The organism is Solitalea agri, assembly GCF_023914155.1.
Classification (GTDB): domain Bacteria; phylum Bacteroidota; class Bacteroidia; order Sphingobacteriales; family Sphingobacteriaceae; genus Solitalea; species Solitalea agri.
Window position 1 is genome coordinate 403,700 of sequence record NZ_JAMWYS010000024.1, and the last position, 57,671, is coordinate 461,370.

The 57,671-nt window shown below is 39.4% G+C and carries 47 protein-coding genes, 1 tRNA gene and 1 pseudogene (2 of these 49 running past the window's edge); 21 read left to right on the forward strand and 28 right to left on the reverse strand.

The features are described from left to right. From NF867_RS06490 to NF867_RS06500, 3 genes are all read right to left on the reverse strand, one after another. On the reverse strand, nucleotides 1-295 hold the 5' portion of the coding sequence (locus NF867_RS06490; protein WP_252586966.1) for a hypothetical protein. Its footprint begins 14 nt before the window's first position; only the first 295 of its 309 coding nucleotides appear in the window; its start codon is at nucleotides 293-295; its stop codon lies off the left edge, out of view. A 127-nt stretch (nucleotides 296-422) separates the two neighbouring features. Next, entirely contained in the window at nucleotides 423-686 is a 264-nt protein-coding gene (locus tag NF867_RS06495) for a hypothetical protein (RefSeq protein WP_252586968.1), read from the reverse strand. A 20-nt stretch (nucleotides 687-706) separates the two neighbouring features. Then, nucleotides 707-2,578: a DNA topoisomerase IV subunit B gene (locus NF867_RS06500; RefSeq protein ID WP_252586971.1), complete on the reverse strand. Its 1,872-nt coding sequence runs from the start codon at nucleotides 2,576-2,578 to the stop codon at nucleotides 707-709. A gap of 394 nt (nucleotides 2,579-2,972) precedes the next feature. Between NF867_RS06500 and NF867_RS06505 the strand changes: the two genes are divergently transcribed. Then, the gene (locus NF867_RS06505; protein WP_252586972.1) at nucleotides 2,973-3,461 is read left to right on the forward strand and encodes a hypothetical protein; all 489 of its coding nucleotides are present in this window, start codon (nucleotides 2,973-2,975) and stop codon (nucleotides 3,459-3,461) included. A 76-nt stretch (nucleotides 3,462-3,537) separates the two neighbouring features. Here the strand turns inward: NF867_RS06505 and NF867_RS06510 are convergent, their stop codons facing one another. Beyond that, complete coding sequence (locus tag NF867_RS06510; RefSeq protein WP_252586973.1) at nucleotides 3,538-4,212, reverse strand: SGNH/GDSL hydrolase family protein; 675 nt, start codon at nucleotides 4,210-4,212, stop codon at nucleotides 3,538-3,540. Nucleotides 4,213-4,224: 12 nt separating this feature from the next. After that, nucleotides 4,225-6,009: a chloride channel protein gene (locus NF867_RS06515; RefSeq protein ID WP_252586976.1), complete on the reverse strand. Its 1,785-nt coding sequence runs from the start codon at nucleotides 6,007-6,009 to the stop codon at nucleotides 4,225-4,227. Nucleotides 6,010-6,277: 268 nt separating this feature from the next. On the opposite strand from NF867_RS06515, the gene NF867_RS06520 reads away from it, so the two are divergent. The 3 genes from NF867_RS06520 (at nucleotide 6,278) to NF867_RS06530 (ending at nucleotide 8,797) form a co-directional block, all read left to right on the forward strand. Continuing rightward, nucleotides 6,278-7,090 (forward strand): serine O-acetyltransferase, encoded by an 813-nt coding sequence (locus NF867_RS06520; RefSeq protein WP_252586978.1) that lies wholly within the window; start codon nucleotides 6,278-6,280, stop codon nucleotides 7,088-7,090. A gap of 16 nt (nucleotides 7,091-7,106) precedes the next feature. Continuing rightward, entirely contained in the window at nucleotides 7,107-8,015 is a 909-nt protein-coding gene (cysM, locus tag NF867_RS06525; protein ID WP_252586980.1) for a cysteine synthase CysM, read from the forward strand. A gap of 98 nt (nucleotides 8,016-8,113) precedes the next feature. Next, nucleotides 8,114-8,797 (forward strand): DUF1345 domain-containing protein, encoded by a 684-nt coding sequence (locus NF867_RS06530; protein ID WP_252586981.1) that lies wholly within the window; start codon nucleotides 8,114-8,116, stop codon nucleotides 8,795-8,797. A gap of 49 nt (nucleotides 8,798-8,846) precedes the next feature. Here the strand turns inward: NF867_RS06530 and NF867_RS06535 are convergent, their stop codons facing one another. From NF867_RS06535 to NF867_RS06605, 15 genes are all read right to left on the reverse strand, one after another. Beyond that, a complete protein-coding gene (locus NF867_RS06535; RefSeq protein ID WP_252586983.1) occupies nucleotides 8,847-10,817 on the reverse strand; it encodes a sialate O-acetylesterase in 1,971 nt (656 codons plus the stop codon). Continuing rightward, nucleotides 10,817-11,839, reverse strand: a complete 1,023-nt coding sequence (locus NF867_RS06540; protein ID WP_252586986.1) for a glycoside hydrolase family 5 protein — start codon at nucleotides 11,837-11,839, stop codon at nucleotides 10,817-10,819. The genes NF867_RS06535 and NF867_RS06540 overlap by 1 nt, the downstream gene beginning before the upstream one ends. Before the next feature lie 3 nt (nucleotides 11,840-11,842). Further along, on the reverse strand, nucleotides 11,843-12,841 hold the full coding sequence (gene mgrA / locus NF867_RS06545) for an L-glyceraldehyde 3-phosphate reductase (protein ID WP_252586988.1): 999 nt from the start codon (nucleotides 12,839-12,841) through the stop codon (nucleotides 11,843-11,845). Nucleotides 12,842-12,871: 30 nt separating this feature from the next. Further along, a complete protein-coding gene (locus NF867_RS06550) occupies nucleotides 12,872-13,954 on the reverse strand; it encodes an SGNH/GDSL hydrolase family protein (RefSeq protein ID WP_252586991.1) in 1,083 nt (360 codons plus the stop codon). 3 nt (nucleotides 13,955-13,957) lie between these two features. Continuing rightward, nucleotides 13,958-15,196: a glycoside hydrolase family 27 protein gene (locus NF867_RS06555; RefSeq protein ID WP_252586992.1), complete on the reverse strand. Its 1,239-nt coding sequence runs from the start codon at nucleotides 15,194-15,196 to the stop codon at nucleotides 13,958-13,960. A gap of 112 nt (nucleotides 15,197-15,308) precedes the next feature. Next, nucleotides 15,309-16,562 carry a glycoside hydrolase family 26 protein gene (locus tag NF867_RS06560; RefSeq protein WP_252586994.1) on the reverse strand — a complete coding sequence of 418 codons (1,254 nt, stop codon included), beginning with the start codon at nucleotides 16,560-16,562 and terminating at the stop codon, nucleotides 15,309-15,311. Between the two features lie 55 nt (nucleotides 16,563-16,617). Then, nucleotides 16,618-18,873, reverse strand: coding sequence for a glycoside hydrolase family 3 N-terminal domain-containing protein (locus NF867_RS06565; RefSeq protein ID WP_252586996.1), 2,256 nt, complete (start codon nucleotides 18,871-18,873; stop codon nucleotides 16,618-16,620). Further along, a complete protein-coding gene (locus tag NF867_RS06570) occupies nucleotides 18,873-20,177 on the reverse strand; it encodes a glycoside hydrolase 5 family protein (protein ID WP_252586999.1) in 1,305 nt (434 codons plus the stop codon). Before NF867_RS06570 ends, NF867_RS06565 begins: the two co-directional genes overlap by 1 nt. Nucleotides 20,178-20,280: 103 nt before the next feature. Next, the gene (locus NF867_RS06575) at nucleotides 20,281-21,279 is read right to left on the reverse strand and encodes an IPT/TIG domain-containing protein (RefSeq protein WP_252587000.1); all 999 of its coding nucleotides are present in this window, start codon (nucleotides 21,277-21,279) and stop codon (nucleotides 20,281-20,283) included. Nucleotides 21,280-21,306: 27 nt separating this feature from the next. After that, nucleotides 21,307-22,875, reverse strand: coding sequence for a RagB/SusD family nutrient uptake outer membrane protein (locus NF867_RS06580; protein ID WP_252587003.1), 1,569 nt, complete (start codon nucleotides 22,873-22,875; stop codon nucleotides 21,307-21,309). A 17-nt stretch (nucleotides 22,876-22,892) separates the two neighbouring features. Continuing rightward, a complete protein-coding gene (locus NF867_RS06585) occupies nucleotides 22,893-26,027 on the reverse strand; it encodes a SusC/RagA family TonB-linked outer membrane protein (RefSeq protein ID WP_252587005.1) in 3,135 nt (1,044 codons plus the stop codon). Between the two features lie 181 nt (nucleotides 26,028-26,208). Then, nucleotides 26,209-27,408 (reverse strand): AGE family epimerase/isomerase, encoded by a 1,200-nt coding sequence (locus NF867_RS06590; protein WP_252587007.1) that lies wholly within the window; start codon nucleotides 27,406-27,408, stop codon nucleotides 26,209-26,211. 1 nt (nucleotide 27,409) lies between these two features. Further along, nucleotides 27,410-28,594 carry a glycoside hydrolase family 130 protein gene (locus tag NF867_RS06595; RefSeq protein ID WP_252587009.1) on the reverse strand — a complete coding sequence of 395 codons (1,185 nt, stop codon included), beginning with the start codon at nucleotides 28,592-28,594 and terminating at the stop codon, nucleotides 27,410-27,412. Between the two features lie 18 nt (nucleotides 28,595-28,612). Continuing rightward, nucleotides 28,613-30,490: a sodium:solute symporter family protein gene (locus tag NF867_RS06600; RefSeq protein WP_252587010.1), complete on the reverse strand. Its 1,878-nt coding sequence runs from the start codon at nucleotides 30,488-30,490 to the stop codon at nucleotides 28,613-28,615. A gap of 21 nt (nucleotides 30,491-30,511) precedes the next feature. Then, nucleotides 30,512-31,636: a glycoside hydrolase family 26 protein gene (locus tag NF867_RS06605; protein WP_252587012.1), complete on the reverse strand. Its 1,125-nt coding sequence runs from the start codon at nucleotides 31,634-31,636 to the stop codon at nucleotides 30,512-30,514. A 212-nt stretch (nucleotides 31,637-31,848) separates the two neighbouring features. Between NF867_RS06605 and NF867_RS06610 the strand changes: the two genes are divergently transcribed. Continuing rightward, nucleotides 31,849-32,727, forward strand: a complete 879-nt coding sequence (locus tag NF867_RS06610) for an AraC family transcriptional regulator (protein WP_252587013.1) — start codon at nucleotides 31,849-31,851, stop codon at nucleotides 32,725-32,727. A 71-nt stretch (nucleotides 32,728-32,798) separates the two neighbouring features. On the opposite strand, the gene NF867_RS06615 is transcribed toward NF867_RS06610, so the two are convergent. From NF867_RS06615 to NF867_RS06640, 6 genes are all read right to left on the reverse strand, one after another. Continuing rightward, on the reverse strand, nucleotides 32,799-33,422 hold the full coding sequence (locus NF867_RS06615; RefSeq protein ID WP_252587014.1) for a dihydrofolate reductase family protein: 624 nt from the start codon (nucleotides 33,420-33,422) through the stop codon (nucleotides 32,799-32,801). Nucleotides 33,423-33,627: 205 nt separating this feature from the next. Further along, the gene (locus NF867_RS06620; protein WP_252587015.1) at nucleotides 33,628-34,023 is read right to left on the reverse strand and encodes a DUF7793 family protein; all 396 of its coding nucleotides are present in this window, start codon (nucleotides 34,021-34,023) and stop codon (nucleotides 33,628-33,630) included. A gap of 23 nt (nucleotides 34,024-34,046) precedes the next feature. Continuing rightward, a complete protein-coding gene (locus NF867_RS06625; protein ID WP_252587016.1) occupies nucleotides 34,047-34,604 on the reverse strand; it encodes a dihydrofolate reductase family protein in 558 nt (185 codons plus the stop codon). 334 nt (nucleotides 34,605-34,938) lie between these two features. Further along, on the reverse strand, nucleotides 34,939-35,364 hold the full coding sequence (locus tag NF867_RS06630; protein ID WP_252587017.1) for an SRPBCC family protein: 426 nt from the start codon (nucleotides 35,362-35,364) through the stop codon (nucleotides 34,939-34,941). A gap of 63 nt (nucleotides 35,365-35,427) precedes the next feature. Further along, nucleotides 35,428-35,838: a transcriptional regulator gene (locus NF867_RS06635; protein WP_252587018.1), complete on the reverse strand. Its 411-nt coding sequence runs from the start codon at nucleotides 35,836-35,838 to the stop codon at nucleotides 35,428-35,430. A gap of 115 nt (nucleotides 35,839-35,953) precedes the next feature. Next, on the reverse strand, nucleotides 35,954-36,277 hold the full coding sequence (locus NF867_RS06640; RefSeq protein ID WP_252587019.1) for a low molecular weight protein tyrosine phosphatase family protein: 324 nt from the start codon (nucleotides 36,275-36,277) through the stop codon (nucleotides 35,954-35,956). A gap of 155 nt (nucleotides 36,278-36,432) precedes the next feature. On the opposite strand from NF867_RS06640, the gene NF867_RS06645 reads away from it, so the two are divergent. The 4 genes from NF867_RS06645 to NF867_RS06660 all read left to right on the forward strand — a co-directional run bounded on the left by NF867_RS06645 (nucleotide 36,433) and on the right by NF867_RS06660 (nucleotide 39,330). Then, nucleotides 36,433-36,506: transfer RNA gene (locus NF867_RS06645), tRNA-Ala, on the forward strand. Between the two features lie 473 nt (nucleotides 36,507-36,979). Then, nucleotides 36,980-37,420 carry an Hsp20/alpha crystallin family protein gene (locus NF867_RS06650; protein ID WP_252587020.1) on the forward strand — a complete coding sequence of 147 codons (441 nt, stop codon included), beginning with the start codon at nucleotides 36,980-36,982 and terminating at the stop codon, nucleotides 37,418-37,420. 205 nt (nucleotides 37,421-37,625) lie between these two features. Then, nucleotides 37,626-38,450 carry a hypothetical protein gene (locus NF867_RS06655; protein ID WP_252587021.1) on the forward strand — a complete coding sequence of 275 codons (825 nt, stop codon included), beginning with the start codon at nucleotides 37,626-37,628 and terminating at the stop codon, nucleotides 38,448-38,450. Nucleotides 38,451-38,892: 442 nt separating this feature from the next. Continuing rightward, entirely contained in the window at nucleotides 38,893-39,330 is a 438-nt protein-coding gene (locus NF867_RS06660; RefSeq protein WP_252587022.1) for a hypothetical protein, read from the forward strand. A gap of 385 nt (nucleotides 39,331-39,715) precedes the next feature. On the opposite strand, the gene NF867_RS06665 is transcribed toward NF867_RS06660, so the two are convergent. Beyond that, nucleotides 39,716-40,375 (reverse strand): outer membrane beta-barrel protein, encoded by a 660-nt coding sequence (locus tag NF867_RS06665; protein WP_252587023.1) that lies wholly within the window; start codon nucleotides 40,373-40,375, stop codon nucleotides 39,716-39,718. A gap of 321 nt (nucleotides 40,376-40,696) precedes the next feature. Here NF867_RS06665 and NF867_RS06670 point away from each other — a divergent pair, with 321 nt between their 5' ends. After that, the gene (locus NF867_RS06670) at nucleotides 40,697-41,857 is read left to right on the forward strand and encodes an FAD-dependent oxidoreductase (protein ID WP_252587024.1); all 1,161 of its coding nucleotides are present in this window, start codon (nucleotides 40,697-40,699) and stop codon (nucleotides 41,855-41,857) included. A gap of 97 nt (nucleotides 41,858-41,954) precedes the next feature. Here NF867_RS06670 and NF867_RS06675 read toward each other — a convergent pair whose 3' ends face one another. Then, nucleotides 41,955-42,767, reverse strand: coding sequence for a class I SAM-dependent methyltransferase (locus NF867_RS06675; protein ID WP_252587025.1), 813 nt, complete (start codon nucleotides 42,765-42,767; stop codon nucleotides 41,955-41,957). A gap of 70 nt (nucleotides 42,768-42,837) precedes the next feature. Between NF867_RS06675 and NF867_RS06680 the strand changes: the two genes are divergently transcribed. From NF867_RS06680 to NF867_RS06725, 11 genes and pseudogenes are all read left to right on the forward strand, one after another. Beyond that, nucleotides 42,838-43,299 carry a zinc ribbon domain-containing protein YjdM gene (locus NF867_RS06680; RefSeq protein ID WP_279639698.1) on the forward strand — a complete coding sequence of 154 codons (462 nt, stop codon included), beginning with the start codon at nucleotides 42,838-42,840 and terminating at the stop codon, nucleotides 43,297-43,299. Between the two features lie 192 nt (nucleotides 43,300-43,491). After that, nucleotides 43,492-43,989, forward strand: a pseudogene (locus NF867_RS18455) (DUF4011 domain-containing protein); the annotation flags it as partial. 318 nt (nucleotides 43,990-44,307) lie between these two features. Then, nucleotides 44,308-47,880, forward strand: a complete 3,573-nt coding sequence (locus NF867_RS06685; protein ID WP_252587026.1) for an AAA domain-containing protein — start codon at nucleotides 44,308-44,310, stop codon at nucleotides 47,878-47,880. A 299-nt stretch (nucleotides 47,881-48,179) separates the two neighbouring features. Then, nucleotides 48,180-48,680 (forward strand): VOC family protein, encoded by a 501-nt coding sequence (locus tag NF867_RS06690; protein WP_252587027.1) that lies wholly within the window; start codon nucleotides 48,180-48,182, stop codon nucleotides 48,678-48,680. 49 nt (nucleotides 48,681-48,729) lie between these two features. Then, nucleotides 48,730-49,131 (forward strand): hypothetical protein, encoded by a 402-nt coding sequence (locus NF867_RS06695; RefSeq protein WP_252587028.1) that lies wholly within the window; start codon nucleotides 48,730-48,732, stop codon nucleotides 49,129-49,131. Nucleotides 49,132-49,551: 420 nt separating this feature from the next. Continuing rightward, a complete protein-coding gene (locus NF867_RS06700) occupies nucleotides 49,552-50,514 on the forward strand; it encodes a hypothetical protein (protein ID WP_252587029.1) in 963 nt (320 codons plus the stop codon). Between the two features lie 20 nt (nucleotides 50,515-50,534). Further along, nucleotides 50,535-51,371: an SUMF1/EgtB/PvdO family nonheme iron enzyme gene (locus NF867_RS06705; RefSeq protein WP_252587030.1), complete on the forward strand. Its 837-nt coding sequence runs from the start codon at nucleotides 50,535-50,537 to the stop codon at nucleotides 51,369-51,371. Between the two features lie 51 nt (nucleotides 51,372-51,422). Next, nucleotides 51,423-54,683, forward strand: a complete 3,261-nt coding sequence (locus tag NF867_RS06710) for a SusC/RagA family TonB-linked outer membrane protein (protein ID WP_252587031.1) — start codon at nucleotides 51,423-51,425, stop codon at nucleotides 54,681-54,683. An 11-nt stretch (nucleotides 54,684-54,694) separates the two neighbouring features. Further along, nucleotides 54,695-56,191 carry a SusD/RagB family nutrient-binding outer membrane lipoprotein gene (locus tag NF867_RS06715; protein ID WP_252587032.1) on the forward strand — a complete coding sequence of 499 codons (1,497 nt, stop codon included), beginning with the start codon at nucleotides 54,695-54,697 and terminating at the stop codon, nucleotides 56,189-56,191. 230 nt (nucleotides 56,192-56,421) lie between these two features. Next, on the forward strand, nucleotides 56,422-57,639 hold the full coding sequence (locus NF867_RS06720; protein ID WP_252587033.1) for a sterol desaturase family protein: 1,218 nt from the start codon (nucleotides 56,422-56,424) through the stop codon (nucleotides 57,637-57,639). 30 nt (nucleotides 57,640-57,669) lie between these two features. Then, nucleotides 57,670-57,671: a 2-nt sliver of a sulfatase gene (locus tag NF867_RS06725; RefSeq protein WP_252587034.1), read on the forward strand. 1,573 nt of this gene lie beyond the right edge of the window; only 2 of the gene's 1,575 nt are visible here; only part of the start codon is in view: it crosses the right edge, with 2 bases visible at nucleotides 57,670-57,671; its stop codon lies off the right edge, out of view.

Here is a 57,671-nt window from a genome sequence, read left to right on the forward strand (position 1 = left end):
TCATATTCTTTAAAACCTCCACCATTAACCCAGCCAAATGCATCTTGCTCATTAAGTTGGCGTTACCACCGGTATATTCCCAATACATCAATCGGCCGTGAGAACCGGTTACGAGAGCATAGTTTTCTGAAATAGATTGAATGCAGCTTACTGCCAAAACCTTTTCATTACGATTGCTTACAATTCCTGTAATATATTTTTGTAGCTCTACCCTAATCGATTCTGCAACCAGGTTTTCTCTTCCCTTTACAGCAAACACTATTTGCAAATAGATTTTCGAATAGGTATTCGGCATACTTTGATTCTTAATTAACAGGTCGCCTCCACGAGGCTTTTAGCAAAATATTATAATTTCTACTACTAATAGAAAACTCCTAACGGAGTTCTTGTTAATCAATTAAAAGTTGGTAATACAATCAATATTAAGTTCTGTTCTGGTCCACCATTAGCCCTGCCAAATGCAGCTTTCGCTTTAAGTTGGCATAACCGTCGGTATACTCCCAATACATCAATCGGCCGTGAGAGCCGGTTACTAAAACATAGTTTTCTGAAATAGACTGAATACGACTTACTGCCACCACCTTTTCGGCTGGCGATTGCACAGTTACTTCTTCAACAATCTCCTTATTATGCTCGTCGTAGCCATGTACAATTAAGTAACTGCCAACCGTTAGGGTGATAAACATATGTATTGACTCGTAAATTATTAAACAATGGTTAATTCTTCTTCCAGGTCTTTTTCTACTCTTAGATTGCTGATAATAAATTCCTGGCGCTCCTGAGTATTTTTGCCCATGTAATACTCTAACACATTCTTAATGTGAGAGTCTTTTAAAATCACCGGATCAAGACGCATATCTTCACCAATAAACAGCGAGAACTCATCCGGAGAAATCTCTCCCAATCCTTTAAATCGGGTTATCTCGGGTTTATTGCCCAGCTTTTCAATGGCGTTCTTACGTTCTTCGTCACTATAACAGTAAATGGTTTCTTTCTTATTACGAACACGGAATAATGGTGTTTGCAGAATATACAAGTGACCATTCTTTACCACATCCGGAAAAAACTGAAGGAAAAACGTCATTAACAGCATACGAATGTGCATACCATCCACATCGGCATCGGTAGCAATTACAATGTTATTATAGCGTAATCCATCTAAACCGTCTTCAATATTTAAGGCATGCTGAAGAAGGTTGAACTCCTCGTTTTCATACACGATCTTCTTCGTTAAACCAAAACAGTTTAAAGGCTTACCCTTTAAGCTGAAAACCGCTTGTGTAGCAACATCCCTTGACTTTGTGATTGAACCAGAAGCCGAATCACCCTCAGTGATAAACAAGGTTGTTCTGAATTTTTGCTCGTCCTCTTTCTTTGAATCATCATCAAAGTGAACTTTGCAATCTCTCAACTTACGATTGTGCAATGAGGCCTTCTTCGCGCGTTCGTTAGCAAGTTTCTTAATGCCGGCAATGTCTTTACGTTCACGCTCCGACTGCATGATGCGTTTCAATAATCCATCGGCTGCATCGGGATGTTTGTGCAAGTAATCATCCAGTTCCTTCTTCAGGAAATCATTGATAAACGTACGAACCGTTGGGCCATCTGGACCAATATTCAATGAACCTAATTTGGTTTTAGTTTGAGATTCGAAAACCGGCTCCTGAACTTTAATACTAATTGCAGCAACCACCGAAGCCCGGATATCTGTAGCGTCGAATTCTTTCTTATAATATTCCCGTACGGTTTTCACCAAAGCCTCACGAAACGCGGCCTGGTGAGTTCCCCCTTGTGTTGTATGCTGGCCGTTTACGAATGAATAATATTCTTCGCCATAGTGGTTATCATGCGTTAAGGCAACCTCTATATCTTGTCCTTTAAGATGGATAATTGGGTAACGAATGGTTTCGGAATCTGTATTCTTATCCAGCAAATCATACAAACCTCTTTCTGAAAAGTACTTCTTTCCGTTGAAGTTGATGGTTAAGCCCGAATTCAGGTACACATAATTCCAGATCATGTTCTCCACAAACTCTGGAATGAACTTAAAGTTGCGGAAAATATACTCGTCGGGAATGAAATTGATAGCAGTACCATTACGCTGCGAGCTTTCCTTTTCAGCTTCTTCTCTTACGATATTACCCTTGCTGAACTCAGCAAATTTGGTTCTTCCGTCGCGGTATGATTGAACAGTGAAATTAGCAGACAGGGCGTTAACTGCTTTGGTTCCCACACCGTTCAAACCCACTGATTTTTGGAATGCTTTTGAATCGTATTTACCCCCGGTATTGATCTTCGACACACAGTCGATCACTTTACCCAACGGAATTCCACGGCCATAGTCACGCACCGAAACTTTATGATCAGAAATGGTGATTTCAATGGTTTTTCCAGACCCCATCACAAACTCATCAATAGAGTTGTCGACGATCTCTTTCAATAAGATATAAATACCATCGTCATAGGCCGATCCATCGCCCAGTTTACCAATGTACATTCCCGGACGAAGTCGAATATGTTCTTTCCAATCGAGGGATTTAATATCGTCTTCGCTATAACCAATTTTTTCTTCAGCCATATTTTATATGATACAAGAGTAAAGAATCAAGATAAAAGAATTGAAAATGATAAAGAGACGTTGATGAGACACTCTTTTTCTAAGTTCAACCAACAAATCTAATCTTTCTGTGGCGCCCAAGATTGCTAAAAATTTCAACATTTTCACAACTTTCTGAATGTCTGACTGCTAATTTTTTTTGAAGCGCATCTATCTTAAATTCCATCATAGTAAATTTGAAGCGCTGTTTTTTTTCTGAAAGTTTAATTTAAAAGGCCATCAATCCCGATAATTATCGGGACACTAACTAATTTTCAAAGCCGTTGATGATTTTTTTATTCATGTGGGTTTTATCAGCGGCAAGTTTATTATATTTAATTATCCCATCATTCACCTTAAAAAATTTAAAACGCTTATGAAACGAATTATATTTTCATTATTGCTCCTTACCGGACTTATGCTGACTTTTCAATCAGGTTCTGCCCAGGAAATTAAACGTAAAACGGTTCAGGGAGTTTGGCGTCTCGATAGTATCCTTTACGATAATATTAAAGCGTATTCAACCATTAAGGTTTTTGGTGACGTTGATGCCGCTTGTATGATAAACAGCGTTTGGACCTTTTATGGAAATTGGGATGGAAAAATTCTTTCGCCAATGGCTGAAGGTTGCCCTACCACTCCACAAACCCTTGTATGGTCAACTGGCAAAGCCGACTCTGGCAATTATTTCGGTATAAAACCATTACTAGCCGGACAAAAAGGGAAACAAATCACCCAGGGGTTTAAAATGCCAATCCAGTCAATTGATGGAAAAAACATGGTGTGGAACGAAACTGTAAACCTGAACTATAAAACTTCACGTATTACTTATTTCTTTACCAAAACAAGTAATAAAGCAAAATAACATTGTTCGTTAAGTGAAAAAGCCCGAAGCCCGGTTGAATATCTACAGGGTTTTGGGCTTTTTTATGAAATTCAGTTTAAAAACCAGCAATTACTTTTAGCATCTCTTCAGCAACCAGTTCATTACCTTTATCAGTAAGGTGAACCTTGTCAGTGGTTAAAATCCCGAATTCCTTATTTTCAGGGTTATTTTGCTTATCGTACTCCAGGAATACTTTACGCAGATCACAAACAGGCAAATTATTGGTTTTGGCAAGATCACGTATTATTTGTGAATACTTATTCAGATCTCCATCCATTTGATTGGTAAAATCGGTTTTCTCTCCAATTACAGCTGGAGTACAAAGAATCACTTTTATATTTCTCGCTTGCAGTTTTTTGATGATGGCTTTGTAAAAAACTTCAAATTTATCGGCATCAGTTCCTGTTCCCCATACTTTATGCCATACATCATTAACGCCTACCCAAATCACCACCACATCCGGATTTTTCGCCAGTACATCATCATCCATTCGTAAATAAAGATCATATACTTTGTTACCGCCAATTCCAGCGCCAATTAATTCATGATTATTTCCCTGTACTTTTGTTTTCAGCAAACTGTCTAATCGACAGATATAACCTCCGGGATTAACTCCCATCTGGGTAATTGAATCACCAAAAAACACCACCTTTTTCTTAGGTGCAATAAATCCGGCGCTTATTGTAAGCAGCATAATGGCAATAGATAAAATAATTTTTGAATGTCGCATTGAATCAAAATTTTAGTATCCGGAGTGAACGATCAGTTGCTTGCGGTAACTGTTTAAAATAGCTGATTTAGAAATAAAACCCTTAAAAACACCATCTTCCACAACCGGCAAATACCAGCTTTTGGTTGCGTCGAATGTACTCATGATTTTATGGAGCGATTCGTTTATATGAATAATTGCTAAAGGCTTTGACATTCTGTCTCCAATTAAAACATTTTCCTGATCATCAATATTGAACACTTCATCGCGTACCATATCGAAAGTGACAATACCTAGCAAATGATTCTCCTCATTAACCACGGCAAACCGGTCCTGTTTGTCGGTTCGATACAAGCGAATCAGCTCTGCTAAATTATCGGTTGGTTTCAATGTTTGCTGGCTATTATCAATAAACTCGGCCATTTTAATTGCACTTAACAAGTTCTTGTCACGATCATCGGTAAATATCTCTCCTTTTTCAGCCAGTTTACGGGTATCCATGGAAAACTTATGGACGGTACGAGCAATTAAATAAGCCGAAACTGAAACGATCATCAACGGTATTATCAAATCATAACCACCGGTGACCTCGGCAATCAGGAAGATTCCTGTTAAGGGAGCATACATTACGCCGCTTAAAATACCGGCCATGCCTACTAAGGTAAAGTTTGAAACCGGTAATTGACGATCAAAACCCAGTAAATTAAAAAAAGTGGAAAAGAAATATCCTACATAAGCACCCACAAATAATGAAGGAGCAAAGTTTCCTCCATTTCCGCCACTGCCAATAGTAACAGATGTGGCAAAAACCTTTATCAAACCAACCACACCAATAAATAAGGTAATAATCCAAACAGAAGGGCTAAACTTAGTCCCCAACCAGCTTGATGCAAATACATTGGCAGCGTCGCCGTCGGCAAGCTTTTTAATGCTTTCGTATCCTTCGCCCATTAAGGGTGGAAAAAGAAAATAAAGCCCTATCAAAATCAATCCACCTACAACAGCTTTACCATAAGGCATTGAATTTAATTTGGATAAAGCGTGCTCAACTTTTTCGGTCATACTTGCATAGTAAATTGACAATAATCCACAGAAAACACCCAAAACAAGATAAAAAGGCACATTCCAGTAATTGAACACCTGCAGTGATTTAAACTGAAAAAGAATATTTTCATTGAAAATGATTTTGGTGCAGAGTGCGCCACAAACAGAAGCGATGATCAAGGGTATAAACTCCGTTATACCAATACCGGCAAGCAAAACTTCGGCTGCAAACATAATTCCTGTTACAGGTGCGTTAAAAGCGCCTGCAATACCAGCTGCTGCACCAGCTGCCAGCAAAAGTGTCCGGTCTTTGTAATTGAGTCCATATACCCTACCATAATTAGAACCTATTGCCGAACCTGTTACTGCAATCGGGCTTTCCAAACCTGCGGAACCACCCAAACCAACAGTAACTGAGCTTGTAAAAATTTGAGAGTACATTTTCGTACGCTCTACCAAGCTTGAACGTACTGCGATATCATTTAAAATATTCACAAGGCCGCGGCCATCACGCCCTTTAAAAAAATAACGGGTAATAAACACACACAAAACCAATCCTATCAACGGAAGAAAATAGACTAGAATGCGGTCGGAGTTATAAGGCAGATCGATCGTATAGGATAGATGCAGATAATGAACCAGCGTCTTTAGAATAACGGAAGCCATTCCCGCTGTAAGCCCAACAATGATTCCTGAAAAAATAAGAAATTGATTTCTGGAGAGTTTTTGCTTGAGCCAAAAGATAGGTTTTCGAACCCATTTAATAGTAAACATGTTTCAAATTAACCATTTTATAATGAAAAATGAATGAACTCCCCATTCATCACAATTTTCAATTGTGTTTTTTATTGTACTTAAAAAAACAAAATGTTTGTCATGCTATACATAAACAAATACATTTGCAGAACTCTATAACCCACTAAGCCGATGTTTTAACTATAAAATTAATCGGAAACAGATAACAAACTGCCTTTCAAGCAGAAAGAAAAATTTATATTCTATTTTAAACAAGCTTAGCCTGATATTTGTATTTATCATAGTAATGGACAAACAATTTCTTCAAATATTACTCGACAAGCATCGTTCGACAGGAACTTACCCTTCGAACACGGAGATTTATCGTTTGGCAAAAAAGTTACTCCGACTAATGTTTCCGGAGAAGACCAATAAGCATTATTTATGCACCGATGATCTTGCCAATAAATTTGCAAAGCAAGAAGAGTTGTGGGTGGAAATGCTCTCTACCATGCAACATGTATTACCAGCGGATGCCAAACGTTTGGTTAAACAATTTATGGACCGGTTGCCTTATGTTTATGAAGTGTTACTCACTGACATGAATGCAATTTTCACAGGCGACCCGGCCTCCAGAAGCGAGTTTGAGGTGGTGCGAACTTATCCGGGCTTTTTGGCTATTGCCTATTACCGATTAGCTCATGAACTGCATAAACTCGATATACCACTAATTCCGAGAATTTTAACGGAACATGCACACTCTAAAACCGGTATTGACATCCATCCCGGTGCACAAATCGACACACACTTTTTTATAGACCATGGCACAGGAATTACCATTGGTGAGACTTGTGAAATTGGCAAACATGTAAAAATGTATCAAGGCATAACCCTTGGGGCATTAAGTGTAAGCAAAAATTTGGCATCGTTGAAACGCCACCCAACAATAGAAGACAATGTGGTAATCTATTCAGGTGCCACCATTTTAGGAGGAGAAACCATTATTGGCCATGATTCTATTATTGGGGGTAACGTTTGGCTGACATCAAGTATAGCACCTTACTCAAAGGTTTACCATCAGAGTCAGAATAAATACATTGAAATGGGAATGGATGAATAATTCAACTGCATTAATTATGAATACAATTACTGAATTAAAGACAAATAAGTTAGTTGACCTTATTGGCAATACTCCACTGGTTGAATTGGCTCGATTAAATACAAAACCAAGTGTTAAAATTCTAGCAAAGTTAGAAGGCGATAATCCTGGAGGAAGTGTAAAGGATCGTGCGGCCTATGGTATGATAAAAGGCGCTTTGGACCGTGGTGAGTTAAAACCGGGCATGAAGCTTATTGAAGCTACCAGTGGTAACACCGGAATAGCTTTAGCCATGATTGCTTGCTTATTTGATGTGAATATTGAGCTGGTTATGCCTGAGAATTCTACCCGGGAACGCGTTTTAACTATGGAAGCTTTTGGGGCTAAGGTTACGCTTACTCCAGCCGAAGGCTCTATGGAAGCGGCAATTGATTATGCTCATGAACAGGTTGCCAAAGGTGGTTATTTAATGCTTAACCAGTTTGCCAACCCTGATAATTACGGCATGCACTATCGTACTACAGGACCTGAAATTTGGCGCGATACCCAGGGCACCGTTACTCATTTTGTTTCGTCGATGGGAACGACAGGTACGATTATGGGAGTTTCAAGATTCTTAAAGGAACAAAATCCTGATATCCAAATTATTGGCTGCCAACCTACTGATAATTCAAGGATACCGGGTATTCGTCGTTGGCCAAAAGAATACTTACCCAAAATATTTGAACCTGAACGTGTTGACCGGATAATGGATATTTCGCAGGAAGAAGCCACTGATACTACTCGTAAACTCGCTAAGCTGGAAGGTGTTTTTGGTGGAATGAGCTCGGGCGGAGCTGTTTCAGCAGCTTTACGCTTGGCAGAAGAGATAAACGAAGGCGTGATTGTATGTATCATCTGTGACCGAGGCGATCGTTATTTATCTTCCGATCTGTTTGGTGTCTAATTCCTAAATCAATATAAATCACATAGCCCATGCCTTAAAAGTATGGGCTATGTTGCGTTTAGATAAAACTTATTAACTTGAGGCATTCAACAAATCATATGTCTGCAAATAAAAAGGTACATTACAGTATTAATGCACTCCTGAAGCCTTTACATAGGGTATTAATTAGTCTGCTATTCTCATTGGCAGCCTTTTTCATATTTAAAAATGCTATTCATAGCTTATTGATCCTAATCGTTTTTTTATGGGATATATTTGCTTTTAGCTTTGTAGCATCCAGCTGGATAGTTTTTTTTAGTTTTTCGGTGGATGATATAAAACACCATGCCCGGCAAGAAGACGGCAGTCGAATATTTGTTTTTGTAATCGTTTTACTTTCTTCTTTTGCGAGTATGTTCACAGTTTTACTGCTAATGCTTTCAAAAGATTATTCGCAAATTTCTGCTTTCTCCTACCTGATTATCGTCATTGTCGCTATCCTATCATCATGGTCGTTGGTTCATACAACTTTTACCTTTCACTATGCAAAGCTGTTTTATAATGACGATGAAATGGGAAGTCCTGTTGGAGAAGGCCTGGAGTTTCCTAAAGAAAAGAAACCCGATTATATTGACTTTGCTTACTTCTCATTCGTTATCGGAATGACTTTCCAGGTTTCGGATGTTGAGATATCATCAAGAATTATTCGAAGAACTGCACTTTTACATGGTTTGCTTTCTTTTTGCTTAAACACGTTTGTAGTGGCGCTCACTATTAATATTATTGCAGGGTTGAATAAATAAGTTATTTCAACTCTTAACATCTTATAGTGATTTTACTAATATTCAATACCTATTTATTTTCAGCCGTCATTCGCTTCCAATCATCCGTTCTGAAAGGAAAGGCAGGTAAATTTTCACTGCTATATAAACTTGCATCGGCAGGGTTATCTTCCCAGGCATAGCGAACGGCTATTGGTTGCGAGATACCGTTTTGATAAACCTTTACGGTGTTTTTGTCAATAATAGTAGCTTCGGCCCAAACAAATTGCTGATTTGCACCAGCTATTGCGAAACCACCCAACCACGAAGCCTGATCCTTCATTTTAAGACCCGAACCAACGTTATCGAATTTAACTAATGCAAAACCCTCCTTAAACTCCACCGATTTAAAACGAGGCCCCGGACCAACTTGTGAAACTTTATAAACTGTTCGTTCGGCTTCCCAAGCTAGGCGCAGACCTACATCCTGTTTATTGGTTGGATGAATATTACCGGCATCTCCTAAATCAATAGCGGTAATCATTCCGGTATTTTTAAGCTTTAGTGTCATATCCTGCGCTTCACGAACCTCTGCCCAATAGGCATTTTGCGGCTGATCCTGTTTCTGATGATGATTGGCCAGCTGCACAAACAGAAAGGGGAATTCGCCTTGTTTAAATTGGGTTCTCCAATCGGTGATCATCCGAGGAAACAGATCGCGGTATTGATAGCCTCTATCCCAGTTCGATTCGCCCTGGTACCAGATTGCTCCTTTGATAGAAAGGTTTACTAAGGGACTGATCATCGAATTATATAAAACTGAAGGCGATGTATTCGGACCAAATTCTTTCTCTGGTCTGTCATAAACCGACAATTTATAACCCACCTTATACTGCCAAGTGCTGGCTAAGGATGCAATTCCGGATGAAGTTTTAATATAGAAATCTTCTTTTTTTGCAGCAAAACCACCGTCGCCTCCATAATTGTTCACTCTGATGGTTATGGTATTTTCACCTTCTTTCAGTAAATTCTTCGGAATAGTGTAGTTACGCATCAGTCCCCATTTATCAGTCGAAGAACCGATTTGAATTCCATTTACAAAAGTTATGTCGCTATTTTGGATATAGCCTAAGCTGGCCATGCAATCTGATTTTAAATCTTCGGCCGTTAAATAAAACTGTTTACGAAACCAAACCACTCCATCCAGGTATTCAAACACACCTTTACCTAAAAACTCCCAGACTGTTGGCAATTGAATTGGTTTCCAGTCGCTGGTATTGATATTATTGCCAGCCCAAACATATTTTCCATCCAATTTTCCCAAATCACTATTATCGAATTTGATCATCCAATTGTCATTCAGTTTCCGATGTTCGTTGTTATAGCTTAATGTATCGAATGTGGCCGTTTGTAATGCTTTATTGCCAAAAGTTGCTTCACCTTTCAATCCATCCACACTGATCCAGCTTTCCACCACTGTTCCACCCCAGCATGAGTGAATTAAACCAATTGGAACGTTCAGTTTTTGATTAAGCTCTTTTCCAAAGAAATAACCTACCGCCGTAAACCATTTAGTTGTTTCGGGAGAACAAACCGACCATTGTCCCCTCGCCTCTTCCTGTGGTTGTAAAAAGATCTTCTTTTCAACCGTAAACAGCCTGATTTGATTATTAGCTGAATGCTCAACTGCAACGGTACCGTTACTAGCATCTTTCAAAGGGAAATCCATATTCGACTGCCCTGAACAGATCCACACATCACCTATTAAAATATCGTTTAAAAGGACCTCATTCGTTCCTTTAATTTTCATTTGATAAGGCCCTCCGGCTTTCATTGCCGGTAAAAGAGCAGTCCATTTACCATTAGCGGCAGTTGTAGCTTTTACTGTTTTATTAGCGAAGTCGATAGTAACAGCTTCACCCGAATTGGCGTATCCCCAAATATTTATAGGCCTATTGCGTTGCAAAACCATATGATCACCCACCAATGCAGGTAATTTTACTTCGGCTTTTAGCGTACTAGCAAAAACAGACAGAACGAAAAGTAAGGCGGCTTTTTTCATTAGTTGTTGGATTGTGTTTCGGATGATTTCTGAGGATTATTAAACTTTCTTAACTGCTCGCGGATATAAATTCCGGCAGGAGTTAGTTCTTGTTCAGTCCAGCCACCGTTAACATTAGCCCCTGGCTTTAACAAAGCGGTAGTTTCCTTTTTATCGGTAATGTTCCAGTTGGCCCAACTTAGTTTATGTGTTTCCATCCAATTGAACCAGGTTTCTGTTTTCTTCAAATCGAAAACACCGTCGCCATTAGACTCGCCCACTCCCCATTCGGTGACAAAAAGCGGCAAGCCTTTCTTCATGGCTTTCTCCGCCTTTGAACGTAATCGATCCTGATGATTTGGATCAGAAGCATAGAAGTGAAAAGAATAAGCAATATTTTTAAAGCCTGTAATTGGATCTTTGGCGGTTACATCCACCTCCTGATCCCATTTGGTACTGCCAACAATTATTAAATTATCAGCATCGTATTTTCTGATTTCGTTAATAACCTCTATTGCATATTGTTTAATCACCGGCCAAGACTGATGTTCGGGCTCGTTCCAAATCTCATAGATCACATTTGGTTTACCCGCATAACGTTTTGCCATTTGGACAAAGAATGCTTTTGATTCCTGAAGATGCTTTTCGGCATTATGATCATGCCAATCAATTAATACATACACACCCTTTTCAATTGCCCGATCAATGGTTTGCGTAATTAACTGTAGTTGCTGCTCGGGTTGCTGCAGGTAACCATCATCAGGTTGCACCGCCATGGAAGCACGCAATACGCTGATTTTAAAATCATCCACCAGCCAATCGACAACATTATTATTGTAATATTTCTTTCCAGCCCAAATGCTCCACGACATGCTGATTCCTCTTAGCTGAGGCGGAACACCATTTTTATCGACAATTATATTGTGCTGAACACTTAAAGCTCCATGCTGATCAGTTGCACTGGGAGCAGTTTGTGCAAATGCCGCTGCGATAAGTCCACAAACGGCATTTACAAAAACGAAAAGAAATAGTTTTTTTCTCATTGTTTATTCTTTCTGACCGAGAACTGCTTCAATGGCCGTTAATTCATCATTGGTAAACGATAAATTATTCAAGCTATCGAGGTTGTTGTTGAGCTGTGCCACCGAGCTAGCTCCGATCAATACGGTTGTAATTCGATTATCTTTCAGTAACCAGGCCAGCGCCATTTGTGCCAGCGACTGCTTACGTTGTTGTGCTATGTTATTTAATTGCTGGATCTGTTGTAAACGATGTTCCGTAATATCGCTCGTTTGCAAAAATCCATGTGATTTAGCTGCCCTTGAATTTTCAGGAATTCCCTTCAAATATTTATCTGTTAACATTCCCTGCGCCAATGGTGAAAACGGAATGCAGCCCACGCCGTTTTTCTCCAGCACATCCAGTAATCCGCCTTCTACCCAACGCTCAAACATGGAGTATTTAGGTTGATGGATAAGACAAGGTGTACCCAATTGTTTTAAAATTTCAATTGCTTTTTGCGCTTCCTCGGCTTTGTAATTCGAAAGTCCTACGTACAGAGCTTTACCGCTTCTTACGGCAGTATCCAAGGCTCCCATAGTTTCTTCCAACGGGGTTTCAGGGTCAGGACGATGCGAGTAGAAGATATCCACATAATCGAGTTTCATGCGTTTCAAACTCTGATCTAAACTCGATATCAAATATTTTCTTGAACCCCAATCGCCGTAAGGACCCGGCCACATGGTGTAACCTGCTTTGGTTGAAATGATCAGTTCATCGCGCAAGTTGCCGCTAAAATCCTTTTTCAGGATCTCGCCAAAGTTCTCTTCTGCCGAACCAGGTTCAGGTCCGTAATTATTAGCCAAATCGAAATGGGTTACGCCCCTGTCGAATGCTTGTCTGATTATCGATCGTCCGTTATCAAAAACATCTACCGATCCGAAATTATGCCATAAGCCTAAAGAAACAGCCGGTAATAATAAACCGCTTTTACCGCAGCGGTTGTATTTCATGTCTTTGTAGCGAGTAGTTGAAGGTGTGTACATACTATAGTGTTATTTCGACACTAAATATAATTACCACTTCATAATTTTCTTCAAGAAATCCGTTAATTCTGCAGCAATTACCTGATGTTCGGCTAAACTCGGGTGCCAGTCGCAGCCAGCGTTATAACTTTTTTCGAAACAATGCATGTAAATATCTTTAAAACCCGAAGCCTTTAAAGCTGAAACAACGGCACTTAACTGCTCTTTCTGGAAGTTACGCAGCTTTTCATCGGCCATAGGACTGCTGATGCAAACGATAGTGGCCTTTGGATAATATACTCGTAACAACTTAACGAATGCGATGTAATTATTGCAGAACGCAGTTGCATCCTGAATACCGTCATTTTGCCCTAAACAAACCGAAACCACATCAGGCTGATAATTCTTAAAATCCCACTTGATCTTATTATCACGCATGCTCACCTTGTCAAAAACCTGGGGCATGATAATGTTCATATCGCAACAGCTGTGCATTAAACCAATTCCCGAAACCGACGATAAGTGCCATTGCGCATTAAGCGCCCGGGCTGTTATCGGGCCATAAGCTAAGTAAGCATTATGCTGATCGTGCCAGGCTCCTTTTCCACAAGGAACTTCTGAAACATCAGCTCCGGTACCACAGGTAATGGAATCGCCGATATACTCAATCAAATGTTTTGGTTTGTCGGGCAGAGCCGTAAGTTCCAGGCAGTTAATCCCTGCAAATTCTATATAACCAATATTGGCTTCAGTATCTTTACAAATAAGCACCGTGTGTTCACCCTCACTTAAATTCTCGGCAACCTTAATCACATTGCTCTTCTCTTTCAATTGCATGCGCTGAGGCTTGCCATTATCAACTACAATGGTTATGTAGTTGTGCGACGAACCGTAAAGCACCTCATCATTGATATGAAGCTGACAATACGGGCCCTTAAATCCGATTTTAATATATACTCCAGGCTGCCAGAAACGAGGCAAGTTGGGATTTGAGAAATCGATGCGGCCGGTGTATTGAATGACAGCCTCACTTGCCTTAAAAAAAGCCAATGAATCTGTTACGGAGGCTGCGTAAACCGAACTGCCGATCATCATCAAAATTCCTAAAAGTATATTTCGAAGGTTCAATTTCATCTGCTATTTAATTTCTGTTAAAGCAAGCATCAAAACATCGTGGCCCTGAACTGTTGCCTTTAACACTTTTTTAGTAGTTCCGGCATCTTTCTTCGTCCAAAGGTTTTTCATTTTATATTGACGAACGGCAGTGTTCAATTCTCTTTTCGAAAGTTCATCCACAATAGGCTTTTCCTGCCAGTTAAATTCAATCGACTTAACTTTCGTGCTTCTGTTTAGGAAACAAACCGCCCATGCTCCATTTTTCATTGGTTTTAGCCAGGTTTCAACACTATCACGGGTTTCATGTTTAAAGCCTTGCACACCCAGTGAATCCTGGTTTACGGCAATAACATCTTTATTGGTCAATACGTCTTGGGTTTCTTTGTCCATACTACGAATATCGTTTCCGGCGATCAACGGTGCTGCCAACATGGCCCACATCGAGAAGTGAGCACGATCTTCAGCAGGCGTTAATTGTCCGTTTCCGATTTCCATCATGTCAGGGTCGTTCCAATGCCCCGGACCGGCGTATTTTCTTAAACCATCCTGTTTATCCAGAATCTGCATTACACCAAAAGCTTTCCAGGTGCCATGATCTTTTATACAGTCAAAGCAATTGTAAATATCTCCGGTTGTGCGCCATAAGTGACCCACTTGCGGGCCCCATTCCCAAGGCTTATCATTTCCCCACTCGCAAATGCTTAACACAATAGGTCTTCCTGCTCTGCGTAATGCCGCGGTAATAGTTTTGTAAGCACCATCGGCCTTTAAACCTTCGGTATTACACCAGTCGTATTTTAAATAATCGATTCCCCAAGCCGCATAAGTTATGGCATCCTGAAATTCAAATCCACGACTACCAGGTCTGCCGCCACAGGTTTGAGAACCAGCATCAGAATAAATACCGATTTTTAATCCTTTGGAATGAACATAATCGGCAAGGGCTTTCATACCTGAAGGAAAACGTAAAGGATCAGGATGAATAAAACCTAAGCTGTCACGATCTCCATGCCAGCAATCATCAATATTGATATAGGTATAACCAGCATCTTTCATTCCAGTTGAAACCATGGCATCAGCAATTTGCCTGATCATGTTTTCATCCACATTGCAAGCGAATTTGTTCCAACTGTTCCAGCCCATTGGCGGAGTTAAAGCAAGGTTTTCGTACTTATTGTAATTCTGAACGTAATTGTTTCCTTGAGAGAATGCGGTAATGGTTATTGAAATGAGCAGTGCTAAAAAACTAAACTTTTTCATCTAATCTATATTGGTATAACCTACTTTGTGTAACCCAGTGATTCAACTTTTGAGAGAGAATATAACCCCAGAGTGGCACAGCGTTACACAGAGTATAATAAACTCTTATCTTTTATTTGATTTTATACATCGTTGTGGCGGTTAGCTTGTCGCCAAAGATCATGTATGGATCGTTTTTAAACATTTTAAAATCACTCTCCGCCGGATGACCTTTATAAGGTGTCCAATAAGCGTCTTTAGTATTGGCCCACACCATGGCGTAGCAAAACTCCAGCTTATTTTGTTTCAGCGATTTTAACAAGATCTGTGTGTACCAATCAGATTTTGTAAGTTTTTGCAAACCGGTTTCTGTTAATGCAGCCAGTTTGTTTTGGCGTTTGGCATAATCTGAAACGATTTTAAATTTGTTGGCAGCAGCTGTCGGATTGCTGATCACTTTCATATCGCCGTAATTATCAGTTCCTACCAAGTCAACATAAGCATCACCCGGATAACGCTCTAAATACTGCGCTTCCGAAGTATACGACTCTCCAGGGGACCAGGCATATATAAAGTTATGCACTCCTAACTCATCGCGTAAGTAGGTAACCGTAAACTGGTATAATGCTTTATATTGTTCGGCAGTACAATGTGCTTTGCCCCACCAAAACCAATCACCATCAAATTCATGAAACGGACGAAAAATAACCGGCACCAGTTTGCCATCAGCTCCAACTAATGTTTTAGCATGATCGGCAACTACTTTCAATGAGTTTTTAAACGTTTCATGTTCGCTACCGCCCGGCAATATTTTACTAACCGCTTCCACCGGAGAATCGCTCCAATAAAAACTCCCTTTTGAAACCGGGTTACCATAATGCCAGCTATAGGTACAAACTCCACCACGGTTATATGCTTCAATAGATAACTGACGTGCGATTTGCTTTTCATACCCAAACCAACCCCAGGTATCATCAAAGAAGCCCGAAATCTGCAAATAATCAAAACCATATACAGCCGGATAGGCCCCGGTAACATCTTTCACATCCGACTTTAAGCTAGACACACCCGAAAACTGTTGTTCATTGGCCCATTGTGTACTCGCATCGGTAACACCTCGTTTGGTAGCATCCTGATGACCAAAAAGAACGTTGGTTTTAGCCATTTTCTTCAGGTTATAAAACAGGGCTGCCGTTTCTTCTGTAGCGTTTTTATCCGTTAACCATGAGCGAACAGTTGCCAGTGAAGGTGGAGGTTCCACTACCGGAGGATCAACCTTTGGATCATCGGGCGTTGGATCATCGGATCCTTTTTTACATGAAGCCAATAGCACAACCCCCATTAGGAGGGTTGCAGCTATCGATTTATATAAATTATGTTTTCTCATTTTGGGTTGTATTAAAAACTGTTACGAAAGCACGTTAAGCATACCCTTTAGAGGGTTACAGATTTCCTAAGTATTTAAAATCAGCTTTTAGGCCACCAACCGAAAGCACGAAATCGCCGTTTTCGGTAACACGCTGCAATGAATGATTGATGAATGAAAGTTTGTCATTATCAATTGTGAACGAAACCGTTTTTGTTTCGCCCGGTTTCAATTCAATCTTATCAAATGCACGCAGACGCTTAACTTCAGGGGTAACGGATGCCACTTGATCGCTTACAAAAAGTAAAACCGTTTCTTTTCCGACAACACTGCCGATATTGCGCACATCAACAGAAACCGTAATGGCATTAGCATCGGTTAATTGATTACTGCTTAGTTTAAGATTTGAATAACTGAATGAAGTGTAACTCAAACCAAAGCCAAACTCCCATTGAGGGTTAAATCCACCCCATTGGTCAAACTCTAACGTTTCGGAGTATTTATGGTAGTAATTATGCAAGCTGTTTGGATGACGAGGATAGGTATATGGCAGTTTACCACTTGGATTCACTTTACCCAATAAAACATCAGCCACCACGTTCCCGCCTTCATTACCCAGCAAATAGGTATGTAAAACTGCTGAACTTAATCCTTCAATTGACGAAATAACTCTTGGACGACCTTCTGTTAAGACAAAAACGATCGGCTTTCCGGTTTTAGCCAAAGCTTTGGCAAGAGCAATCTGAGGAGCCGAAATAGTAAGATCATCAATATTTCCCGGAGTTTCGGTATAGCTGTTTTCACCTATACAAAGCACAATCACATCCGTATTTGCTGCTTTAGACACCGCTTCGTCAATGTTCTTTTCTTCAGAAAACGTTACACCTTCGGCATACTCAACATTGGCAGCACCAAAACGATTCTGTATAGCTTCTAAAATGGTGTTCTTGTCTTTTTCAGTTTCGTTACTGTTAGTTCCCTGCCAGTTACGACTCCAACCGCCATTTAATACACGCATTGAGTTAGCTGCCGGTCCGCAAACCAATAGTTTTTTACCGTTAGAAAGAGGAAGGACGTTGTTAGCGTTTTTCAGCAAGGTGATACATTCAGCGGCAGCGTCATAATTTACCTTGTTATGCTCGGCACTGTTCACTAATGGATAATCTTTGTTATTTCCGCTTGGATTATCGAACAGGTTTACCTCATATTTTACCTTAAGGATACGTTTTACGGCATCGTCGATACGGCTCATTGGAACTTTCCCTTCCTTTACCAAAGCGATCAAATCTTCGCAGAAAGTATAATCCGTTGGTACCATGCTCATATCAATCCCTGCGTTAATTGCGATCATCACCGCTTCTTTATTATCTTTTGCAATGCGATGACGTTGATACAGGTATTGTATGTCCTGCCAGTCGCTTACAGCAAAACCTTCGAACTTAAGCTCTCCTTTTAGGATATCGGTCAGAATATGTTTGTTAGCATGAACCGGAAGCCCATTTATTTCACCACTGTTTACCATTACGGTTTTGGCACCTGACTTTACAGCAGTAGCAAACTGTGGCAGAAAGTATTCACGCATTTCACGTTCCGGTATCCAGGCTGGTGTACGGTCGTGCCCGCTCAATGGCATGCTGTAGCCCATATAATGTTTTAAACAGGCCGCAACATGATACTTGTCTGTTACCTGATTATTTCCCTGAAAGCCTTCAACAGTAGCTTTACCCAACTCTCCTACCAGATACGGATCTTCACCAAAGGTTTCCCAAATGCGTGGCCATACAGGTTGACGACCCAGGTCAAGTACCGGGCTGAAAGTCCATGGAATAAAAGAAGCACGAGTTTCATAAGCCGAAATTTGTGATGCTTTCTGTATCATCGATGGATTAAACGAAGCCGCCTGTGCAATTTGCTGAGGGAACAGAACGGTATTAAGCGTATAATTATTTCCGCGGATAGCATCAATACCATATAAAACAGGAACTTTCAAACGCTCTTTCAAGGCCATTGCCTGAATAGTTTGAATAAGTGTTTGCCAGTTCTCTTTGGTTTGAGCATCACCACCGATATTCAAAATTGAGCCTACTTTGTGTTGCTGAATACAAATGGCAAGTTTTGCCGGGTCAATTTCATGTGGTTCGTTAACAACTCCATTGGTTGTTTTCAATAAAGCTTCAACACTGATTTGGGTCATCTGCCCCACTTTTTCTTCCAATGTCATTTGCCCAACCAACTGATTCACTTTTTGATCAATCATGGTAGACGGATTATTTTGAGCATATCCTGTTAACATTGATGCAGAAAACAGGTATGTAAGCAATTTTCTTTTCATTATTTGTTGTTTGTTGCACTGGTAAACTTTTTAATTAGTTTCCAGGTTGATTTATCACTATCGAATACTGTATTTAATCCTTGTTCTTCCTGAGGAGGATCACCCATAAAGTCATCTCCCTCTTTCCAAAATGTTTGTCCTTTTACTGGGCGTGCTGTACCGCCAAACGACCAGAAATTACACCCGGCTACCGAACCAGCATTTACCACACTTTTTTGCCATTCAGAAAATATGGCGTTGTAGTAAGTATCACGCGCTGTAGTAGTTGCCTGAGGCGAAAACGAATGCAGGTCTCTTGGCAATCCGAACTCTTCTACCACTAGAGGTTTTTGAAGTTTATCGGCTATTTTTTGCTGTTGAATAATGTATCGTGTTGATTTTGCAATCACTGAATCGAGGCCTTGAACAATGCTGGTGTCTTTAAACCAGCTCCAGTTTTTTGGCCAAATATGCAATGTGAGATAATCTATTTGTTTAGGCTGATGAACCTGTTCGAACAATTCTGCCGATTCATCAGTACCCATGATGCCTTCAGTTCCAAGAGTTACCAAATGGTTGTTATCCATTGACTTAATAAACGATGCCATTTCTGAGGTCCATTTTTTATACGCCTCAACCGCTGAAGTGCGCATTGGTCTTGGCTCATTGGCCAGCTCCCAGGCCATAATAGCTGGATCGTTTATATAAGCTATTTTGCTGTACTTATTAACACGATTTACAATCAGGCTCACCTGTTTTTTGTAATCGCTTATACAAGCATCGCAACTGTAAAATTTACTGGTGTTGTCTCTCAAGTCATCCCAGTTGAGTTTACTTTTCATTGTAGAGTCGGTAATTGCTTTGTTCCAGCTTAAATACTGAAGAAAGCCGCCGCTCCATTCCCAATTATTGCTCAAGAAAAGCACCGCATGCATTTTGCGTTTACCCATCTCAAACAATAAATAATCTAAACCTTCTAACAAGGTTTCATCAAATTCGCCATGCTTAGATTGCAAGGTAGGCTTAACCCGTTCAACACCGTTCACTAATCCAACGCCCTCTGAACCGGCCAACACCCTTAAATTGGTAACACCATGCGCTTTTAAAAAATCGAGCTCTTTTTTTAGTCGTTCCTTGCCGTGTTTTTTGTCTTTTACCAAAGCCAGTAAACCGCCATACCAATAATTGGTGCCGATATAATAGTAAGGTTGATTATTTACTACAAACTGGTTGTTTTTAACCTTTACAAACGGAGATTGGGCAAAGGTTGCAGAAGCAAACAATGCAGCTATAAGCACAAAAAAGGAGCTTCGGATTACGCGCATACACTAATTTTTTACTACGTTTTGAATTTATTAGTCATAAAAAAACCTGCCCATTACCGATTTGTAACCATAATGGGACAGGCTTCTAAATGTATTGTATCTACTATTTTATTAAAACAACGTTGTCAAAGTAGATTAACTGACCATCGCCTTCAACCTGCCAGATAATATCTGTCATCGACGTAATTCCTTTATTCTTCCAAATTGAAAGAGGGAAAGTGAAATAGGTCCATTGGTTGGCAGGAACAGTAATGGTTTGCATTTCTTGCCAGTTTACGTAGAAACGATAGGTTGAAACTGCCGTACCTCCTTTGATCCAGAAACCTACTGAATTATATGGTGCTAAAGATACTCCACTAGAATGCAATGATAGAGCTCCCCATGCGTTGCCTACCATATCACCTTTAATACCTTTTTCACCGGTTACTGCTGTCTCTGAAGAAGGTGTATAGTTTCCACCCCATGACCAGTTATCAAAAGTTAATGATTCAGTAAATATTGAATAAGCAGCGTCGACATTGATGAAATCCATTGTCGATACCCTATCACCTGAAGAGTTGGTGATTCTAAGTTTCGCCTTGGTTAAGGTTGACGAAGGCATTTTGATTACTAACTCTTTACGAGACTTAGAAACAATAGTAGCTTCAGAAGTAGTACCGTCAAGTACCACCTTCTCAGCAGTTTCGAGGTTGTTACCTGTAATTGTTACCATTGAACCCGCTGCAAAATCAGTTGGGTAAGCCGTTGTAATGGTAGGTAATGCAATTACAGAAAACGGAACTGTCAATTGATGACCTTTTGAGTTTTTAATCAAAATGTTCTGGGCACCCCCGTAAGCTGTATCTGGCACACGGAAAATAATTGCACCAGGATTGTTAAACACAGGGTTAAAACTTGCAGGAACATTGTGATTATCGAAAACAATCGATTCCACTTCTGCTAAATCACTTCCGGTAATAGTGATCACATCCCCTCCAGAGCCTTCACTTGCGCTTATCTCCTTTATGGTTGGATTCTCTACACCTAGATCATCTTTCTTACAACCTGCAATAGCAAGTGCAGTTATTGATAAGATGGCTATACTTTTAATTACTTTTTTCATATTAAATACTTATATGAGTAATATCTATTAATAATAAGGAACGGCAGGCTGAGCCAACAAAGGATTAGCTGCAACTTCGTTCGACGGAATTGGAAGGTACAACTGACTTTCAGAGCTTAGGGTAACACCAACATGCTCCACTACTCCATTCCAATTGTAAATACCACGCTCTTGCGCATCGATCATTTGCTTAGCCTTAGCAAAGCCCTGACGTTGAATATCGAACCAATAATCGCCTTCGAAAGCAAACTCTACACGACGCTCATGAAGAATAATATCTTTGGTAAGCGAAGTTTTATCAACCGAAGGCGAGAAACCTGCACGATGACGAACATCATTAAAGGCTTTTAAAGCGCTTGCATCAGAAGTACTTGCCTGATCACCTAATACTGCTTCAGCATAGATCAACAATACATCAGCATAACGTAAAATGTAAGTACAGATATCGGTTGAAGTACCATTAACAGCTTCGCCATTTGAACCCGGACCAACTACGTATTTAAGTGCATTAGAACGGGTACCGGTTTTAACTTTCGTAGCATCGTCATTTGAGTTAACCCATGTGGTATCATAAGTAAATCCATTAGGGAAGTTTACGTTTTTCCAGTCAGGGCGAGAGAAACCATGCTCCATAACGGACCATTGACGACGTTTATCTGCAGGTTCGTAAGAACGTAAAACATCAATTGAAGGAATAATCGCCGACCAGCCTGCTCCTGTGGTAGGTTTCAATAAAGTTGAAGGACCACAATAAGCCTGAATTGGGTTACCTATTGAATAACCTCCTGAAGCTTTCCATTGAAGAGCAAACAATGATTCAGAATTGTTATTAGCAGTTGAACTGGTAAACATTTTATTATAATCACTGTACAACTGATATTTACCCGAATTGATCACCTGCTCAGCATAGGCTTTTGCATTGGCATAATCATGCATGTATAAATACACTTTAGCCAACATTCCCTTTGCAGCATATTTTGTAGCACGTCCGGGAGCATCTGTTTCATTTAAACCAGCCTCGGCTGCTTTTAAGTCTTCAATAACAAATTTTAAAACATCACTCTGAAGATAACGCGGAACGTTATAGGAGCCAGAAGTAGCAAGTTTTACAGGGTCCTCCACAATTGGCACATCTTTAAAAACACGTGCCAGGTAGAAATAAGCCATACCACGCATAAAACGGGATTCGGCAATACCTTTATCAAGGTAAGATCCCTCACTAACCTGTCCCTTCTTCTGCTCAAAAGATTTCACTAGTACGGTAGCATTACCGGCGAGCTTATAGAAAGAGTACCAACTACGGCTCACCTGTTCATCGTTGCCTGAAACCGTGAAATTGTAAAAAGTAGCGTACTTCGAATCGTTAGTATACATATTACCACTTAGCACTTCTCCAATAGAATGGAATGCTTTATCCTGGTATTCATACCAAATGGTATTGTACAACAATCCCGTTGCCGCATTAACCTGCTCGGCATTAGTATAATAGGTATCAAGGGTTGGCGCATTCTGTGAAGGACGATCTAAGAAATCCTCCTTACATGATGTAACAGAAAGCAGTACTGCCGCTGTTAAGCCTAATATTTTTGTTTTCATTTGAAACGTCATTAGAATTAAAAGGTTAGGTTAACTCCCATGGTGAATGTACGTGGGGTAGGATAATTACCATTATCCACATTCATCATCAAGGCATTATTATTAAACGCACCTAGTTCAGGATCGAAACCGGTATACTTGGTGAAAGTATATAAGTTCTGGCCTGTTAAATAAATTCGCGCATTCGAAAGTTTTGCCTTAGAAATGATACGCGCAGGTAAATTATAACCAAGGGTCAGGTTTTGAATACGTAAGTATGAACCATCTTCAATAAAGCGATCAGACATTACAATATTCTGTTGATGCCAAGGGTTAAAGCGAGGAATAGAAGTACTTGTATTGGTTGATGTATAACGGTTTGCTACATCAGTTAGCTGATTGTTATAAACACCCACCATACCTTCAGTAATTTTCTTCGAATAGTTTAAGATGTCGCCTCCTTGACTACCTTGTAAGAACAATGACAGATCAAATCCTTTGTATTTAAATGAATTGGTAAAACCGAAAGTAAAATTAGGGTTAGGATTACCAATATAGGTCATATCGGCAGCATCAATTTTACCGTCACCACTTATATCCTTGTACTTAACATCACCTAACCAGGTGCCTTTAGGTCCGATACCAACTTGCTGATCAGCGCTGTTTCTGATTTGCTCTTCTGAAGTAAATAAACCATCAGTAACGTAACCAAAGAAACGACCTACAGGACCACCTGGAGCGGACTTGGTTAAAGTTACCGCATTTGAGTACTCTGTATAAGTGTAAATTGCGGCCGATTCGTTATTCAACTTATTCAATTTGTTTTTATAAGTTGAGAGAACTAAGTTCGACTGCCAAGAGAAATTGTTTTTATTAATATTGTAAGTAGTTAATTTAAACTCGAAACCGGTATTGGTCATTTCACCGGCATTAACAACTGGTGCCTTAATATCATTCCATTGGTCTCCAATACCAGAATAAACCGGCAATTTGGCAAACATTAACATGTTAGAAGTTGATTTCTTATAGGCATCTACCGATAATTCGATCCTATTACTTAAAAATCCGAAATCTAATCCGGTGTTATAAGAAACTGTTTCTTCCCATTGGTAACCAGGGTTACCAACATTATCAGGAATACCACCTGGGCCAAACGGAGCAATAGGAAACAAACGAATATTGGTAGCATATGCATTCGATCCTTGCCAGTTTTGACCACCAACCACACCAGCTCCAGCTCTAAATTTCAAATAGTTAAGTCCTTTCCAGTCTTTGGCAAAGTTTTCATTGGTGATTGTCCATCCAAGTGAGCCAGAAGGGAAATAACCATATCGCTTATCTGGTCCGAATGTAGAAGAACCATCACGACGAATAGAGAAGTTCGCTGAATAGCGGTCAGCGTATGAATATCCTGCACGAGCAAAGTAGGATTCTAAGGCATTTTCATAAATACCTCCACCTACTGACTGATCAGTTGCAGAACCTGCATTGATCGACTGGAAATTCATTGTCAGATTCTGACGAGCAGCATTTAAACCATTATAATGAGACTCTGACGATTCGTGACCCAACTGAGCATTTACATTATGTTTTCCGAAGCTTTGGTTATAATCTAAATAGTTACTTAACTGCCAGAATGTTCCAACACCTCTGTCTTCAACTAGCTTACTTGGAGACATGATGATGAAACTTCCGCTAGTAGCATAAGGCTGGAATGCTTTATTTTCAGTTACACTGTAATTGAAACCAAATTGATTTTTTAAAGTAAAGTGCTTATTGAAAATGATATCGCCATAAACGTTACCATTTGCACGAGAATCTACCCCTCCAACATCACGCAAGGTTGCGTACGCTACCGGGTTGTATGGACTGCCGTAATTGTAACCGCCCACGTTAATCGGACCGGCAAAATCATCACCTGACATTACTGGAGCAGCAGGACTGTTTCCGGTTGCCCAGTTAACAACTGCTTCTGATCCATTGGTTAAGGTGGTTCTCTGGTTGGTGCGCGTTAAAAACGAGCTGACACCTACCTTTAACCAGCTTTTTAACTGATTATCTAAATTTAAACGTAATGATAAACGGTCGAATCCTGATCCAATGATCGTTCCTTGCTGATCAAAATAGTTTAATGAAAGGTAATAGCTTGATTTCTCCTGACCTCCGCTAAACGATAATTGGTGATTTTGCATTAAGCCTGTTTGGAAAACTGCATCCTGCCAATCAGTACCCTTACCTAAAATTGAAGGATTGGCAAATTCTCCAATTGGAAAATATTCTGTACCGTTTACATCAGCCATTTCTTTCATGATTTCATTTTGATAAGTAGCGTACTGACTTAAATTCATCATGTTTAAGCGAGTAGGAGTTTGCTGCTGACCGATATAAAAATCATAAGAAAGTTTTCCTTCGCCTGATTTACCTCTTTTAGTAGTGATGATCACCACTCCATTAGCACCACGAGAACCGTAGATAGCCTGTGCTGATGCATCTTTCAAAATATCGATTGACGCAATGTCATTAGGATCGACACCTGCAATGGCACTTTGAGTAGTTTGACCAGGCATACCGCCTAATTGATCTTGCGCAGTTGTCATTTTAGTGGCCGAAATCGGAACTCCGTCGATCACATATAATGGTTCATTACCATTAATAGAGGTAATACCGCGTACACGTACGGATACCCCTCCACCCGGCTGTCCACCGTTATTGGTGACTGTTACGCCTGATACTTTACCTTGTAAAGCCTGATCGATACCGGCAACCTGAAGGTCTTTTAAATCTTTTGCTGAAATTGAGGCAATTGAAGAGGTTACATCGGCTCTTTTTTGAGTACCGTAACCAACTACAACCACTTCCTGAAGCTTTTTGCTCTCGTCTTCCATTGCCACGTTAATCACGTTGGAGTTTCCAACTGTAATTTCCTTGGTTACCATTCCAATAAAGGAAAATGTTAGCGTTGAGCCTTTTGATGCATTGATGGAATATTTACCATCTTGATTGGTTGCTGTTGAAACCGTAGATTTTTTCACTAAAACGGTTGCTCCTGGAAGTGGAACGCCTTGCCCATCGGTTACGGTTCCTGTAACCGTATTGTTTTGCGCCTGGGCGAAAAGCTGAAAACACACAACCAGCGTTGCCGACAGCATTACTGTTAGTAGAAATTTTCGCATGTTCTTATACATAAATTGGTCATTTCAAATCTATATGCTATAAGGAATAACATATAATACTATTTTATCATTTATTAATATGCAAATACTTATCACCTGCACAACATCCAATTAAGCAATTGATAGAAAGCGGTAAATCATCAAATAATCATCGATATTTTTTTTACCATCTGCACCATACTTAATTAACACTTTTATAATATTTCGTCAACCTGTTAATAATTTCCATGCAAGCACGGCTATTATGATACGGACATTTCCATAATCCGGCTTTATCTTCTCCAAGCATTAAAGTGTAGTCATAATGCACTCCCCAATACCACTCCCCTTTTTGCTTATCGAGAATATGTCGATCAATAAACTCCCAAACCTGATCGAAATAGGAACGAAATTTATCATCACCGGTTAATTGCCAGGCATTTAAAAAACCTACCGCAGCTTCTGCCTGCACCCACCAGTGTTTCTCTCGAACTAAGTGATTATCCACTGGCTCGAACTCGTAGTTCATACTACCGTCAGCCTCCATGCCTTCGGATGCTGCTTCGGCCATTTTTATCGAAAACTCTTTGGTTTTGGCTATTAATTTTTCATCACCTAAAACCTCTGCAGCCTCTAAGAGCAACCATGAAGCTTCGATGTCATGTCCATAGGATGTCAAATTGGTTTTAGAAATCCAGTTCTCATCAAAAAACAATAGCAAATGAGCAGTTTTTGAGTCTATGACATGATCGAAAAAGACCTCCAGAAGACCTTTTATTTGCACAGCTACCTTATCACTTGGCCAAACCCGATACAAATTGGTATAGGCTTCAAGAATGTGTAGATGAGTATTCATCGTTTTTTTCTCATTCTCATCCTTAGCACTTAATCGTAAATCACCGGCGCTACCCCAATCACGACTAAAAGCTTCTAAATACCCACCTTTCTCAGAGTCGAAACTATATTTTTCTATCAGGTTGAAAAGCTCAACTGATAATTCTAGTGCCTTTTTATCTTTGGTTATAGCATAATATTCGGTACAACCATACATGGCAAATGCCAGGGCATAAATTTGCTTTTTATCGTCAGCAGGTTGTTCATTGGCGTCAATAGTCCAGTAAACACCTCCAAACTCTTTATCCCAAAACTTATTGGCTATATAATCGAATGCAATTTTTGCATAAGGCAGGTAATGGTGGTTTCGGTTTAGATTGTAACCAGCTGAAAACGACCATAAAATGCGTGAATAAAGCACCGAACCCAATGCTGCTGATGAGTCAGCTACATTATCATTGTCAACCTTACCGAAAAACCTTCCCTTTGCTCTATCAAAGGCATACGTTTTCCAGTAGTTGAGTATTCGCTCTAACTCAGCATAATATATATCGACTGCTATCTCCACGCTATGCATTTACCTTGATGCGCTTATTTTGATCAATTAATTTCACGATCTGATTTACCGATGCTGCTGATGTTAAGCCATCTTCCGGAGTATTTATTACATAATCCAACAGTTGATCAACTGTGGTTACTGCTACATGCATACGAGTATCTGAAGAAGCATAATAAATCAACACCTCTCCGTTATCGTCTGCAATCCAGCCATTGCTAAATACCACGTTAGAAACATCACCCACACGCTCTTCTTTTTCAGGGGCTATAAAATAACCTGCAGGTTTATGAGTAACCTTTCCCAAATCATTAAGATCTGTTAAAAACATATACAGCACATAACGTAGTCCGGCAGCTGTATTTCTAACGCCATGCGCCAAATGCAACCATCCTTTTTCGGTTTTTATTGGAGCCGGTCCCTGACCATTTTTAGCTTCGTAAACGGTATGGTATACTTTTTTATCAAGAATAGTTTCGGTTAAAACTTCGGCATTCTCCATCGAATCACTTAATCCGAAAGCAATACCTCCACCTTTTCCGGCTTCAATAAAGCTATCCTGCGGACGGGTATAAAGAGCATATTTTCCATTTACAAACTCGGGATGAAGCACCACGTTACGCTGTTGCGGAGAACTGGTTTTTAAGTCAGCTAAGCGTTCCCATTTTACAAAATCTTTTGTACGGGCAATACCACATTGCGCCAAAGCCGCCGATTGATCACCTTCAGGTGCCGAAGGATCACGGCGTTCGGTGCAGAATAAACCATAGATCCAGCCGTCTTCGTGCTCTGTTAAACGCATATCGTAAACATTGGTATCGGGCTCATCAGTTTGAGGCATCACAATTGGCTTTTCCCAAAATCTGAAATTATCGATTCCATTAGGGCTCTCGGCTACAGCAAAAAATGATTTTCTGTCGGCGCCTTCTACCCTTACCACCATTAAATATTTACCGTTCCATTTGATTGCTCCTGCATTAAAAGCAGCATTCATTTGAATACGTTCCATTAAATAGGGATTTGTTTCCGGGTTAAGATCATATCTCCAGTTAAGCGGAACGTGGCCTGCCGTAAGAATTGGATTTTTATAACGATGGAAGATGCCATTCCCCAAAACAGCCTCTTCATTCGGCAAACTGATCAGCTTCTCATGAGCAACAGTCAGTTCTTGCAATCTCTTTTCAAAATCTATCTTCATTGTGTTTGTTGTTCAGTATTAGTTTATTAGAGCGGGTTCGTTTTTAGCATTTTGAACCTTCCGGGTTTCTTTCTCCAATTCATCCCACCATGTTTTCTTCAAAATGAAAACAATAACAGCCAATATTGCCACGGTGATCAGCAAAGGCACTTTCATCATTAACACTAGATACATTGGGAGGATGGTTAGGCATAATTGAGCAATTACACCCAACACTACATTAAACATGTCTTTCTTGAAGTTCTTATTCGCTTCGAATGTTGGATCTTCGGCAATTACCAGGTTATGAACCGGTTTCCAGAAACCCCAGGGACGAACAGTTTTATAGAAGCTTTTTAATGTTTCACTATTAGTTGGCGGAGCCATGTAGGAACCGATAACAGAACCAGCCATTGAAAGCAGGAACAATACAGGAAAGAAATAAAGGAACTCAATACCTTCAAAGAAACGAGTAAATACCAAGGCAGATACAATACCAGTAAGCATGCCCCAGAAGAAACCGTTGGCATTAAATCTCCACCAGTACCATTTCAAAATATTTGAAGCGATATAACCTCCGTAAAGCGCCGAAACGATCCACTGTAATACGCTATTCACATCTTTAGCAAAAAAACCCAAGGTAACTCCTACGATTACTACACCCACACCTGCCACATAATTCATGGAGATTATTTTTTGAGTAGATGCCTTCGGATTGATGTGTTTCAGGTAAATGTCATTAACGATATAAGCCTGTGCAGCATTAACAGTGCCGCTAAATGTACCCATAAAGGCCCCCAATAATCCTGTTAACACCAAACCCATTAAGCCAACCGGCAGGAAATTATTGATAGTAGCAGGTAAAATACGTTCAAAGTCAATCACACCTTCGGCACTTTTAAGGTCCATTTGATTATAGTACAGCAAACCTAAAACCGTTAAGCCAATTACCAGTGAGTAACGGATAGGCAATAAAATAATCGACACAAAGCCGCTCATTTTGCTGGCCTCTTCAGGAGAGCGGGTTGAAAGGATTTTTTGCATATCGTAGTTTGGCGCAGGACCGGCCAAAGCAGCAAAAACACCCTTAAAGGTCATCATCATGAAGAAAATACCAAACAACGAAAAGCCATCGCTCTTAATCTTTTGGTTAACATCAGCGATAATTCCGCTCCAATCTAAATCAAGGTGAGAGCCAAAGAACGGACTATACCATCCTTCAGGAACATTAAGCTGATGACCTTTTAAATTGATAACCGCGATAATTGCGATAGCGATACATGCAACCGTCATAATGGCGTATTTGATCATATCGCCCAAAACGATGCTGTGCATTCCACCCAAAATGGAATAGAACATGGCAAACAGGGTGAATATGATTCCGTAGAAATGCGGAACATATTGTGGAGCAACGTCAAAGGGAACATATGCTTTAACCAAGTCCCAGGGAATGAAGATTTCCACAAATTTTCCTAAGCCCACAAAGCCGTAAGCCAAAAACCCCAAACAACTTAACAAGGCAAATGCAATTACTATTTTGTGCGAGAGGTTTACTCCTTTATCTGTTACTCCAAAACGTGTTGCCAACCACTCGGCACCAGTATTGGCATTAGAACGGCGCAGCCATTTCGAAAGGAACATCATCAGGAACACCTGGTTGAAAACCGGCCACAGCCATGGAATCCAGATGCTTTTCATACCATACACAAAACATAAACTCACCATCCACATGGTTCCGCTGATGTCGAACATATCCGAAGCATCACTAAGTCCAAGCTTGTACCACGGCATGGACTTACCACCCATTAAATAGCTATCCTTGTTTTCTTTCGCTTTTTTTCGATACCATAGGCCTATTAAAACGGTTGTAATCAAATACATTACAACAATGGCCACGTCAATGAGTTGAAGTTTCATATAATTTGGTTGGATTCTTTTTTAAAGTTTTTGGTTTTTATAAATCGATAACGGAGTTAGCTTATCCTCGAAAATAATCTTAGGATCAGCATAAAACTTCTTAAAATCATCAGCACTTTGCTGACCCGGATAAGGAGCATAGTGATGAGCAGGACGGTCGTTTCGCCACACCAATACATAAGCCATATTATACTTGACCAATACAGGCATCAATGTTTGCGTCCACCAGGTTGAATTAGGAACACGCTCATAACCTGTTTCAGTTAAAGCCGGAATTTTATTGTGCTCCACAGCAACTTGTTGTAACAAGCTCAACTGGCCATCCAATTTTTTCTGATAAGCCTGTAAATCATCGAAGCAATAAATATCAAAGCCCAAAACATCTACGTAATCATCGCCCGGGTAACGTTCGAGGTATTTTTCTTTTGAAGAGAAATCGGCTGAAGAATAGGCAAAAAGCAGGTTGTGCAAACCTTTCGTTTTAGTTAGGTAATCAACCGTAAAGCGCCAAAGCGATTTGAATTCGTCGACGGTACTAACATTTTCGCACCACCAGAACCAGGTTCCGGTATGTTCATGGAATGGACGGAAGATAATTGGAATAGCCTTGCCTTCGTCGGTTTTCAGGCTGCCTACAAAAGCAGCAACCTTATCTAAGTAAGCTTTATATAACTCGTGCTTAGCACCACCCGGAATAATTTGTGTTACGATATGCTGAGTGGTATCCCAAGCCGATTTATGATCTATTGGATTGGTAGTGTGCCAGCTAATTGTATTAATGCCTCCTCTTTTATACACATCTTTAATAAATTGACGCAAGCGATCGAAGGGAACGCCGTCCAGTTCTTTCAAACTATCCAGTTCGACGTGGCCCATGTCCCATCCATAAACAGCCGGATAAGTACCTGTTACACTTTTCACATCTGAACGGCCTTCTTCATTTCTCCATCCAACACCATATGCCAAATCGTCCTGATGACCGAACAAAGTATATTTTTCTGCAAGTTTCTTAAGATTTGTATAAAGAGCTTTGGTTTCTGGATTCGCTTTTCTATCTGCTGTTTGATTGCTTCTTTGAGCAAAACAACCACTACTGACTATTGCACACAGCACAATAAATGCGCATACTTTTTTTACCACAATCATTAAATACTAAATCGGTTGAAAACAATAAATTGGTTATGTCAAACATAAGCTAGTTTGAACTAAAAGATTAATATTATTTTAACTTTTAATTATACTAAGAAATCAAAATAGCTTATTACAATGCTAATTAACAATTATTTTAAGCAATACTTTTTTTACTCAATAATAGCTGTATATTCACAAACTATTATGTATTTATTTATCGTCAACTAATGAATAATAACATCACTAGAGAAATTACACCGTTAACCCAGAGTGATTGCTTTACCATTTTTTCGAGAACCAAGAAAGAATTTGACTTCCCCCTACATTACCATGAGGAATACGAGCTTAACTTAATATTAAATGCAAAAGGCGCCAAACGAATTGTTGGCGATCATATAGATGTGATTAACGATGCAGAACTTGTATTTGTGGGGCCCAATTTAACGCATGCATGGTTTACACACCAATGCACCAGCCAGGCCATTGTGGAGGTAACCATCCAGTTCCATAAGGATTTATTTGACGCCAAGTTCATGAGGAGAAACCAATTGAGCCTGATCCGCAATATGTTTGAGCATTCGCAAAAGGGCATTCTTTTCTCAGAAGAAACCATCGACCGCTTAAAAACGCGCATTTTAACACTCAACCAAAAAAACGGCTTTGATTCAGTGCTAGAGCTTTTATCCATTTTGCACGATCTTTCTTCGTCGCGGAATATGCGTACACTGTCTGATGCGAGCTTTAATAACGAACAGTTTAATTATAACAGTCGCCGTATTGAAAAGGTATTTGAGTACATGAATGTGAACTACGGCAAGCAGATTTCGCTAGCAGAAGTTTCAAAACTGGCCAATATGCCTGAAGTTTCGTTCAGCAGGTTTATAAAGAAACGTACCGGAAATACCTTTATCGATAGTTTAAATGAGATCAGGCTGGGACATGCCACTCGCATGCTGATTGACAGCACCCAAACTGTAGCCGAAATCGCCTACCGTTGTGGTTTTAACAATATTTCAAACTTCAACCGGATTTTCAAGAAAAAGAAAAACTGTACTCCTAAAGAATTCCGAGACAGTTACACAAATGGATCGAGGGTATTTATCTAAGATCTCTCGCTAAGACGCAAAGGCCGAAGAAGCATCACTATTTTCTGCGGATTTGCGTCTCTGCGAGTCTATTATTTATTAATCACTTTATAACGTATGTGAGTTACTTCCGAAGAATTAATAGCTTCGATAATTTCAAAAGAAAACTTATCAGTATCTAGGTTTTCAAATAATCGAACACCTTTACCTAGTAACAACGGCACTTGATGAATAATCAACTCCTCAATCAATCCCGCATTTAAGTATTGTTGAATAACGTTCGCTCCGCCTGAAATGCGAATATCCTTATCTCCTGCCGCTGCCTTTGCTTTTTCGAGAGCGCTATAAACTCCATCATTTTCGAAGTAGAAAGTTGTGCCACCCTTTCGCACCCAAGGTTCACGGATTTCATGGGTTAATACAAATACCGGGCAATGAAAAGGGGCATCTTCGGGCCAATTCGCTTCACCTTCCACAAACATATTTTTGCCTAAAATATTAGCTCCTATCCTTTCGAATATTACTTTGGCAATGTCGTTATCCTTCCCGGTTTCACCATCATCACCTAAACCCAAATGCTGTCGAAAAATCTGCTGTTTAAAAACCCATTCATGAATGGCCAATCCGCCTTCGCCTAATGGCGCTTGAGGGCCGCCATTTAAGCCGGCCATAAAGCCATCCAATGAAACGCCAACACTAACAAAGATCTTGCTCATAATACAGTGGTTAATTATGTTATACTTTTACGCTTCGACTACGCTCAGCGTGACTATCCAACAAATTCTATAATACTTAACAATGCAGTCAGCCTGAGCGGAGTCGAAGGCTTTTAACAAATGAGCTTCGACTAGGCTTGACAAAAGCCACAAGAGTACTTTGTACTTTTAATCTTGTACTTCTGACTTTTGACTTTGCACTTTTTTATAAATACTGTTTCAACCATTCTTTCGCTTCTTCTGCGTTTTGAAAATTCCTCATCGGAATAGGCGGCTGCTTTAATTTAAATAAGATATTCATAATCAACAGCGCTAATCCGGGTTTTGAAACCATGGCCATGGCAGTATAGATCTCCGGCAGTTTTTCGGTTGAAAACTTACGGGTAGCTTTATCCGGCATTGGTGAATTAGCAAGGTAGATCAATAAAGGAACCGGCTTATTTCCTGTAATTTCTTTAACTAGCTTTACGTTCCCTCCAATATTGGCCACCGTTCGTTTTATACTTTTTGAAAGCGATACTAAAATCCCTTCATCCATCCAGTAAGTGGCGATTTCGCCTTCTATAATTTCTCTATCAGTTGGTGGTTTTATTTCAGTCATTGATTAAATATGAAGCGCTAAAGTTAATTGATTGGTTGATAGGTTAGCATCACCACCCCACTTTTAAAGGTTTTTGTATCGATAAGTTTAAGATCGAGCTGATGTTTTACGTTATTAAAAATTGGGATTCCATTGCCAATAGCAACCGGGTCGATCATGATCTGATACTCATCGATCAATCCTGCCTCTGCCAATTGCGATACAATACTTCCACTACCCAAAACGGTCAGACTTTTCGAGGATGCTTGTTTCAGACTTTTCACTTCTTCCACTAAGTCCCCGCTTAATATTTTCGTATTCTCCCATGCAGCATTTTTAAGGGTTTTAGAGAATACGATTTTCTCAGCTTTGTTCATGCCTTCGGACACAACAGGGTCGTTCTCCATTGCAAACGGTGTTGGCCAGTAACTCGCCATCATTTCATAGGTAACACGACCAAACAATAAAACGCTGTCGAACTGAAGCATGTCACCGGCAAACTCATTCTCCTCTGAACCATGCTTATGCCAGTTAATATCTTCGTTGGGCCCTTTATAAAAGCCATTCAACGTAATGAAATTGAAAATATTGAGCTTTGCCATAGTGAATAGTTAATAGATCATAGACCATAGTCCATGGTTGATGATGGATTAATAAACCAAAGGGTTACGCAGAGTTTCACAGAGTTTTAACCTGCTTCTTGAGGTCAGCCTGAGCGGAGTCGAAGGCTTGCGAGAAATACGCTTCCACTTCGCTGAAGATGACAATCGATAATAAGATTATGAACCTTGTTTATGAGGTCAGCCTGAGCGGAGTCGAAGGCTTGCGACAGATACACTTTGACTCCACACAGCGTGAGTGTTATTGCACTTCTAATATCGTAAATCTATAATCTTCCTTCCCCTTGTACTTTGTACTTTTCCCTTTGTACTTTACTTAATTTTCTTCTGTATATTTTTTAAAGTTATTCAAAATTGCCTGCCAGCCGCTTTTTTGTAACTCAACCGGATTTTCTGTTTCAGCATCAAAAATTTCGGTCACATGCGTTTCATTACCGCTACCGGCAAACTTAACTTCCACCTGACGACCATCGCCCAGCGAATAAACAATCAGTTCATTTTCTTTCACATCGTCATAAACACCCCCGAAATCAAAACCCATACTCCCGTCTTTAGCCTCCATACGTGCCAAAAACTTACCTCCTATACGCACATCATTTTCGGCATGCGGTGTATGCCAATCATCAGATGCACTATTCCATTTAGTGATGTGTTCGGGGCCGATCCAATACTGCCATACTTTTTCAACCGGAGCATTTACGATGGTTTCTACTGTTACTTTAGTTCTGTTTTCTATTGTCATGATATATGTGTTATTGATGTATAAATTTAATAAAAAGGACTAGGCGATAATTTTAGTGGGCAGTTAATCCGTCAATCTTACCATACATTTTACATCCTTATCGTTCAGATATAACTCTACGCAATATCCTTGCGGATCGATATTGGGATGCTTTAATAGTTCTTGAAAAGTACGACCAATACTTTCAAGGTCTTTCATATAATCGGTGATCGTTTGGCTGATGTAATTACCATTTTTAAGAACCAGGGTTTCGTAGCCCAATTCTTCAGCTTCACCGGGTTTTAATTCTTCGGCAGCAGCGTGATAAACAATACCATGATTGTTTTCCGGACGAGAAATGCCAAAGTATTTCCGTTGAGTAGTAAAAGGAATTTTAGAATGCAGGGCTTGATGGGCCGCCAAAACGCCATCGGGAAATGACTTTGCCGTAACATACATTACCTTAATATCAGTATCGATTTTTACCGTTTCCATTTTACCCTAGTTTTTGTAAGGCTAAAATAAGCAGAGAAAACAGATAAGAAATGGTGCAAAACGACAGTTTCGGGGGGCGATTGCGAATAAAAATGTAACAGTTCTAACATCTGGTTTATTCCTCAAGATATGGACTTACCGAAACCTTGATCATTTCTATAAGTTCCGCATCCATAAACTGGTAATCATCCGGAATGTCGAGAATAATCACTTCCTTTTCGACAATTACCATTGGAAAATATTGCTGCAACCGCTGTTTATGCTTTTTCTCCATCACAAAAATAAGATCAGCCCAGCGAATATGTTTTTCCGACACTTTTATACGCGCTCCATTTTCGGTTCCAGCCGATTGAGCGTGATGATAAGGATGGTTTTTAAAGATGGCCTCCGCTGTTGGGCTGCGCCATTGATTTTTACTACAGATGAAAAGTAAGTTCAAGATTAAATTATTAAAGGCTTAAAATTAATAAGCCTTTTCGTCATACCACAAAAGAGTGGGTTAATTCTAATAGTTATTTACAAAAGGGCTTCCTGCGAAATATTAAAAAATTATTTGGATAATAAATCTGAACGTTTAGTTTTGCAGGCGCTAAAGGGGAATTAGCTCAGCTGGCTAGAGTACTTGCCTGGCAGGCAAGGGGTCACCGGTTCGAATCCGGTATTCTCCACAACTAAATTGATTTAGAGCCTATATTTGAAGTTTAACAAACGACAGATATAGGCTTTTTTAATGGATTTTAGTATGGTAGTGCACCTTATGGATCATCCTCAGAATCCTTTGGATTTTAAGTTGTGTTCTGCGAACATATCGCACCATCGCCCAAGCGGGCTTCTTTGCTTTGACACCTCGCTCAACTCGCAAGGGCTCTTGCGTTCAGTCCATGCTAACAAATTCATCCTATCTCTTATCAACCATTTTCATTATGTTAACAAAAAAGAACCACTGCAAATGGCCCTAAAGGCAAGCGGCGGAACGTTAGCGGCAATCCTATCCTCCTGATGCTGAAAAAATTTCATTTTTCAACTTAAAATCTGACAGATTTTTTGCCAAGTTTTCAGCCGTCAGCCTGCTGGCATTTGACTTGCATTTCAAGTTTTCTGAAAAAAAATTATTCTTTAACCCTTTAAAAAGGAGGTCATTATGACACTGGTTAAGTATAACCCGTCTTCTCCTTCCCGTGGTGGTTGGATGGACGATTTCTTCAGCAGCAGCTTGTTTCCAAACTTCGATTGGGGAAGAACAAGCGCAACAAATACTCCGGCGGTCAATATCAGGGAAAACCCTGATAACTATGAGTTGGAAGTCGCGGCTCCCAGACTTAATAAAAAAGATTTCGAAGTATCGGTGGAAAATGGTTTGCTGACTATCTCCGGGCACAAAGAAACCCAGAGCGAAGAAAACAACAACCATTTCACCCGGAGAGAATTTTCTTACAATTCCTTTAAGCGATCCTTTTCTTTGCCGGAAGATGTAAAGCAGGATGAAGTGGTTGCCGTTTACCAGAACGGTATCCTCCATGTAACGCTTCCGAAATCAGAACAGGCAAAGGCAAAAGCTCCGCGCACCATTAAGATTTCTTAAAATTATCCCTTTCTGGCAGCAAGGCAGGCAACAGCCCCCTGTTGGCCGCCTTGCAGTAATGGAGGGGATATAAATCAAAAATCCTAAGAAAGATCATAATAAACTAGTTCCTCTGCTCAGGGAAAAACGAAAAGCGTTTAAAGAAAGAATTTCACCTGAGACAAAACAGTTAAATCAAAATAATAATTCTAAAAATCGGGAAGTCATGAGCGGAATAAAAAATTTTCTTTACGAGCTGCAGCGTTTTGACATTAACATTTCAAAAAATGTTGTTACCTATAATGGTTATCTGAGCCCTAAACTGTATGCAGTTTGGCTTCAAAAACTTTACCTGCAATTCAACACCGATTTGTACGCACACCTCAAAGGCATTCCGATAGATAAGGAGCGTGTAAATTTTCTGAAAGAATTGCAGCTTCAGCTTACTGAAATAGATGAGTTTTTGTTGCAAACCCGCGATTTGCTGGCGCAATTACAGTCCCTGCTATCTAACAAAATAGCTGAATATAGAACGGTTTTACCGCAATTAAAAAAAATGAACGTTCACATTGACGTAGAAGGAGCCACCGTCAAGCAACTTGAAGAGATTGACCTACTTGTTTTTATTGACGGTCAAATCAGTTATAGCTATGATGCAATCTCATTAGTATACAATATGATAACCCTCGAATTGGATATTCCTTCCTTCTATGGCAATGAGTCAAAAGTTCAGACTTACAAACTCAGGTGGAAAGGAAGCTTGCGCCATTTGACGGAATTGTTTGTGGAACTGCAAAGAAAAGGCTGGATTGCCACGATTGAAGATAATCAGATGGATGCAGCAGTACATAATATTGCCAGTCTGTTTGATATCAGACGTACACGCATCCCCGAAGATAAAGAAGAATATACTTCGATGGCAGACATACTAAAGGGCGCACTGAAAAACACTGGCGAACGGCATTATCAGCTTCTATATGGCAAAGGCTATCAGCCTGTGTTTGATGGAATGAAAAACAACAAATCAATCGAAAAATCATCTGGCAGCTAATGTTAGCGAGTTCATTTTCTATCTTTCATGAAAAGCAAATAAGAAGTGTACCCTTTTGCATACTCCGACTTACTTATATTTTGAAATAAAATTGAGGACCATAAAACAAGGCTGACTAGGTGCTTTCATGGCATATAAGAGGTCAAACGGATCAACTTTAGTATTCTCCACGAAGTCCCGTCACACAACATTTTTTGTTACCACCACCTTTTTACGCCTACACTATTTATCCAAAGTCAATAGCCAAGCAAAATATGCCACATCACCCGGATACTAAAGGTTGGAAATACGCTAAATCAAAACCATAGAAAACAACAATCTATTCTCCTTATAATGAGACAACTAGCAAAAACAAATCATAGAGTTAAACTACCTTCTTTCAATGATAATGTTGAAATATTTTATTAAATTACAGTTGAACTACTTTTTTAAAACTAAAAATATGAAACCTCAATTATTACGCTTGACAATTTGCTTGTTCTTATTAATGGCAGGGACTTATTTTAGTTCATCTGCACAATCGAAAAAAGTATCTTTTAACACATCAAGCGTTGTACCTGGCGCTGAAGGTACCGTAAAGGTAAAAAAGGATAAGAATGGAAACTATGCGATCGACATTAATATTGTCAATTTAGCAGAACCTAAGGGGCTAACACCTCCTAAGAAAGTCTACATTGTATGGATGGAAACTGCAGAAAAAGGAATCAAAAGCGTTGGTCATATAAATAGCTCGAGTTCCATGTTTTCAAAAACCAAGAAGGCCTCAATTGAAACAGCAAGCTCGGATAAGCCAGTTAGAATTTTTGTTACCGCCGAAGATGATAATAATGTGGAAAATCCCGGAACAGTGGTAGTGCTAACTACTGATTCGTTTTGGTAGTAGCTAAGAAACTAGGTAAATGAGATCCGGGATTAATAACCCGGATTTTTTTATTTACGTTAAACTTCATTTCAGTAATAAAAGCAGTTGATTTTATCGGAGTCATATTTTCCTGTCCACATCGAAAGACCAAGGCGGCTATCCTTTCCGTTTTTATAGATAATTTGCCCAAAAATTGCAGAGCTTGTTAATAGCCCTAAAAGCATTAAAATGAGTAGACGCTTCATATTATTTTAATCATTAGTTCTCCTTTTCCGTATTACTTCCAAATTTCTCCACAGCAAATTGCGCTTACCAAAAACAGGGAAGCTCAACAGTTCAAATTCAGATATTCATATTAAAACTCCATCGTTTGGCGGGATTTGTTTTTCCAAGTTCCCTGGAACTAAAACCGAAAACCAAGGCTTACAAAAAATTGATTGGGTTTACTTTGTGCATCTTTTATTAGGTCATTAAAGCCAAAATTAAAGCCCGCATCAATTACAAAAAACAAAACATCTACCCCTGCCCCTGCTTGTCCGTATAAAATGAAGGTATTGATATTGTCTTTGGTAATTCCCAGCGTATTATCGCCCACTTTGAATGCAAAAGTTGGAACAGCACTTACAAACGCATGAACATTAAATACTCTTTTGGCGATGGGCAAAAAGTTGATGCCCACTGTTAACGGAATATCGAGGTTGGTGACATTAAAGGAGTCGTGAGTGGTATCAGAAGTATTAAACTTAGAAAGGATATAATGTGAATCACTTAGCCGGGCTCCTACCTGCCAATAAAAAAAGCCTTCGCGCTTATATGAAACCCCTGCATGCCACCCTGTTCCTGAGGAAGATTCATAAGTATTGGATGATACACTAAGATTGTTGAAATTAACACCTGCATAAAGGATAAAAGCATCATTTCGGTGATATTTTTCTTTCTTTTTTGAGGCAACAGCGGTATCTGTTTTAGCGGTTACTGTAGTGTCATTTTGAGCATAAACAGAACCAGCAAACGCAAAAAGAAAAACAGTAAAAAACCATTTGTAGAGTTTAAGAGTTTCCATAGAGCTTAGTAAAATTTGATATTTTAAAATACACAAATTCGAAAGCATTTGAAAGCAGCAAATGAGGACCAAACCTGAATTTTCAAGGATTGATAAAGGAGGATGAAAACATCCAAATGAGGGTGATCGACAATTCGACTATGCTTAAGAGCGTTCATTAAGCAGTTTTTCAATAGGATGTTGATAATTGAACCTTTGTTATGGATATTCGGGTGAGTTGCATAACATCCCAAAGAATTATCCCAAAACCAAAACGACCGATTTTTACTATTATCCGTCTGGAAGCAGCAATAGTTTTGCAAGTGTAAAACTAAATTGAAAATGCTGATAGAAAATAAACAGATCGCTATTGTAGGTGGAGGTCCCGGAGGATTAACCTTAGCGAGGCTTTTACAGCTTAAGGGCGTTAATGTAAAGGTATATGAAAGAGATGTTAACAAGCATGCACGCGTGCAAGGTTCACCACTTGATCTGCATCATGAATCGGGATTGGCAGCCTTGAGCAAAGCTAATTTATTAGAAGAGTTTAAAAAGCATTATCGCCCGGGGGCTGATAAAATGCTGATCGTAAATGAACATGCAGAAATACTTTTCAGTGATCATGAATCCCACCCGGAAGAAAATTTTGGTAGCGAACATTTTCGTCCTGAGATTGACCGAGGTCCATTAAGAAATTTATTGCTCGAATCATTACAACCGGAAACGGTGATATGGGATAGCCAGTTTATTTCAATGGAAAAACAACATGAAGGGTGGTTACTGCATTTCAAAAATGGTTCAACTGCGGATGCTGATATTATTATTGCAGCTGATGGAGCCAACTCTAAAATTCGTCCTTACCTTACTGATATCAAGGCCTTTTATTCAGGTATTACCATGTTAGAAGCCAATGTATATGATGCGAAAAAAATAACACCTCAAATTCATGCATTGTTAAATGGCGGTAAGATTATGGCTTTTGGAAATTCTAAATGTTTACTAATGGGTTCAAAAGGCAACAATGAGCTAGGGTTTTATATAAGCATTAAGGCAGAGGAAAGCTGGGCGGCAAACAATGGTCTAAATTATGCCGATAAAGAACAATTGCTAACCTGGTTTAAAAAAGAATATGCTGAATGGAGCACTGTTTGGCATGAATTATTTGAAAACATGGCAACTCCAGTTATACCACGCCTGATCTATTGTATGCCTTTAGACCAAACCTGGGAACCTCAGGCCAACCTTACGCTGCTTGGCGATGCGGCACATGTGATGCCTCCATTTGCGGGAGAGGGCGTAAACATGGCCATGCTTGATGCCCTGGAACTATGTGAATGTTTAACCTCGGATAAGTTCACCGACTTGAAAGAATCCATTTCTTTTTATGAAACAACGATGCGTAAAAGGGCCGCAATGGCCGCACAAGAGTCGCTTGAAAATGGACAAATGATGCATTCAGAAGAAGCTTTAAACTCGATGCTGGGCGTATTTAACGGTTTCTAAAAACTGGCTCTGAAGATAGGGTTTACTCCATTCCTTTAAAAAAAGCCGCTGAGAATTATAGAAAGAACTCTCAGCGGCTAATATCAATTATGTCTTATCAAACCTTCACCGTTATCTTAAGATAAGTAGCCGGAATTACGGTATAACCCTCGGTTGTACTTTTATTTTGACTTTTAAAAAGTTCATTCAAGTCATGCTCTAAAGCAGCGGCCTTCCCGTTTTTTCCGGCAGCATCAAAAGCATTCATAGTAGGGCCATAATAATTTTTAAACCGACTCACAAATGCATCAGTAGAGAAAGGAGCAGAAAACGTAAACGTTTCCCTGGAAAAAGATATGTTTTCTTTGGGTATTCCTGCCGCGCCAAATCGTTCAACAACATTCTCCTCAACGCCCCATAGCATAGGGCTAATAAAGCCTTCAGGTGGCGGTGGTGTATAAGCAGCGCTTGTTTTTAGTACTTGTGCAACCAATGTTGGATCTCCTGGAATCCAGTTACCCATCACAATTTTTCCACCGGGACGGGTTACCCGAACCATTTCTTTGGCTACCTCAAACGGTTTAGGTGCAAACATGGCCCCGAAAATACTTACCACCAAATCGAATTGATGATCTTTCAACTCATGCAGATCGGTAGCGTCACCTTCCTGAAAAGTACAATTATTGAGACCTTCGGCTCTTGCCCGGATGTTTCCAGCTGCCACCAGGTTACTAGCTATATCAACACCCAAAACATTCGCACCCAGCTTGGCTTCCGGAATGGCAGTGGTTCCGTCACCACAGCCAAGATCAAGAACGTTCATACCCTTTGTTATGCCCAATGAGGCTACCAATGCCGAACCACTTTCCCTCATGGTTTCGGCAAGACGAGTAAAATCGCCCTTTTCCCATAATTCTTTGTTAGGATTCATTCTGATGTTTTTTGTAATTACAATTTAAGATATATTGTTAATCTTTTGGCAGCCAGCAATTTATTTTAAGTTGAAAAATTTAAGGACTGCAACTGATGCTCAAAATAAAATGTGTGTTGAAATAGTACACGGATTTTGCAACTCATTCGGATTTAGAGTGGTAATTTTACCTCGTTATAATAAAACTGTTATGTCAGAAGAAATGCAACCTTGTCCGGAATGTAATTCGCCTTACGGATACTTTTTAAGAGATGGTGTATATGCCTGTCCGGAATGTGGTCATGAATGGAATCCGGAAGAATTGAGCAAAGAAAACGAGTTAGTGGTAAAAGATTCGAACGGAAACGTGTTGAAAGATGGTGATTCGGTGATCGTAATTAAAAACCTGCCAGTAAAAGGTGCTTCAGGACCTGTAAAAGCCGGCACCAAGGTAAAAAATATACGTTTGGTAGAGGGCGATCATAATATTGATTGCAAAATAGACGGTTTTGGCGCCATGGCGTTGAAGTCAGAGTTTGTAAGAAAAGCTTAACAAGCTGTTGCTATCCTTTTCTTTCTAAAAAGATATTCACTAAAAAAGTCCTGGCATCAGGACTTTTTTAGTTATTAGTTGAACATCTGGCTAAAAAGATTAATTTCGGTTTTGTGAAAATCAATAAACCGCTATAGTTTAAAGACTGTAGCGCTTAGCTGCCATAAAATAAATGATTAGCCAAAGACCTATATGGAATTAACAGAGAAACTTTTAATAGAACTTCAAAGACGTTTAAAAATTGGAAATCGTAGGGGCGTTCACTTAAACGCCATTCCTTCAAACTCACGTTACAAGTTTGACTTAAACAGGCTTTCTCACATTGACAAAAACTTACCAGACAATTTCATAAAGGCATTACTTTCAGAACAACCGCTAAAATTCAGAATCAGTTGGAAAGAAAATGTACCTGACCTGAATTCATTATTTGAAGACGAACAAACCCAATTAGTCAGAATCACAAAAGCATTTGAAAATCTTATAAACCAAACTGATACAATCGAATCTGAAAAAGGGATTAACACTTTCGGTTTTGGCTTCCCTATATTAGCGAGACGAGATAAAACAGACAATAAGCTGACGGTTGCACCTGTTCTAATTTGGAGTTTGAGAATCAAGCGAACTAAAGAATTTAATACGTGGGAAATCATACGAAACGAAGAAGACCCAATATACATTAACGAAGTTTTAATCAATCATCTGCAAAATGATTCAAATGTTGAAATAGAACAAATACCAAGCGAAATGCTCGATGACGGACTAATTCAAAAAGACGAACTGATCGAAATTTGCGCGAAGCTCATACGAACTGTAAACACTATTTCACCTGATGATTTAGAAGACACCTTCAGAACGAAATTAGGGAAGGTGGTTTCAATCGGCGATAAAGCACATTACGAAAAACTGCCTATGAACTCTACCAATTCTTTTATTGAGTTTGGTGGACTGTTTTCAATTTTTGAAGTTCAAAAGCAAAATATCATAAATGATTACAGTAATCTTATGGAGTTGAAAGGAATTGACATTCCTCTTGATGATTTAGAGGAACATTCGTTTCAGCCAATTTCATCGGTTGAAACCGACCCTTCACAACAAAGCATACTTCATTCCTTAGAAAAGACTAGAAATGTTTTAATACAGGGACCACCGGGAACAGGAAAAAGCCAAACGCTGACAGCCGTTCTCATTAATGCACTTGAAAACAACAAAAAAACGATTGTCGTTTGTGAAAAACGAACTGCCCTTGAAGTGCTTCATAATACCCTCATTGAAAAAGGACTAAACTATAATTGCGTTTTAATCCGAGATATTGTAAAAGACCGCAAAACGGTTGTTGATTCTGTAAGAGATCGAGTAGATAATTTCGAGTATCAATCATACACATACAAATCTTCCAAAGATCATTTAGATAACATTGTCAATAAAGCCAAAAATTTAATCACGAATATAAACGGTAAACATCAGAAACTTGACCAGAAAATTATCGGCAACAAATCCTGGACTGATGTAGTTGGTGATTTGTTGGCAGAACTCAGAAATAATGACGATGACAGCAGGTTGAATATTGAAAAATCAGGATTTACTTATTTGCCAGAAGAGCTGAATAAATTACTTGACCTTGTTCATAAAGGACAATCACTATATACTAATTTTTCACAGATAGAATCTAAATCGTTTATCAATTCAAAAAAATTAGTTGGCGACAATCCTTACAAAATTGAACAAACAATCAATGACGATTTTGATTATTATAGCAAATATTTGCAAGACATAAAAAATCTGTTAGAAACAAACAGTAGTGAATTCGCTATTCTTAGAAAAAATGAATTAAACCAACAAATAGAAGAAACTAAACAGATAACAACAAAAGTAGAAACGATTTTTGACAAGAATAAAAGTAATGCCGACCTAACTGATGAAAATAAACTAAATGGGTACGGCTATAAATTCTTGTCTGTTTTTTCAAAAGCAAAAAAGCAAACCATTTCCGATTATTTAGAGTTACAAACAATATTCCAAAAACTTGAAGAATGTCTGAAGCTCACAAAAGACCTAAAACCCATTTTGTTTGCAGGAACATTAGATGATAAGCTAAAATCTTTAATCACATTAAAAAATAACATTGTAGATGTTCAAAACGAATTTGAAACAAAAATTCAAAACGAGTTTCATAAAATCAATCTACTGAAAACCAACAAAACAGAAATTAACATTAAAAGTTTGCCCATTCTTCAAGAAAAAGTAAGCGGATTATCAAGCAAATTTAACTCTGATAACTGGGTAAAAAATGAACTTAAAACAAATGATTTTTATTCTTTCATTTCTGAATTGGAATCTCACCTCAAAGCCAAGAATGAATACTTTAATTCTGAACAAGATGATTTTTTAGCAGAGTTCAAATGGTTCCAATTCTATAATGGTTTAACAGAAAATGAAAAAACGATTGTAGATGAATTGAAGTCAAAAAAAAATTGGAGAAAACCGTTTTTGATTTTTTATTTGGATTCATTACTTCGGTTTTCGGCTAGCGGCGGTGATTTACCTGTAAACGATGATGAACATAGAGAACTCGATACTACGCTAAACGGATTTGAAAAAGAACAACTAAAATTCATCAAAAAATTTTGGTATTCAAGACAGATTAACACAACTCAATCATTTGTTCAAAACAATAGTGGTTTATCTGTAGAAAATCTTTACAACAAAAGAAGCAGCCACCGTTTCAAACGACTTTCATTACGGCAGATTGTACAAAAGGATGCTGATCTATTTTCTACATTCTTCCCTATCATCCTCACTTCGCCTGATGTTGCAAGTAATTTGTTCAAAGGGATGAATCGCTACTTCGATATTGTAATGTTTGATGAAGCCAGCCAGTTACGACTTGAAGATAATTTGCCTGCTATTCTAAAAGGAAAACAAATTATCATTGCAGGTGATGAACATCAAATGCCTCCATCTAATTATTTCAGCAAAGTATTTGACGGTGCAGTAGAAGATGAAGAAGATATTGACGAAGAAGAAAACGTAATAAGAGTTGATAAAGATGATATTTTATTGTCTTGCGAATCTTTGCTTGATTTTGGAACAGAGCTGAATTTTCAAAAGAAGCATTTGGACTTTCACTATCGTTCACGACACCCGCATTTGATAGATTTTTCCAACTATGCTTTTTACAATCAACGACTAAAACCGTTGCCTAACAATTTTGACTATATCCCAATAAAATATGTTCAAGTAAATGGCACTTTCTCTGACCACTCCAATGAAGCTGAAGCTGAAATGGTTTTATCAATCATTGATAAGAATATTAACCGTTTGCCAAACGGAGAATATCCGACTCTTGGAATTGCAACTTTCAACATTGCACAACGCAACCTGATAAAGAGTAAAATTTTAGAACGACAGAAATTTTCAAAATATTCAGAATTCAATGCTAAAATTCAGGAGTTGGAAGAAAACGGAATGTTTGTAAAGAATTTAGAAAACATTCAGGGCGATGAAAGAGATGTAATTATTCTTTCAACAACCTACGGAATTGGTAAAGACAGAAAATTTGCCCAAAGATTTGGACCAATCAACCATTCAAAAGGTTACAAACTATTGAACGTAATCATCACAAGAGCAAAGTATAAAGTTTATTGTTGTTCTTCAATTCCTGAACAGGTTTTTATGAATTACAAAGAATACCTGACAATCGAAGGTTCAAACAACAAAAGAGCCGTGATGTATGCATATTTAGCCTACTGCAAAGCAGTAAGCGAAGCAGACAACGATTCACGATTGTCTGTTCTTACGGCTCTTGCAGAAAATACATCAAACAGTGCAGGTATCAATTCAAGAGATTTTAATGAACTAGAATCTCCTTTTGAAGAAGAAGTTTATCAAAGTTTGGCTGATCATTTCGGAACTGAAAAACTAATTCCACAATTACAATTTGCAGGGTTTAGAATTGATATAGTTTATGACCCGAAAATAAAAAGTGTTCCAAAAATTGCTATTGAGTGTGACGGAGCAAAATACCATTCCAGCAGAGAAGCCTATTTATATGATAGGCACAGACAGAAAATTTTAGAAAATCACGGCTTTGTGTTTCATCGAATTTGGAGCACAAATTGGTGGCGAAATTCAAACAGAGAAACCAAACGACTTGTTGATTTCATAAAGCAAACTGAAGCAACAGTAAACGGGAAAATCAAAGATTATTCTAAAACAGCTTACGCATTTACTGACGACATTGAAATTTTGGAGGAATATGTTACCCAAAATTCATTTATTGACATAGAGAAAGACGGAGAGACTATTCAAGCGATAGAACAAGTTACACCTGTTCAAACCCCAATATTTGCTAACGATGTTGTAAAACTAAACAGTAAAGTCCAAATAAAGTATATGAATATTGGCAAAGATATCAATGTTCAACTTGTTTCTACAGAAAACAACAAACTAACATCAAATGGTATTCAAAAAATTTATCACAAATCACCTTTGGGGGTTTCATTACTTGGACACGCTATTGGAGATATTGTAAAAATCGGAAATCTTGACAATTTTGTTGAAATAATTAAAATAGAAACCTAATATCAATGTTTTTGATGGCACTTTTACAATTCTATAGATCGACCTCACAAAACTAAAATTGCAAAAGAGCTACCAAGTCATTACGAAACAGTGAATTAACAATAAACAAGCAAAAAGACGAACCACTATAACAAGATATTATTAAACATGAAAGGGGCGTTTATGACACTTTTGTCCACAATCATGATTTAGCTTTTTGAATCAACCTTTGACATAAATCTCCTCAACTCCGGTAAGTCGAAAAAAGCAAGATACTATTTCATGGTGTAAAAAAATGTTTAACACTTAAAACTAATTCCATGGACAACACTAATATGAACCTGAACCTTACCCAAATCGCTTGGGTGGTAAAAGACATTGAGTTAGCAAAATCGTTTTTTCAGCAAATGTTTGGCATTAGCAATTTTAGCAAAACAATGATCACACGTTTAAAGGAATGTGATGGAACCTATTATGGTGAGCCTTCTGATGCCGAAAACTATGTTGCATTGGCTTATACTGACGAAGTATTCCTCGAACTCATTCAGCCTATTTCGGGAAAAAGTATTTTTAAAGATTTCATAGATAATAATCCGGCAGGCGGAGTTCAACATATTGCCTACAGCACACCAATTGCTAATCTTGACAAGGTTATATCAGACTTTAAAAATAGAGGTTTTTCAATAATAAGCAGTTTTGATACACCAATTGCCAAAATTGTATTTTTCGACACACGCATTGAGATTGGCGTTTTTACTGAAATTATGGGCATTACCAAAGAAGGTGAAATTGCCGTACAAAATATGAAAACCCAAATGTAAGGGTTGAGGATTGATGGAATCAAAAGATCGAAATGCAAACGCTAACCCTATGACAACTGCCAAACAGCTATATCAGAAATATAAAACGTTAATGCCTGCATTGATATTAACAGGGCTTTGTGCCTACACCCTGCTGACATTTATCCGTGGAACAGTTGAAATTAGCGGATTCAATTTGGAGTTTAACCTTACTAAAAAACATTATGGCGCTTTTATAGCGGTAGCAATAAGTCTTATTTCTTACTTCGCATTCCGACAATTTTTCAACTACATTTTAGCCTTTACACTTCTGCTCGGACTTTTTTGCATTATAAACTTTACCCCTTTCGACTTTATATGGCCACTGGAAATCGGAAGCTTCAAAATCAACTTTCAACCTACAGCTTTTCTTGTGGGAATTTTCGCTATTATTCTGAATTTCAAAGATCTTAAAACATTCTTTTACACTTAGCTGCATAGCTTCAGCTCTCACTCTGTTCGGGATTTAAAAGCCCGAACCAGCTTACTTTGGGATTTGAAATCCGAATGAGCAAGGAAAAGTCAGTTTTATAATCCGTTACAATTTTTTTCACATTTCCTTTTGAATTTAAATTTTCAATCTTATATTTGTCTATATATCCTATAGACTAAGTATATTTATGATTTAAACATTATTATCATGACTAACATCAGCACCCTACAAAACCCTAATCAACAACTACTTGTTTTTTGCATTGCAACCACCTGCATGCAGCGCTGCTGTTGCATGTAATACTCTCCCCTTTTCCATTATAAGAGTTGTATGATGGAAATATCTCAAACCATCTATTCACTAGTAAACAAGGTATCCTACATCAGGGCTTTGCATTGGTTGAACACTAAAAATACTAACATGAAAACATTAAAACATACCTTAACGGCTGTTGCTCTTTTGATATCCTGCTACGCAGCCCAGGCTCAAAACAACACTAACGAGATCGTGATAACAGGTACACGCTTTACTTATCCGCTTTTCGAAAAATGGATTTCGCTATATAAAAAAGAACACCCTGACTTGCACATACGAATAGCATCTAAAGGCACCAAATCTGCCGATAGCGCTAACCTCTTTATCAACGCACATCGTCTAACCGACAATGAGCTACCGGGTTTAACTACCGAAGCCATTGCTCGCTACGCACTGTTACCTGTTGCCAACAGTCAAAATAAACTACTTAGTATTTATGGCTCTCGAGGAATTAAATCAAAAGAGCTTAAGAAACTTTTTTTCGAAAAATACGACCCCGCAGAACCTGATGCTGAACAGAAACCCAATAAACAACTAAAAGGCTATCAGCCTGTATTTTACACACGAGCTCAAAAAGCATGCGCTCCTATTACTTTCGCTGCTTATTATGGCTTTGAGCAAGAAAACCTGGTAGGCAACCAACTGGGTGGCGACGACAAACACCTTATCCAGGCGGTGCTGAGTGATTCGGCAGGTGTTACCTATAATGTTCTTAGTTTCATTTATGACCTAAATACACGCAAGGTAAAAGAAGGGCTGGGTATTATTCCTTTGGATTTGAACAACAATGGAAAACTTGATGAGAATGAACAAATTTATGGCACTATTGACCAGCTGATCACTTATCTTGAAAGTACGACTAACCCAGGATTGCCTTTCGAACAGGTTACCCTTTCTTATAAAAAAGGACAAAATAATACCAAATCGATCGAAGAGTTCATCAGCTGGATTAGATCGAAAGGTCAGTTGAATAACCATGAGTTTGGCTATGCTTTGCTTAGTGAGAAGGATCTTCAAACTAAGCTCAACCCTGTTTCACCAGCCAAAACTATTGCCAAACAGAACTAATGAATAAAAAGCACTTTACTATGACGCTCCTCATCGGTTTACTTATTACCTCATCCGCTTGCCATCAGCTGGAAAAAACACAAAATAAAAGTGTTGCTCATGCTGCGATGATTCGTGTTCCTGGAGGAACGATGCTCAAGCAGTTTGATGACGGAACTACGCGTACCATCACTGTAAAATCGTTTTTATTCGATGCCGACTTAGTAACCGTTAAGCAATTTGATGATTTTGTAAAAGCTACAAGCTATGTCACCGATGCCCAGAAATTTGGTAACTCAGCAGTATTTGACTTCGAAAAGAAAACTTGGAAAATGCTTAATGCAGCTGATTATTTACATCCGCAAGGAAAAGATAAAGCCCAAGCAAACCTTGATCACCCGGTAACACAGGTTTCGTGGAATGATGCTGAAGCTTACGCAAAATGGAAAAGCGAACGATTACCAACAGAATTGGAGTGGGAATGGGCCGCCCGAAATGCATCGAACGCGCGTCAAACTTATACCTGGGGTGAACACTTGGTTGAGGGTGGTAAATACAAAGCCAATACCTGGCAGGGATCCTTTCCGGAAAAAAACACCGAGGAAGATGGCTTTTTGACCACCTCACCCGTAGGATATTTTGGTAGAAACCAGTTAGGGTTAAGCGACATGGGTGGAAACGTTTGGCAATGGTGCTCTGATAAAGTGGCTCCAACGGCCGAAGAAGCCCAAAACGACACCGCCCAACGTCGGGTAAGTAAAGGCGGCTCTTTTCTTTGCGATCCGAATGTTTGCCATGGTTTCCTTATCGTGGGCAGTTCTTCGTCAACTCCCGAAACCAGCTTAATGCATACCGGTTTCCGTTGTGCCAAAGATTAATATTTTTTTGACTCATTAATCTACTTAAACTATATACTAACTATACTTAAAATGAAACACAAACTACTCTATACCTATCTATTGCTGGCTCTGCTCACCTTATTTGGGAGCCAAGCCGCTTTAGCACAAACGAAAACACTAGTCAGTGGGACCGTTTTAGAAGACGGCACCAAAATACCTGTTGCCGGCGCTACCGTTGCAATTAAGGGCACTCGTGATGCCATTCAAACTGATGCAGACGGTAAATTTAAACTAAGCACCAAAGCCAAATTCCCATTTAAGCTGGTAATACAATACGTAGGTTACATTACCAAGGAAGTACAGGTTTTCGACCTGGAAGATGGAGAGATCAATATCTTATTACGCTCACGTAATCAATTATCGGAAGTGGTGGTTACGGCCTTAGGTATTGAGAGTAATCGTAAATCGATCAATACCAGTATTGCCCGTATTGATAAAAAAGAGATTCTGGCTGCCAAAGAACCAAATGTAGTTACCGCACTTAGCGGAAAAGTGACTGGTGTTCAGGTCCAAAATAGTGGTGGTTCTCCGGGCGGTTCATCAACCATTCGGATTCGCGGAAACAACTCTGTATTGGGTAATAACTCACCACTTTTTGTAGTTGACGGTGTTCCGGTCGACAATTCGGTACAGGACATTCTGCCTACCATTACCAATTCATTTTCATTGGCAACTCCTTCCAACCGTGCTATAGATATTAATTCGGAAGATATTGATAACGTATCTGTACTAAAAGGACCTGCTGCTGCGGCTCTTTATGGTATTCGTGCAGCTAACGGAGCTGTTATTATCAATACTAAAAAGGGAAGTGATGTTGACAAGAAGTTTTCGGTGAGCTATACCGGTTCGGCTTCATTTGATGAGGTAAACCGTAGAATGCAACCGCGTCAAAATATCTATTCAAACGGACTGAATGGACAATATGTGGTTCCAGGTCAACCGGGATCTGATGAAAATTGGGGCGCTAGAATTGATACCCTAACCTATTCTGAAGTTTCGAGCGCATTCGATAAAAATGGTCTGATAGTAGGGCAAAGTTCACCAGCTTCGAACGGCAAGCCAGTAAATTATTATGATAATATTGATAACTTTTTTGAAACCGGAAAAACCTGGAACAATAATCTTTCGGTTACAGGTAATCTGGATAAAGGAGGATATTACTTTTCCTACAGTAATTTAAATCAAACTGGTATCATTCCTACCACCGATTTCTTTCGAAACACCTTCAGAGCCAATGCCGACTACAAAGTAACAGACGGCTTAAAGCTTTCAACAGGTTTAAACTATATTAATTCAGGTTCTGATAACCGTGCATTAATGGGTGGTTTCAATACCAATGTTGTTCGTGCACTGGTTAACAGTCCGGCTAACTTTGATATAACCAATGGCTTAAGTGACCCGGCAAATAACCCTGATTCGTATTTACTGCCAGCTACCAATGCAAAACCCTGGGGCGATTCACGCTCTTACGCTAATGGTCGCGGCTGGGACAGTCCCTACTGGTCGTTGAACATGAATCCGCAGAAAGATGATATCAACCGTTTCTTAGGGTTTGCCCAGGCCGATTATGATTTTCTTCCATGGTTAAGCGGAACCTTCCGTTTTGGTTACGACACCTATCGCGATCAGCGCAAAGGCGGATTCAGCCGCGGAACTTCGGGTGTTGCTGCCGGTGCTATTAACGATGTGAATTACTTCCGCAGAGACTTAAATACGGATATAATCCTTAAAGCACAGCACACCATTACCAAAGGCTGGGATTTAACCGCTATTGCAGGAAGTAACTATTACGACTCTTACAAAAATCAGATCAATACCCGTGGCGATGGCTTGATTATCCCTGGACTGTTTAACATTTCAAACGCCTCTACCACCAATACTTATAATCAAACTATTCGCAAGCGTTTAGCAGCGGGTTATTTCAGCTTGGCTGTTAATCACAAAGATTACTTGTTTGTAAACTTTACCGGCCGTAATGAATGGACCTCTACCCTACCCGATGGTGACAACTCGTTCTTCTACCCATCTGCAGGTGCCAGTTTGGTATTCTCGGAATTCTTAGATAAAGACACTAAAAAATGGTTCAGCTTGGGTAAAGTACGTGCAAGTTACGCTCAAGTAGGTAACGATGCTGACCCCTACTCATTGGAAACCTATTTTACCAATTCTTCGGCAGGTGGATGGATTCAATCGAGTTTGAGTTTTCCGTTTAACAATACTGCAGGCTTAAGCTATGGATCTACATTAGGAAATCAGGCTTTAAAGCCTGAGCGTATCGACACCTGGGAAGTAGGTACCGACTTAGGATTCTTTAAAAACCGCGTAGGATTAGAAGCCACTTACTACTCTTCATTAAGTAAAGACCAGATCATTCCGGTATCATTACCAAGCTCAACCGGTAGCAATGCTGCATTGGTAAACACAGGCCGAATAACCAACAAGGGACTTGAACTTACATTAAATGTTAATCCGATTGAAAACAAAGATTTCAGTTGGGATTTCAATGTGCTGTATTCGAAAAACAATAGTAAAGTAGAAGAACTGGCACCTGGCTTAAATAATATTTCACTTTCAGGAGGATTTCCATTCGGCGATTCTCGGGCGATCGTTGGTCAGCCTTATGGGGCATTGTTCGGTGTTGACTTACAACGCAACGCCGCCGGTAAGCCAATTATCGATGATCAGAAACTTTTAGCCAATGGAGCTCCGAATGCGAACTATGGATATCCACTAATTGATGCTACTCCAAAAATTATTGGTGATCCAAATCCAGATTTCAATTTAGGATTCCGTAACGAGATCAGATACAAGTTCGCAACCTTATCACTATTTCTGGATTACCGTGGAGGATTTGACATTGCGAATGCACCGCGCTTGCAAATGGTATTTAATGGTGTAGCCGAAGAAACAGCTAACAGAGGTCAGCAAGTGGTTTTTGACGGGGTAAAGAAAAGTGATGGAGCTAAAAATGATATCACGGCAATTGCTTCTCAATCTTGGTATCGCCAAACCTTTAACATCCCAGGAATGTATGTTGAGAAAGATCTTTACTGGTTACGCATCCGCGATATCAACTTAACATTTGATCTTCCATTAAAATGGATTCAAAAGGCTCGAATCGCAAAGGCTGCTCTTACACTTACCGGTCGTAACTTCCTGATCAGCACTAATTATTCTGGTTCTGACCCTGACTTAAGTTCACGTAATGGCTTGTCGAATGCCTTGGGAGTTGACTTTTGGACCACGCCTAATACTCGAAGCTACGCAACCACTTTAACCCTTACCTTTTAAGCATTATCATCATGAAAAAACAGATAAATCAACATAAGCTTTTAGCATTCGCATCGGTACTCACAATTTTCGGATTGAGTACAGGTTGCAATTTGTCGGAGGTGAATGTAAATCCCAATGCCTCCAACAATGCTCCTATATCTACCGTTTTATCGGGCGCGGAGGGTACGCTAGCCTTTAGCCAAGGAGTTGACGCTGGTATTCAAACAGGTATTACCATTCAACAGTTTGCAGGTTCTAACGGAGATGCGGTGGCTTTTGACAATTACAATGTGAACACCACCTATTACAACTCTATCTGGGGTAGTTTTTATACCAACGGACTTAAAAACCTGAACATTGTTTACACTAAAAGTAAGGAGTTGAACTCGCCCTACTACACCGGTATTTCGCGCATTTTATCCGCCTACACTTTTTCAACCTTATCAGATATTTTTGGAGATATTCCTTACAAGCAGGCACTACACGCTGAAATAAATGCATCCCCTGCAATTGACAAACAACAAGATATTTATGCCGACCTGCAAAAACAACTGGATTCAGCCATTACTGAACTAAGTCTACCGGCCAACAGCTTCACTGCTCCAGCTCCGGGTGCCGATGATTTGTTCTTCAGAGGTAATACACAAAACTGGCTGGCTGCAGCCTGGACATTAAAAGCGCGCTTAGCTATACATTTGAGTAAAGTTGATGCCAATACTGCGGCTCAAACAGCTTTGAATTATTTATATGATGCAAATGGTAATTATCGTGGCATTACCTCAAATGCCAACGACTTGCAAATTGTTTTCGGTGCGGCGGTAAGCAACTCCAATCCATTTTATCAGCAAAACACTAATCGTCCAGGGTGGGTAGGTCTGGGAGCCTCGTTTGTGAATTTGCTGAATGGAAATGCAATTGATGATCCGTCGACCAAACCGGAAACGGCACCTGTTGACCCTCGTCGCTCGGTTTTCGCCACACAATATCCGGCGGCGAGTGGTAAGTACAGGGGTTCCGTAGCCGGAGTACCGGGAGCATTTTCGGTGATCGGCTCATATTATGCTAGCTCAACTTCACCGGTAGTATTTTTATCCTATGTTGAAGCCAAGTTTATTGAAGCCGAAGCACGATTAATACTGAATGATCGCACAAATGCAGAGAAAGCGCTGAAAGATGCCACTTTGGCCTCAATCAATAAGATTGCCAACCCAGCCGACCCTAATGCATCACAAGCAAACAGGGATGCTTACCTGGCAGCAAAAACAACCCTTACAGGCGACCTTCAATCGGATTTAAAAACGATTATCACTCAAAAATATATTGCCTTGTTTACGCAGGCTGAGGTTTGGACCGATTACCGTCGTACCGGTTATCCGGCATTGAAACCTTCGGTGAACGGCACCAACACTAATAATCCCGATGGACTGATCCCTCGCCGATTCCCTTACCCGCAATCAGAGCAGGTGCTTAACACCAATATACAACCGGCTAATTATCAAACGCCACGACTGTATTGGGACAAGTAGAGAAGATTTGGGATTAACGATTGTAGAAGGACGATTTAAAGTACAAAGTTAGAAGTACAAAGTACGATTGGGATTGACGATTGTAGAAGTTCGAAGTACAAATTTAGAAGTACGAAGTTAAGATCTAGACCTGACGACTTTATACTAAGGACTATAGACCATGGACCATGAACTATAGACCATGGACTATCAACTATGATCTATGAACTAACAACAATAATGAAGAAACTATGGAATCAATAGCACTGGCTTTACCTGTTTTGTTGCTTGCAATAGGCATTGAATATTACGTTGCTAAACGAAAAAAACTGGCTGTTTATAAGTTTAATGATACGGTTAGCAACTTGAGCATAGGCATTCTCGATCGTGTGGCGGGTTTGCTTACTGCCGGTTTTTTCTTCTTTGTCTATGATTTTTTGCATCAACGATTCGCCATAATCAACATACAACAAAATTGGGTGAGCTGGGTGCTATTATTCCTATTGGTTGATTTTTTATGGTATTGGTACCATCGAAGCAGTCATGAAATAAATTTGTTTTGGGCCGTTCATGTGATCCATCACTCAAGCGAAGAATTTAATTATTCGGTTGGCACACGGATCACCATATTTCAATCGCTGGCAAGATTGCTGTTCTGGGCCATTTTACCCATTATCGGTTTTCCTGCCCTAATGATTATGCCTGTTTTGCTAATTCAGGGAGTTTATCCCTTTTTCGTACACACCCAGTTAATCGGCAAATTGGGATGGATCGAATATATATTGGTAACACCTTCGCATCACCGCGTTCACCATGGCAACAATGAAACGTATCTGGATAAAAACTATGGTGGATTCTTTATCATTTGGGACAGGATGTTTGGCACTTACGCCGAAGAAACCGAAGAGGTCCGGTATGGATTAACCCACCAGCTGCAAACGAATAGTTTGTTATGGCAATTCTTTCACTTTTTTCTGGAGCTGTATTACGCAGCAAAACTCACAAAAGGCTTCGGAAATAAACTGAAAGTACTGTTTGGCGGTCCCGAACAAATTGACCCTTCGATCAGGGAGCAACTTGAACTAATTTTCCTTTCACGCTCAAAACGCTTACCGCTTGCAAAGAAATTTAAAACCTATGTGGTGGTTCAACTTATTTTCATCATTATGGTTTTAATTGCCATGCTTTATTTCTACAATCAGCTGAATTTACTGATTGCCACCAGCGTATCATTGATCATCCTCATCACCCTGATCAATTGCGGAGCCATATTGGAGCAGAAAAAATGGGTGTTCAATCTTGAGTTTGCCCGGTTTCTGCTGGCCTCTGGTATGATCGCTGTTTTTACTGAGCAACCCCTGATTTGGTTAGTGGTAATCACCTTAACTGAAGCAGTATTGGTAAACTTTAGTGCCATAAAAAGAAGCTATATGAAAGGATTAAAGCCTTCAAAAAAATTTGTCAAATAAAAATACTTAAACTATAGACATTGTATATTTAT

Excerpts from the sequence above, each read along its gene's own strand:
- NF867_RS06515 (WP_252586976.1), bottom strand. The coding sequence starts at position 6,009 with ATGTTTACTATTAAATGGGTTCGAAAACCTATCTTTTGGCTCAAGCAA.
- NF867_RS06675 (WP_252587025.1), bottom strand. The coding sequence starts at position 42,767 with ATGAATCCTAACAAAGAATTATGGGAAAAGGGCGATTTTACTCGTCTT.
- NF867_RS06575 (WP_252587000.1), bottom strand. The coding sequence starts at position 21,279 with ATGAAAAAAGTAATTAAAAGTATAGCCATCTTATCAATAACTGCACTT.
- NF867_RS06625 (WP_252587016.1), bottom strand. The coding sequence starts at position 34,604 with ATGGCAAAGCTCAATATTTTCAATTTCATTACGTTGAATGGCTTTTAT.
- NF867_RS06660 (WP_252587022.1), top strand. The coding sequence starts at position 38,893 with ATGAAACCTCAATTATTACGCTTGACAATTTGCTTGTTCTTATTAATG.
- NF867_RS06655 (WP_252587021.1), top strand. The coding sequence starts at position 37,626 with ATGAGCGGAATAAAAAATTTTCTTTACGAGCTGCAGCGTTTTGACATT.
- NF867_RS06510 (WP_252586973.1), bottom strand. The coding sequence starts at position 4,212 with ATGCGACATTCAAAAATTATTTTATCTATTGCCATTATGCTGCTTACA.
- NF867_RS06555 (WP_252586992.1), bottom strand. The coding sequence starts at position 15,196 with ATGAAAAAGTTTAGTTTTTTAGCACTGCTCATTTCAATAACCATTACC.
- NF867_RS06560 (WP_252586994.1), bottom strand. The coding sequence starts at position 16,562 with ATGAGAAAACATAATTTATATAAATCGATAGCTGCAACCCTCCTAATG.
- NF867_RS06580 (WP_252587003.1), bottom strand. The coding sequence starts at position 22,875 with ATGAAAACAAAAATATTAGGCTTAACAGCGGCAGTACTGCTTTCTGTT.
- NF867_RS06630 (WP_252587017.1), bottom strand. The coding sequence starts at position 35,364 with ATGACAATAGAAAACAGAACTAAAGTAACAGTAGAAACCATCGTAAAT.
- NF867_RS06520 (WP_252586978.1), top strand. The coding sequence starts at position 6,278 with ATGGACAAACAATTTCTTCAAATATTACTCGACAAGCATCGTTCGACA.
- NF867_RS06635 (WP_252587018.1), bottom strand. The coding sequence starts at position 35,838 with ATGGAAACGGTAAAAATCGATACTGATATTAAGGTAATGTATGTTACG.
- NF867_RS06610 (WP_252587013.1), top strand. The coding sequence starts at position 31,849 with ATGAATAATAACATCACTAGAGAAATTACACCGTTAACCCAGAGTGAT.
- NF867_RS06665 (WP_252587023.1), bottom strand. The coding sequence starts at position 40,375 with ATGGAAACTCTTAAACTCTACAAATGGTTTTTTACTGTTTTTCTTTTT.
- NF867_RS06570 (WP_252586999.1), bottom strand. The coding sequence starts at position 20,177 with ATGCGCGTAATCCGAAGCTCCTTTTTTGTGCTTATAGCTGCATTGTTT.
- NF867_RS06690 (WP_252587027.1), top strand. The coding sequence starts at position 48,180 with ATGGACAACACTAATATGAACCTGAACCTTACCCAAATCGCTTGGGTG.
- NF867_RS06550 (WP_252586991.1), bottom strand. The coding sequence starts at position 13,954 with ATGAAATTGAACCTTCGAAATATACTTTTAGGAATTTTGATGATGATC.
- mgrA (WP_252586988.1), bottom strand. The coding sequence starts at position 12,841 with ATGTACACACCTTCAACTACTCGCTACAAAGACATGAAATACAACCGC.
- NF867_RS06710 (WP_252587031.1), top strand. The coding sequence starts at position 51,423 with ATGAAACACAAACTACTCTATACCTATCTATTGCTGGCTCTGCTCACC.
- NF867_RS06565 (WP_252586996.1), bottom strand. The coding sequence starts at position 18,873 with ATGAAAAGAAAATTGCTTACATACCTGTTTTCTGCATCAATGTTAACA.
- NF867_RS06670 (WP_252587024.1), top strand. The coding sequence starts at position 40,697 with ATGCTGATAGAAAATAAACAGATCGCTATTGTAGGTGGAGGTCCCGGA.
- NF867_RS06530 (WP_252586981.1), top strand. The coding sequence starts at position 8,114 with ATGTCTGCAAATAAAAAGGTACATTACAGTATTAATGCACTCCTGAAG.
- NF867_RS06715 (WP_252587032.1), top strand. The coding sequence starts at position 54,695 with ATGAAAAAACAGATAAATCAACATAAGCTTTTAGCATTCGCATCGGTA.
- NF867_RS06705 (WP_252587030.1), top strand. The coding sequence starts at position 50,535 with ATGACGCTCCTCATCGGTTTACTTATTACCTCATCCGCTTGCCATCAG.
- NF867_RS06495 (WP_252586968.1), bottom strand. The coding sequence starts at position 686 with ATGTTTATCACCCTAACGGTTGGCAGTTACTTAATTGTACATGGCTAC.
- NF867_RS06700 (WP_252587029.1), top strand. The coding sequence starts at position 49,552 with ATGAAAACATTAAAACATACCTTAACGGCTGTTGCTCTTTTGATATCC.
- NF867_RS06605 (WP_252587012.1), bottom strand. The coding sequence starts at position 31,636 with ATGATTGTGGTAAAAAAAGTATGCGCATTTATTGTGCTGTGTGCAATA.
- NF867_RS06585 (WP_252587005.1), bottom strand. The coding sequence starts at position 26,027 with ATGCGAAAATTTCTACTAACAGTAATGCTGTCGGCAACGCTGGTTGTG.
- NF867_RS06535 (WP_252586983.1), bottom strand. The coding sequence starts at position 10,817 with ATGAAAAAAGCCGCCTTACTTTTCGTTCTGTCTGTTTTTGCTAGTACG.
- NF867_RS06505 (WP_252586972.1), top strand. The coding sequence starts at position 2,973 with ATGAAACGAATTATATTTTCATTATTGCTCCTTACCGGACTTATGCTG.
- NF867_RS06720 (WP_252587033.1), top strand. The coding sequence starts at position 56,422 with ATGGAATCAATAGCACTGGCTTTACCTGTTTTGTTGCTTGCAATAGGC.
- NF867_RS06595 (WP_252587009.1), bottom strand. The coding sequence starts at position 28,594 with ATGAAGATAGATTTTGAAAAGAGATTGCAAGAACTGACTGTTGCTCAT.
- NF867_RS06620 (WP_252587015.1), bottom strand. The coding sequence starts at position 34,023 with ATGACTGAAATAAAACCACCAACTGATAGAGAAATTATAGAAGGCGAA.
- cysM (WP_252586980.1), top strand. The coding sequence starts at position 7,107 with ATGAATACAATTACTGAATTAAAGACAAATAAGTTAGTTGACCTTATT.
- NF867_RS06695 (WP_252587028.1), top strand. The coding sequence starts at position 48,730 with ATGACAACTGCCAAACAGCTATATCAGAAATATAAAACGTTAATGCCT.
- NF867_RS06500 (WP_252586971.1), bottom strand. The coding sequence starts at position 2,578 with ATGGCTGAAGAAAAAATTGGTTATAGCGAAGACGATATTAAATCCCTC.
- NF867_RS06540 (WP_252586986.1), bottom strand. The coding sequence starts at position 11,839 with ATGAGAAAAAAACTATTTCTTTTCGTTTTTGTAAATGCCGTTTGTGGA.
- NF867_RS06615 (WP_252587014.1), bottom strand. The coding sequence starts at position 33,422 with ATGAGCAAGATCTTTGTTAGTGTTGGCGTTTCATTGGATGGCTTTATG.
- NF867_RS06600 (WP_252587010.1), bottom strand. The coding sequence starts at position 30,490 with ATGAAACTTCAACTCATTGACGTGGCCATTGTTGTAATGTATTTGATT.
- NF867_RS06650 (WP_252587020.1), top strand. The coding sequence starts at position 36,980 with ATGACACTGGTTAAGTATAACCCGTCTTCTCCTTCCCGTGGTGGTTGG.